The 57,671-nt window shown below is 62.2% G+C and carries 47 protein-coding genes and 3 pseudogenes (1 of these 50 running past the window's edge); 30 read left to right on the top strand and 20 right to left on the bottom strand.

What is annotated here, in order from left to right; translation table 11 throughout:
- The 4 genes from GC146_RS11870 to GC146_RS11855 all read right to left on the bottom strand — a co-directional run.
- Nucleotides 1-49: the beginning of a GNVR domain-containing protein gene (locus GC146_RS11870; protein WP_291838692.1), read on the bottom strand. Its footprint begins 2,075 nt before the window's first position; the window shows 49 of its 2,124 coding nt (coding positions 1-49); its start codon is at nucleotides 47-49; the stop codon falls past the left edge of the window.
- Nucleotides 50-128: 79 nt separating this feature from the next.
- Nucleotides 129-893, bottom strand: a complete 765-nt coding sequence (locus GC146_RS11865) for a metallophosphoesterase (protein WP_291838689.1) — start codon at nucleotides 891-893, stop codon at nucleotides 129-131.
- Nucleotides 890-2,362 (bottom strand): O-antigen ligase family protein, encoded by a 1,473-nt coding sequence (locus GC146_RS11860; RefSeq protein ID WP_291838686.1) that lies wholly within the window; start codon nucleotides 2,360-2,362, stop codon nucleotides 890-892. The genes GC146_RS11865 and GC146_RS11860 overlap by 4 nt, the downstream gene beginning before the upstream one ends.
- Entirely contained in the window at nucleotides 2,359-3,021 is a 663-nt protein-coding gene (locus GC146_RS11855) for a hypothetical protein (protein WP_291838683.1), read from the bottom strand. Before GC146_RS11855 ends, GC146_RS11860 begins: the two co-directional genes overlap by 4 nt.
- Before the next feature lie 277 nt (nucleotides 3,022-3,298).
- Here GC146_RS11855 and GC146_RS11850 point away from each other — a divergent pair, with 277 nt between their 5' ends.
- The 11 genes and pseudogenes from GC146_RS11850 (at nucleotide 3,299) to GC146_RS11800 (ending at nucleotide 15,232) form a co-directional block, all read left to right on the top strand.
- Nucleotides 3,299-3,766 (top strand): hypothetical protein, encoded by a 468-nt coding sequence (locus GC146_RS11850; RefSeq protein ID WP_291838680.1) that lies wholly within the window; start codon nucleotides 3,299-3,301, stop codon nucleotides 3,764-3,766.
- Nucleotides 3,767-4,020: 254 nt separating this feature from the next.
- Nucleotides 4,021-5,472 carry a mannose-1-phosphate guanylyltransferase/mannose-6-phosphate isomerase gene (locus tag GC146_RS11845; protein WP_291838677.1) on the top strand — a complete coding sequence of 484 codons (1,452 nt, stop codon included), beginning with the start codon at nucleotides 4,021-4,023 and terminating at the stop codon, nucleotides 5,470-5,472.
- Nucleotides 5,473-5,584: 112 nt separating this feature from the next.
- Nucleotides 5,585-6,577, top strand: coding sequence for an NAD-dependent epimerase/dehydratase family protein (locus tag GC146_RS11840; protein ID WP_291838674.1), 993 nt, complete (start codon nucleotides 5,585-5,587; stop codon nucleotides 6,575-6,577).
- A gap of 96 nt (nucleotides 6,578-6,673) precedes the next feature.
- On the top strand, nucleotides 6,674-7,867 hold the full coding sequence (locus tag GC146_RS11835) for a glycosyltransferase (protein ID WP_291838671.1): 1,194 nt from the start codon (nucleotides 6,674-6,676) through the stop codon (nucleotides 7,865-7,867).
- Nucleotides 7,860-8,237: pseudogene (locus tag GC146_RS11830) on the top strand (NAD-dependent epimerase/dehydratase family protein); the annotation flags it as partial. The gene GC146_RS11835 and the pseudogene GC146_RS11830, both read left to right, overlap by 8 nt.
- A gap of 112 nt (nucleotides 8,238-8,349) precedes the next feature.
- A complete protein-coding gene (locus GC146_RS11825) occupies nucleotides 8,350-9,213 on the top strand; it encodes a sulfotransferase domain-containing protein (RefSeq protein ID WP_291838667.1) in 864 nt (287 codons plus the stop codon).
- A gap of 147 nt (nucleotides 9,214-9,360) precedes the next feature.
- A complete protein-coding gene (locus GC146_RS11820; RefSeq protein ID WP_291838664.1) occupies nucleotides 9,361-10,371 on the top strand; it encodes a Gfo/Idh/MocA family oxidoreductase in 1,011 nt (336 codons plus the stop codon).
- Nucleotides 10,328-11,416 (top strand): NAD(P)-dependent oxidoreductase, encoded by a 1,089-nt coding sequence (locus tag GC146_RS11815; protein WP_363241509.1) that lies wholly within the window; start codon nucleotides 10,328-10,330, stop codon nucleotides 11,414-11,416. The genes GC146_RS11820 and GC146_RS11815 overlap by 44 nt, the downstream gene beginning before the upstream one ends.
- Nucleotides 11,417-11,489: 73 nt before the next feature.
- Nucleotides 11,490-12,761, top strand: a complete 1,272-nt coding sequence (locus GC146_RS11810; protein ID WP_291838660.1) for a hypothetical protein — start codon at nucleotides 11,490-11,492, stop codon at nucleotides 12,759-12,761.
- Nucleotides 12,761-13,921, top strand: coding sequence for a glycosyltransferase (locus tag GC146_RS11805; protein WP_291838658.1), 1,161 nt, complete (start codon nucleotides 12,761-12,763; stop codon nucleotides 13,919-13,921). The genes GC146_RS11810 and GC146_RS11805 overlap by 1 nt, the downstream gene beginning before the upstream one ends.
- A 3-nt stretch (nucleotides 13,922-13,924) precedes the next feature.
- On the top strand, nucleotides 13,925-15,232 hold the full coding sequence (locus GC146_RS11800; RefSeq protein ID WP_291838655.1) for a hypothetical protein: 1,308 nt from the start codon (nucleotides 13,925-13,927) through the stop codon (nucleotides 15,230-15,232).
- A gap of 228 nt (nucleotides 15,233-15,460) precedes the next feature.
- Here the strand turns inward: GC146_RS11800 and GC146_RS11795 are convergent, their stop codons facing one another.
- Nucleotides 15,461-16,210 carry an FkbM family methyltransferase gene (locus GC146_RS11795; protein WP_291838653.1) on the bottom strand — a complete coding sequence of 250 codons (750 nt, stop codon included), beginning with the start codon at nucleotides 16,208-16,210 and terminating at the stop codon, nucleotides 15,461-15,463.
- 499 nt (nucleotides 16,211-16,709) lie between these two features.
- Between GC146_RS11795 and GC146_RS11790 the strand changes: the two are divergent.
- A pseudogene (locus GC146_RS11790) lies at nucleotides 16,710-17,864 on the top strand (IS3 family transposase); the annotation flags it as partial.
- Nucleotides 17,865-17,907: 43 nt separating this feature from the next.
- Here GC146_RS11790 and GC146_RS11785 read toward each other — a convergent pair.
- Nucleotides 17,908-18,765 (bottom strand): annotated as a pseudogene (locus tag GC146_RS11785) (tyrosine-type recombinase/integrase); the annotation flags it as partial.
- Between the two features lie 44 nt (nucleotides 18,766-18,809).
- Here GC146_RS11785 and GC146_RS11780 point away from each other — a divergent pair.
- A complete protein-coding gene (locus GC146_RS11780) occupies nucleotides 18,810-19,058 on the top strand; it encodes a helix-turn-helix domain-containing protein (protein WP_291838650.1) in 249 nt (82 codons plus the stop codon).
- Between the two features lie 14 nt (nucleotides 19,059-19,072).
- Here GC146_RS11780 and GC146_RS11775 read toward each other — a convergent pair whose 3' ends face one another.
- Nucleotides 19,073-20,125 carry a hypothetical protein gene (locus GC146_RS11775; RefSeq protein ID WP_291838647.1) on the bottom strand — a complete coding sequence of 351 codons (1,053 nt, stop codon included), beginning with the start codon at nucleotides 20,123-20,125 and terminating at the stop codon, nucleotides 19,073-19,075.
- A gap of 510 nt (nucleotides 20,126-20,635) precedes the next feature.
- On the opposite strand from GC146_RS11775, the gene GC146_RS11770 reads away from it, so the two are divergent.
- The 4 genes from GC146_RS11770 to GC146_RS11755 are packed head-to-tail and all read left to right on the top strand — an operon-like array spanning nucleotide 20,636 to nucleotide 26,189.
- Nucleotides 20,636-23,041, top strand: coding sequence for a glucan 1,4-alpha-glucosidase (locus tag GC146_RS11770; protein WP_291838644.1), 2,406 nt, complete (start codon nucleotides 20,636-20,638; stop codon nucleotides 23,039-23,041).
- A 30-nt stretch (nucleotides 23,042-23,071) separates the two neighbouring features.
- Entirely contained in the window at nucleotides 23,072-24,094 is a 1,023-nt protein-coding gene (gene gnd, locus GC146_RS11765) for a phosphogluconate dehydrogenase (NAD(+)-dependent, decarboxylating) (RefSeq protein WP_291840701.1), read from the top strand.
- Nucleotides 24,091-25,467 carry a glucose-6-phosphate dehydrogenase gene (gene zwf, locus GC146_RS11760; RefSeq protein ID WP_291838642.1) on the top strand — a complete coding sequence of 459 codons (1,377 nt, stop codon included), beginning with the start codon at nucleotides 24,091-24,093 and terminating at the stop codon, nucleotides 25,465-25,467. Before gnd ends, zwf begins: the two co-directional genes overlap by 4 nt.
- 26 nt (nucleotides 25,468-25,493) lie before the next feature.
- Nucleotides 25,494-26,189 carry an ROK family protein gene (locus tag GC146_RS11755; RefSeq protein WP_291838639.1) on the top strand — a complete coding sequence of 232 codons (696 nt, stop codon included), beginning with the start codon at nucleotides 25,494-25,496 and terminating at the stop codon, nucleotides 26,187-26,189.
- Nucleotides 26,190-26,348: 159 nt separating this feature from the next.
- Here the strand turns inward: GC146_RS11755 and GC146_RS11750 are convergent, their stop codons facing one another.
- Together GC146_RS11750 and GC146_RS11745 are read right to left on the bottom strand one after the other, a co-directional pair.
- Complete coding sequence (locus GC146_RS11750) at nucleotides 26,349-26,903, bottom strand: DUF2269 family protein (protein WP_291838636.1); 555 nt, start codon at nucleotides 26,901-26,903, stop codon at nucleotides 26,349-26,351.
- 79 nt (nucleotides 26,904-26,982) lie between these two features.
- Nucleotides 26,983-27,657, bottom strand: a complete 675-nt coding sequence (locus tag GC146_RS11745) for a glutathione S-transferase family protein (protein ID WP_291838633.1) — start codon at nucleotides 27,655-27,657, stop codon at nucleotides 26,983-26,985.
- Between the two features lie 101 nt (nucleotides 27,658-27,758).
- Here GC146_RS11745 and GC146_RS11740 point away from each other — a divergent pair, with 101 nt between their 5' ends.
- Nucleotides 27,759-28,658: a LysR family transcriptional regulator gene (locus GC146_RS11740; RefSeq protein WP_291838629.1), complete on the top strand. Its 900-nt coding sequence runs from the start codon at nucleotides 27,759-27,761 to the stop codon at nucleotides 28,656-28,658.
- Nucleotides 28,659-28,756: 98 nt separating this feature from the next.
- On the opposite strand, the gene GC146_RS11735 is transcribed toward GC146_RS11740, so the two are convergent.
- Nucleotides 28,757-30,274: a trimethylamine methyltransferase family protein gene (locus GC146_RS11735; RefSeq protein WP_291838627.1), complete on the bottom strand. Its 1,518-nt coding sequence runs from the start codon at nucleotides 30,272-30,274 to the stop codon at nucleotides 28,757-28,759.
- A complete protein-coding gene (locus tag GC146_RS11730) occupies nucleotides 30,271-32,334 on the bottom strand; it encodes an FAD-dependent oxidoreductase (RefSeq protein ID WP_291838624.1) in 2,064 nt (687 codons plus the stop codon). Before GC146_RS11730 ends, GC146_RS11735 begins: the two co-directional genes overlap by 4 nt.
- 139 nt (nucleotides 32,335-32,473) lie before the next feature.
- Here GC146_RS11730 and GC146_RS11725 point away from each other — a divergent pair, with 139 nt between their 5' ends.
- The 7 genes from GC146_RS11725 to GC146_RS11695 all read left to right on the top strand — a co-directional run bounded on the left by GC146_RS11725 (nucleotide 32,474) and on the right by GC146_RS11695 (nucleotide 40,521).
- Nucleotides 32,474-34,489 carry a CocE/NonD family hydrolase gene (locus GC146_RS11725; protein ID WP_291838621.1) on the top strand — a complete coding sequence of 672 codons (2,016 nt, stop codon included), beginning with the start codon at nucleotides 32,474-32,476 and terminating at the stop codon, nucleotides 34,487-34,489.
- A 9-nt stretch (nucleotides 34,490-34,498) separates the two neighbouring features.
- On the top strand, nucleotides 34,499-35,449 hold the full coding sequence (locus tag GC146_RS11720; RefSeq protein ID WP_291838618.1) for an ABC transporter permease: 951 nt from the start codon (nucleotides 34,499-34,501) through the stop codon (nucleotides 35,447-35,449).
- Nucleotides 35,433-36,320, top strand: coding sequence for an ABC transporter permease (locus GC146_RS11715; RefSeq protein ID WP_291838615.1), 888 nt, complete (start codon nucleotides 35,433-35,435; stop codon nucleotides 36,318-36,320). Before GC146_RS11720 ends, GC146_RS11715 begins: the two co-directional genes overlap by 17 nt.
- Entirely contained in the window at nucleotides 36,317-37,282 is a 966-nt protein-coding gene (locus GC146_RS11710) for an ABC transporter ATP-binding protein (RefSeq protein ID WP_291838612.1), read from the top strand. Before GC146_RS11715 ends, GC146_RS11710 begins: the two co-directional genes overlap by 4 nt.
- Nucleotides 37,279-38,259: an ABC transporter ATP-binding protein gene (locus GC146_RS11705; RefSeq protein WP_291838609.1), complete on the top strand. Its 981-nt coding sequence runs from the start codon at nucleotides 37,279-37,281 to the stop codon at nucleotides 38,257-38,259. The genes GC146_RS11710 and GC146_RS11705 overlap by 4 nt, the downstream gene beginning before the upstream one ends.
- 23 nt (nucleotides 38,260-38,282) lie before the next feature.
- Nucleotides 38,283-39,833: an ABC transporter substrate-binding protein gene (locus tag GC146_RS11700; protein WP_291838605.1), complete on the top strand. Its 1,551-nt coding sequence runs from the start codon at nucleotides 38,283-38,285 to the stop codon at nucleotides 39,831-39,833.
- Between the two features lie 79 nt (nucleotides 39,834-39,912).
- Nucleotides 39,913-40,521 carry a TetR family transcriptional regulator C-terminal domain-containing protein gene (locus tag GC146_RS11695; protein ID WP_291838602.1) on the top strand — a complete coding sequence of 203 codons (609 nt, stop codon included), beginning with the start codon at nucleotides 39,913-39,915 and terminating at the stop codon, nucleotides 40,519-40,521.
- A gap of 66 nt (nucleotides 40,522-40,587) precedes the next feature.
- Here GC146_RS11695 and GC146_RS11690 read toward each other — a convergent pair whose 3' ends face one another.
- From GC146_RS11690 to GC146_RS11680, 3 genes are read right to left on the bottom strand one after another with little or no spacing between them, the layout of a single operon-like run.
- Entirely contained in the window at nucleotides 40,588-42,546 is a 1,959-nt protein-coding gene (locus GC146_RS11690) for a tripartite tricarboxylate transporter permease (RefSeq protein WP_291838599.1), read from the bottom strand.
- A gap of 24 nt (nucleotides 42,547-42,570) precedes the next feature.
- Nucleotides 42,571-43,551: a tripartite tricarboxylate transporter substrate-binding protein gene (locus GC146_RS11685; protein WP_291838596.1), complete on the bottom strand. Its 981-nt coding sequence runs from the start codon at nucleotides 43,549-43,551 to the stop codon at nucleotides 42,571-42,573.
- A 16-nt stretch (nucleotides 43,552-43,567) separates the two neighbouring features.
- Nucleotides 43,568-45,025, bottom strand: coding sequence for a class I adenylate-forming enzyme family protein (locus GC146_RS11680; RefSeq protein WP_291838594.1), 1,458 nt, complete (start codon nucleotides 45,023-45,025; stop codon nucleotides 43,568-43,570).
- A gap of 105 nt (nucleotides 45,026-45,130) precedes the next feature.
- Here GC146_RS11680 and GC146_RS11675 point away from each other — a divergent pair, with 105 nt between their 5' ends.
- Nucleotides 45,131-46,597, top strand: a complete 1,467-nt coding sequence (locus GC146_RS11675) for a class I adenylate-forming enzyme family protein (protein WP_291838592.1) — start codon at nucleotides 45,131-45,133, stop codon at nucleotides 46,595-46,597.
- Between the two features lie 74 nt (nucleotides 46,598-46,671).
- Here the strand turns inward: GC146_RS11675 and GC146_RS11670 are convergent, their stop codons facing one another.
- The 3 genes from GC146_RS11670 to GC146_RS11660 form a co-directional block, all read right to left on the bottom strand.
- Nucleotides 46,672-47,271, bottom strand: coding sequence for an outer membrane beta-barrel protein (locus GC146_RS11670; protein ID WP_291838589.1), 600 nt, complete (start codon nucleotides 47,269-47,271; stop codon nucleotides 46,672-46,674).
- An 84-nt stretch (nucleotides 47,272-47,355) separates the two neighbouring features.
- On the bottom strand, nucleotides 47,356-48,861 hold the full coding sequence (locus GC146_RS11665) for an AMP-binding protein (RefSeq protein ID WP_291838586.1): 1,506 nt from the start codon (nucleotides 48,859-48,861) through the stop codon (nucleotides 47,356-47,358).
- Nucleotides 48,862-49,163: 302 nt separating this feature from the next.
- Nucleotides 49,164-49,787 (bottom strand): GntR family transcriptional regulator, encoded by a 624-nt coding sequence (locus tag GC146_RS11660; RefSeq protein ID WP_291838583.1) that lies wholly within the window; start codon nucleotides 49,785-49,787, stop codon nucleotides 49,164-49,166.
- Nucleotides 49,788-49,900: 113 nt separating this feature from the next.
- Between GC146_RS11660 and GC146_RS11655 the strand changes: the two genes are divergently transcribed.
- From GC146_RS11655 to GC146_RS11640, 4 genes are all read left to right on the top strand, one after another.
- Nucleotides 49,901-50,551 (top strand): GDSL-type esterase/lipase family protein, encoded by a 651-nt coding sequence (locus GC146_RS11655; protein WP_291838581.1) that lies wholly within the window; start codon nucleotides 49,901-49,903, stop codon nucleotides 50,549-50,551.
- A 104-nt stretch (nucleotides 50,552-50,655) separates the two neighbouring features.
- Nucleotides 50,656-51,648 (top strand): substrate-binding domain-containing protein, encoded by a 993-nt coding sequence (locus GC146_RS11650; protein WP_291838578.1) that lies wholly within the window; start codon nucleotides 50,656-50,658, stop codon nucleotides 51,646-51,648.
- Between the two features lie 178 nt (nucleotides 51,649-51,826).
- Nucleotides 51,827-52,804 carry an ABC transporter permease gene (locus GC146_RS11645; protein WP_291838575.1) on the top strand — a complete coding sequence of 326 codons (978 nt, stop codon included), beginning with the start codon at nucleotides 51,827-51,829 and terminating at the stop codon, nucleotides 52,802-52,804.
- Between the two features lie 13 nt (nucleotides 52,805-52,817).
- Nucleotides 52,818-53,597 carry an ATP-binding cassette domain-containing protein gene (locus tag GC146_RS11640; protein ID WP_291838571.1) on the top strand — a complete coding sequence of 260 codons (780 nt, stop codon included), beginning with the start codon at nucleotides 52,818-52,820 and terminating at the stop codon, nucleotides 53,595-53,597.
- Nucleotides 53,598-53,738: 141 nt separating this feature from the next.
- On the opposite strand, the gene GC146_RS11635 is transcribed toward GC146_RS11640, so the two are convergent.
- The 3 genes from GC146_RS11635 to GC146_RS11625 form a co-directional block, all read right to left on the bottom strand.
- The gene (locus GC146_RS11635) at nucleotides 53,739-54,839 is read right to left on the bottom strand and encodes a hypothetical protein (RefSeq protein ID WP_291838568.1); all 1,101 of its coding nucleotides are present in this window, start codon (nucleotides 54,837-54,839) and stop codon (nucleotides 53,739-53,741) included.
- 30 nt (nucleotides 54,840-54,869) lie between these two features.
- Nucleotides 54,870-56,555: a POTRA domain-containing protein gene (locus tag GC146_RS11630; protein ID WP_291838565.1), complete on the bottom strand. Its 1,686-nt coding sequence runs from the start codon at nucleotides 56,553-56,555 to the stop codon at nucleotides 54,870-54,872.
- Between the two features lie 32 nt (nucleotides 56,556-56,587).
- Nucleotides 56,588-57,671: YDG domain-containing protein (locus tag GC146_RS11625; RefSeq protein WP_291838562.1), on the bottom strand; the 1,084-nt coding region annotated here is incomplete at its 5' end.

Raw genomic sequence — 57,671 nt, 5'->3', positions numbered from 1 at the left:
TGCCGAGGATATCGAGAATATTGATAACCTCGTCTTGGTCTTCCTTCATTGGATTTTCCTGCAATTTTCCGCTCTGACTTAGACATGGAGGCTGTTATCACCTGCCCGGCATAATGAAAATACGAGACCTACAGGAACGAGATCGATCCATCGGGTCCGGTGATCTTGAGGGTCGAGAGGCGACCGGTCATATAGGCGCCCGTGTCTATGTTGATTCGTTTTTCCGTTACTTCAGGATTGTCGACAACGTAATGACCGTGAACCAGAAGCCCATCGCCATTCTCGCGCGCATCTTCATCGCCTCTTCCCCACAGGATCACGTCAGATGACTGCTTCTCGGGCGGCATGCCGAAATCGTAGGCAGCATGGGCAAAGCAGATATCGCCGACCAGCAACCCCAGCGGCAGGTCCTCCAGGAAGGCGCGATGTGCCCGCGGCAGAACCGCATCGATATCGCGCGCGATCTCCCGCAATCGCCCGCGCGAGTTCGAGTCGATGCCGACCTTGACCCCGTAGGAGCGCAAGGTTTCGGCCCCGCCGAAGTCCAGCCAGTCGGCATTGGCCGGCGGATCGTCGAGGAAACGCAGGAACATGTCCTCGTGGTTGCCGCAGACGGTCAGCCTGGTAAAGCCTGCCGGGGCCGGGCTGGAGAGGTGGTCCATCACCGCGGCGCTGTCGGGTCCGCGATCGATCACGTCGCCCAGGGCGATAATCAGTTTCTGGCCCGACAGGTCCGCGCCATCGGCCAGAATGCGGGCCTCGGCCGCGCGCAACTGGTCGATGCAACCGTGGATATCGCCCACCGCGTAGATCGCGGCAGGCAGCGCTGGCAGCTTCAGAAAGCGCCGTGGCGGCCGGGCCGCAACCGGATCTGCGCGAAACAGACCCATCATTCGCCTGATCCGCGATGGCCGAAACGGACCACGCCCAACGCGAGGATCGCCAGGAACAGGTAATCATTTCCGGCCATTTCTAGGCTGAAATCCACGGTCGAATGGACCGCGACCGTCACTGTCGCTCCGCAGGCCGCCGCCGATGCCGCGAACGCCTTTGACCGGCGCCGCAGGTTGGCCAGCGACTGCAGCCCGCCGGCCGCCACCACGATGATCGGCAGGCTACCCCCGATCAGCCCCAGTTCGACCCAGTTCGACAGATAGGTATCGTGGGACCTGTCCCAGACAAGGTCGGGCGAGAGGCTGGCCTGGTGGTAGAGTTCGAAGGCGAGCGGGAAGCTGTCGAAGCCAAACCCGGTCAGCCAGTGATCCCGCAGCATCGGCAGGATCTGCCGGTAGAGTTCGAGCCGGACTTCGCTGCTGACCGAGGCGAACAGCGCGCGCTGCACCACGACTTGGCCGCTCAGGACCAGCAGGACAAGTCCCAGCCCGCCAAAGACCACCAGCAGCCGCACTGCCGTGCGCCCCTTCGATGCGCCGCTCTTGGCGTCAAGCAGAGCATATGTCACCGCCGCGCCAAGAAACGACGCGAAGACCCCCATGCGAGACGAGGTGGCCAGCAGCGTCACCGCGATGATGGCCAGCACGATGCCAAGAAAGATCAGCTCGATCTTGCGCGGAGTCAGGCTGTTGCGGCCGGCCGGCACGCGGGTCTGCGGGGCGGCGGCAAGGTGGCGCATCGCGGCCACGCCAAGGCTCAGCCCCATGCCCAGGAACGTCGCGAAAGAGTTGCGGTTAACGAAAACCCCGGTGGCGCTGCCTAGATAGGCGGTCTTTTCACCGAACAGCGAAACATCTCCCAGCGGCCCCAGCAGCGCGAGGCCAAGCACCGCGTGCGCCGCCACGCCGAGAAACAGAACCATCAGCATCCGCGATTGCCGCCGCGCGTTGCGGGTGACGGCAAGGAAGGTGGCAAAGAAAGAGGCATAGCCGGCCCAGCGAACGGCGCCCAGCCAGGTTGCGCCAGTGGTCATGGTAAAGGTTTGCGGCCGCACCGCCTCGGGCAGGGTGGCCCAGGTCCAGCCGCCCAGCGGGACAAGTTGCAGCGCGATCACCGCCAGCACCAGCACGCCCGGCACTGCGATCCAGGGATGCTGGCGCAGCGGATGGCGGCGTTCGGGCACCAGTTGCCAGGTCAGACCCAGGTGCGTGATCAGCAGCAGTGCCGAGACGAAGGTCAGCACCAGCCAAGCCAGCGGCGCGTTGCCGCCGCGCGGTACCGCCGCCAGCAGCGCCACGGCCACCAGGCACCAGCCGATCGTTGTGTTCACCCGGCTGGCCCCGCGCGACGATCGCGTGCCTTGCGTCTCGTCAAGCGCCACTTCCTCGAAGACCAGCGGCTCGACCGGTCTTGCAGGGGTGGCCTGCCGCGCGCGCGCTTCCTGCTGCAGCCTTTCGAAATCGATCACTGAGCCGTCTCCGCCTGCTTCCTGGTTCGGACAAGCGCCAGGAAAGCCCGCTGGTAACGCCCATCCTGCCCTTGCATCGTCTGGGCGAACCAGTCCTGCCATTTGGGATAGGCCAGGTAGAGATCGGCCAGGTTGGGGCGATAGGTACTGCTTTTCAGCAAAATGCGCACATCGGTTGCATCCAATTCATCAGGAGACTGACCGTCGAACTGGTAAAAGAAGAAACTGGCAATCAGCCGCCGGGCCCTGATCCAATTCTCGCTCTGCGCGAATTGGGCCGAATATCGGCGGGATTCCGCCGCCTTCTCCGTCTCGCGCAGCGTCATCAGCGACACCGCCCGCGCGAGGTGTGCGATGGCCATGGTCGGGTTCTGGGCGAGGATCGAATCGGCCCTCGCCAGGCAGAGGTTCGCGGCGATGTCGCGGCTGGCCGTTGGGCTGAGCATGGCCTCGATCGTCACCTGTGACGACTCGCACATCTGCATCTGCGCGATCGAACCGGAAAGCGACTGCGCCTTTGCCAGGTTGACGGCGCCCTCGACCGAGAGGTCCCGAAAATGGCGTCCCTCGTCGCGCAGCACACCATATTCACCCGGCATCAGCGAAACCGCACCAGCCAGAAGCGCAACCGCGAAGAGTGCAAGAATGATCCGTGCCAAGGCCTAACCCGTCCTGAACAAACCCTTTGTGCAGGTTCCGGGACGATGCGCAACCGGCACCGTCAAAGCGCGTTCCAATTATGGCTTTTCCGTGTCGCGCTGATTACCCGTCAAGTTGCCCGCGGCGATTACCGACTGCCTAATTGGAAGGCGGGCCGCATGATTATTGCGACACGTTACAACAGTGTCATGAATTGGGGCAAGAAAGGAGCAGCAATACGCCGAATGCGTTCCATGCCGGCCTTGATCTTCATGTGCATGTGTGGGACACAACATCATGATTTTCGCTCGAGAGTGGTATGCCATGAAAAACCTTGCAGTTGCAGCTGTCGTCAGCGCCGCCGCCGTCTTCACGACCCCGACGTTCGCTTGGGCTGCCTACGACGCGGCTGCCATCAACACGATTGTTGCCAGTGCCTACGCCCAGTGCGGCGTCAATCCGACCACCTGCGCCGCCCAGATCGAGGCCGCTTTGAACACTTACCTTGCCAATAACCCGGGGGCCGACCCGGCCGGCGTGAATGTCCTGGTGGGTCAACTGGCCAACGTCGCGATCAAGGTTGCCGCCGCGCACCCGGAGGTCAGGGCCTCGCTTGCGACGGCGGTGTCGACGATCGCGAACTCCAGCTCCGACCCCGTGCAGAAGCAGGCGCTTCAATCGACAACGACGCTGATCAGTTCTGGCTCGCAAGAGCAGCTGACGTCGGTCGCCGCCACCGTTAAGGTCGCCAGCCCGAACGGCTGAGCGAACCGGCCGCGGTTTGGATGGGAGGTCCGCGACGGGAATGCCGCGGTCGTTGAACCGAATTGACTACTTCCAAGATTGAGTGACGCTGCCATGCGATCCTATCCTTGCGGCCTTGGCCATTTGCGTTACCAATCTGTCGCACATCTTCACACAGACAGGCCCGACCGCAGTGCCGGGATCGACAAGATGCGCCTGAGGCGGGGCGCGGTTCTTGCTGCGTCAGGCTTTTGGCCAGGCAAGGCCAAGTGACCATGAGCCTCGAGATTCACCCTGTTCTGCTATGCGGGGGGGCGGGAACGCGGCTTTGGCCGCTGTCTCGCAAATCCTATCCGAAACAGTTCGTCCGACTCATCGGCGAGGAGAGCCTGTTCCAGGGATCCGCGCGGAGGCTGTCCGGGCCGGACTTCGCGCCGCCCATCGTGGTGACCGGGGCCGATTTCCGCTTTGTCGTGACCGAACAGCTTGCCGCGCTGGAAATGGCGCCCGCCGATATCCTGATCGAGCCTGCCGCGCGCAACACAGCCGCGGCGATCTGCGCGGCGGCACTAACGCTAGATGCCCGCGCGCCCGGTGCGCTGATGCTGGTGGCGCCTTCGGACCACGTGATTCCCGACGTCGACCGGTTTCAGGCCGGCGTCGCCGCCGCCGCGCCCGCGGCCCGCGACGGCCAGTTGGTCACCTTCGGCATCCGCCCCAACAGAGCCGAGACCGGCTATGGTTGGCTGGAACTGGCCGCCGCGCCCGACGCCGCCTTTTCCGCCACGCCGCAGCCCTTGCGCGCCTTCGTGGAAAAGCCCGACGGCGCCGCCGCCGAACAGCTCCTTTCGGGCGGGTTGCACCTCTGGAACGCCGGTATCTTCCTCTTTTCCACCACCGCCGTCCTTGCGGCCTTTGCCGAACATGCGCCTGAGACGCTGGCGCAGGTGCGCGCCGCCCTTGACGCGGCCGTCACCGACCTGGCCTTCACCCGCCTCGCCGCCGGGCCGTGGGGCGCGCTGCAAGACATCTCGATCGACTACGCGGTGATGGAGAGGGCCGACAACTTGGCCGTGGTCCCCTATGGCGGCGCCTGGTCCGACCTCGGCGACTGGCAGGCCGTCTGGCGCGAAACCGGGCCTGATGCCGACGGTGTCGTCGCCCGCGGCCACGCAACAGCGATCGACTGTACCGACACGCTGTTGCAGGCCACCAGCGAGGCGGCGCAGCATGTCGTGGGGATCGGGCTGAAGGACATCGTCGTCGTGGCGATGCCCGATGCCGTTCTCGTTGCCGACAAGACCCGCGCGCAGGAGGTCAAGACCGCGGTTGCCGCCCTCAAGGCCAACGGCGCCGCGCAGGCCGAAACCCTGCCGCGCGACTACCGGCCCTGGGGCTGGTACGAAAGCCTGGTCGTCGGCCCCCGCTTCCAAGTCAAGCGGATCGTGGTGCATCCCGGCGCGGCGCTGAGCCTGCAAAGCCACCACCACCGCGCCGAGCACTGGATCGTCGTCGAGGGCACCGCAAAAATTACAATCGACGAATCGGTCAAGTTAGCGAGTGAGAACGAGTCAGTATATATCCCGCTCGGTGCTGTGCACCGCATGGAGAACCCTGGCAAGGTTCCCCTGACGCTGATCGAGGTGCAGTCTGGAACGTATCTCGGCGAAGACGACATTATTCGCTACGAGGATGTCTATTCACGCGGTCAAGGAGCAAAAGGCTAACGATTAGTCAAATCGGGGGCAAAGCCGTGCATTCGTCCCGCCGGAGAGTTGCCGCAATGTAGCAATTTCGTTAAGGGATCAACCAAGCAATCTTTACTCAATTCGCAAAAGGATGGCCTTCAAGATGACAAAGACAGCGTTGGTGTGCGGCGCGGGCGGCTTTATTGGCGGCCATCTCGTGAAACGGCTCAAGAGCGAGGGGTTTTGGGTCAGGGGGGTGGATCTCAAATTCCACGAACACGCCGAAACCGCTGCCGACGATTTCGTCATCGGCGATCTGCGCGACCAGAATTTCGTGCGCTCCATCATCGATCGCCGGTTCGACGAAGTTTATCAATTGGCTGCCGACATGGGCGGAGCCGGTTATGTCTTCACCGGCGACCACGACGCCGACATCATGCACAACTCGGCTATGATCAACCTCAACGTCCTGGACGCCTGCCACAAGCGCAACATCAAGCGGGTCTTCTATTCGTCTTCCGCCTGCATGTATCCCGAGCACAACCAGCTCGACCCCGACAATCCGAACTGCTCCGAGGAAAGCGCCTATCCAGCGAATCCCGACAGCGAATATGGCTGGGAAAAACTGTTCTCGGAGCGGCTCTACCTCGCCTACAACAGGAATTACGGCATGGAGTGCCGCGTTGCACGGTTCCACAACATCTTCGGTCCCGAAGGTACTTGGGAAGGCGGCAAGGAAAAGGCCCCTGCAGCGCTTTGCCGGAAAGTCGCCGCTGCCGACGATGGGGGCGAGATCGAAGTCTGGGGGGACGGTCTACAGACCCGGTCGTTCCTTTATATTGACGAATGCCTCGAAGGCGTGCTGCGGTTGACCCGTTCGGACGATTTCGAAGGGCCGGTGAATATTGGCTCGGAAGAGATGATATCGATCAACAACCTCGCCCGCATGGTCATTGGGATATCCGGCAAAGATCTGAAGATACGCAACATTCCCGGCCCCGAAGGCGTGCGCGGCCGCAATTCGGACAACCGGCTCATCCGCGAGAAGCTGGGCTGGGCCCCCAACGAACCGCTCAAGGCTGGAATCGAACGGGTCTACGCTTGGATCTCCGGCGAGGTCGCACGGCGCCACAACCGGCAATGACGGAAGCGCAACGGGGGGAAAGGGAGTCTGCTCTTCCCTGCCGCACATGGCTTGCAACAAAGCGGCCATTCGATGTCTCAGACAAGGGCGTGTTCAATGCACATTCTTCTGCATGACTTCGCAGGTCACCCGTTCCAAGTCGAGCTGTCCCGCGCACTTGCCGCACGCGGCCATCGCGTGACACACTCGTGGTTTGCCCGCGACAGCGGGCCAAAGGGCGAGATGGTTCGGCGCGACAACGACCCGCAAGACCTCTCGTTCCTGCCTATGGGCGAAGACGTCGACTACTCGAAATCGAACTTACTGAAACGGCGGGCGGGCGACATCGCATATGCCCGTACGGTTCGGTCGTGGATCGAAGAAGCTCGGCCTGACGTCGTACTCTCTGGCAATTCACCCACGGAAGTGCAGGAAGCTATCCTTGCTGGAGCTGAAAGAGCCAGCGCCGGCTTCATCTATTGGTGTCAGGATTTCTACTCGATTGCCGCCTCCCGCCTGCTTGAGCGCAAACTTCCTGGTGTTGGCCATGTTGTCGGCGCCTATTATCGCCGACTGGAAAAACGCCAGATGCGCCGGTCCGACAGGATTGTTCACATAACCGATGCTTTCTTCGAAATTACAGATGAATGGGGTATCGCGCGCGACAAGATCTCTGTGATCCCGAACTGGGGCGCGATCGATCAGATCCAAATGATGCCGAGAGACAATGCGTGGGCCCAAACTATGGCTCTTGGTTCAGGCAGACGATTTCTTTACTCGGGTACGCTGGCTCTAAAGCACAATCCAGCCCTGCTCGAAGCGCTGGCCCAGTCCCTTTCGGACCCCGACGAATTAGTGCTGGTGTCGGCCGGGGTCGGGGCCGACAAACTGGCCGACAAGATCCGCGAAAGGACGCTACAGCGAATGCGAATCCTTCCGCTGCAACCGTTCGAGGTCTTCGCAGAGGTCTTGGCCTCGGCCGACGTCTTGCTAGCGGTGATCGAACGGGATGCCGGCACTTTCTCAGTGCCGTCGAAGGTTCTGAGCTACCTCTGTGCTGGCCGACCGATTGTGTTGGCGGCCCCGCATGACAATCTAGCAGCCCGCATCCTGCTACAGACCGGAGCCGGCAAGGTAGTTGAACCCGAGGACATTTCAGGCTTCGTCGCTGCGGCCAAGGCATTCCGCAATGATCCCGAACTTGCCGCGGCCGCTGCCGCCACTGGACGGGCCTATGCCGAGGCCAATTTCGATCTCTCTCGCGTGACCGACCGATTTGAAGAAATCATCAGGGAAGCTGCAAGTGTTTGAACACGAGGGAAAGCGCATCTACATCGCAGGGCATCGCGGCTTGGTCGGCGGCGCTATCCTGCGCCGATCGCAGGTGCAGGGCGCTGGGGTTGCCACCCGCAAGCATGACGCGCTCAATCTGACCGATCAGGTCGCCGTGCGCGCCTTCATGGCAGCCGAGCGCACAGAGGTGGTGATCATGGCCGCGGCGAAATTCGGCGGCATCCTTGTCAACGACACCTACCCCGCCGATTTCATCTACGAAAACCTGATGATCGAATGCAACCTGATCCACCAGGCCTTTGCCGCCGGGGTGCGGCGACTGCTCCAGTTCGGCTCATCCTGCATCCACCCCCGCGCCGTGACGCAACCGATGCGCGAGGACGCGCTGCATTTCGTACTCCACAAAATGCAGCCAGCAGGCCCGGGCTGGTCCGGGCGAGGTGGCTTCAGCGCTCAGGGGTCCAAGTCCGGGCTGGCCTCGGCTCAGAGAGGGGCGCCCCATGGCGTTTGAAAACCTGTTAGACCACGCAGTTGTAAGTCGTTCTGCAATTCTGAGGAAGGGTCTTACCTTCGCCCAAGAACCAATGGCCCTTCTGAAGCGTCTCGCCACCCCTCCTAGCGCCTATCATGCCCGCCCGCCGGTCTTTGCAAATTCTGTGCCCAAGAGTGGAACGCATCTGTTGCTGCAGATCACCCGGGCGTTGCCCTGCTCGCGTTACCTTGGCCGCTTCATCGCCACTTGCCCCTCACTTACACTGCGCGAACGCAGTCCGGTGGCACTGTCGCGTCGAATCGCCAAAGTGCTGCCCGGGGAAACGCTCGGGGCGCATCTTTACTATTCTGCAGAAGTTGCGGAGGCCATGTCGCGACTTGGAGCCTTGCACCTTTTCATCTACCGTGACCCTCGCGATGTGATCACGTCAGAGACATTCTACCTTGCCCAGATGAACCGCTGGCACCGGATGCATAAGTATTTCAAAAAGCTACCGGATAACGCTGCCCGTCTAGCGCTTTCACTCGACGGACTGGACGAGCGATACCCGGAGGCTAACGCGCGGCTTCTTCCGTATGCTGGCTGGATACGAGCACCGGGCGTAGTCCCAATACGATACGAAGACCTGACCGGAGAGTGCCAAGCCAAGGAGATAGAGCGAATTGTCGAGGCTTGGCGTGTGCAAGGAGGGCGCACAGACTCTATCGACGACCTTGTCGCCCGTCTTATTGCCGCAATCGACCCCGAGCGGTCGCACACCTTCCGCGAGGGAGGTACCGGTAAATGGCGTCGTCGGTTGACTGAGTCAGAGGCCGAAGCCCTGACGTCACGGCTTCGCCCATCTCTGGAGGCCTTCGGCTATGCCAAATGAAGGAACGGTTATCTATTTTGATATGGGGAGTTAGACCAGTCGGTCGATGCTCCGACGTGTCTGCTTGGAACTCGGGTGGCACGGATAGACGTGACTCTACCTCCGGTATCAATGCCCAGTTGCAACAAAGATGTTAGGAAAAGAATAATGTACGGCTTGGATATCGCAATTGTAGGTGCCGGGGCTATCGTCGAGAAGTTCTACCTCCCGGCCCTTGCAAAGCTCAGGGGGAAGGTTCGCCGGATTGGTGTGATCGACCTTAATTTGGCGCAGCGTGAGATGATTGCAACTGCGTACGACTTAATCCCATTTGGGTCGCTCGAAGCGGCAGCTGCTGCGGGATTTAGGGCTGCAATCATCGCGGTGCCCAACCGTTTTCATGCCCCAGTTACGCACGAAGCGCTTCGACTCGGAATGGACGTGCTGGTCGAGAAGCCGCTCGCCGACAGCCACGATGAGGCGAAAGAGATGGTGGATCTCGCAGCAAATGCTGGTCGCATCCTCGCCGTTAACCAGACACGCCGGCTGTTCGGTACGTCGCGTTTCATCCGCGACGCCATAGCTGCAGGTACCTATGGAGAGTTGAGGTCCGTGCGCTATGAAGAAGGTGCGCCGTTCAAATGGACCTCGGTCGACGGAGCATATACCCAAACCAATCTCGGCCGTGTGGGCGTTATCGCCGACCTCGGAAGCCATGTGCTGGACGTCATCGCTTGGTGGACCGACGGCATGGTGGGGTTGGTACGGTGCAGACATGATGGTTGGGCGGGACCTGAAGCTTTCGCCCATATTGAGCTTGGCGGAATGGCCGAGGCCTCAGTGAAGATCTCGCGTCTAGGGCGGATGAATAACTACTTCGAGGTGCAATTCGAGGACGCGCGGCTATTCGGTGACATCTATAATTGGTCGTCCATCAATATTGAACAGCAAGGGCACCTGACCCGGGAGACGATTGACACCCAGGCAAAAACATATGCCGACATGGGTGACGTTCTACTCACGGATTTCATCGCCGCGGTTGCCTGCAGCAGAGATCCGCTGTTTCCAGCAGAGCGAAGCATCGCGGGAATGAAATTGATCGACGACTGTTACAATCGGGCCGAAAAGTTCGAGTATGGATGGTATGCGCCATCAAACATGCCAGGTAACAAGGAATGATGACATGAAAGTTCTAGTGACGGGAGCAGGCGGTTTCATTGGCGCCTGGGTGGCGGAATATCTTCACCTTACCGGCCTAGCGTCACCGCGGCTAGGGGTCCGCAACTCAACAGCGCTTGTTCGGACGTCACGCTTTGGGATGAAAGACGTGGCGATTGTCGACGTCATGGACCGTCAAGCTCTCGAAAATGCGCTCGAAGGGATTGATGCGGTACTCCATTGCGCCATGATCCCCCCTGCCAGCGAAAGTGAGGCCGCCAGGACGATCGTCGAAGCGATGCGAGCCAAGGGCGTTCGTCGTTTAATCTACCTCTCCTCGATCGCGGTATATGGTGCAGCTGAGGGCAATCTGACAGAAGACACCCCCCTCCCGACGCGGGTAAACCCCTATGCCAAAGGAAAACAGGACGCAGAGCGCGTTCTGCTTTCGGCAAAGGGCATCGACGTTACCCTCTTGCGCCCGAGCCTTGTGCATGGACCCTATGGAAAAGTCTGGACTGAGAACGTTGCACGCCGTGTAGTCTCGGGCCGCTGGGGGACACTAGGCAAATACGGTGAAGGAACCTGCAATCTTGTGTACGCACCAGACGTCGCTGAGGCGATGATCGCCTGCGTCGAGAGCCCGGCCACGATTGGCAAAGCTTACAACTTGAACGGAACGGAGCAGGTCAGCTGGAATGCATATTGGAGCCGCCTGTCTGTTCTACTCACGGGCAAGGAACTACCGGAAATCGACCCGCGGCCGGTGATGCGCCGTGCGCGCCTGCTGATGCCCATTCGTGAACTAGGAAACTTCATGCTTCGCCGCAACCGAGCTTTAGTCATGAACCTATACGCTGCCAACCAAATGACTCGTAGTGTTTTCAAGGCGACTGAAGGCAACCTTAAGCTGTTCCCTTCACTCGAGGAGATGGAGGGCTACGCGCGCGTGACTCGTTACATAGGCGACCGGTTGACGGCTGACAGCGGGTTCACCCCAAGAACGTCCTTCGAGAAGGCAACAGAGTTGAGCGCGGAATGGCTGCGCCTAATTGGCGTGGTCTGAAGGCTGAATGTCCCAATTCGCCTCCTCCGTGCGAGGGTTCAGTCTCCCGCTGTTAGCGCGCGTCTTCGGACTCTTGGTCCAGACAGCCGTTGGCTGGCTGACACTGCATTATACCTCATCAGCGGAGCTCGGGCACTATTATGTCTTCGTGGCCTGGACATTGACGTTGGGCTGGGTCCTTGGCTTTGGGCTGCCAGAACAAGCGATGCGTATCGTAAGCGTGGCATATTCCGGCGTTGGCCAAACACAGGCGCGTAGCCTCTGCTTGACGGCACTGTCGCTTTCGCTCGCCTCAGGCGCACTCACATTCTTGGTGCTCAAACTCGCCGTCAGTATACCAAGTGAGCTTAGAATAATATTCCCATCAATGACTGGAGCGATTTGGTCGCCAAGCGCTTTGCCAGAGCCTGTCATTACCGCCTTCGGCGTAACCGGGCTCGTTGGCAGCCGAGTAGCAGCGCAGTTGCTGAAATCGTGTCGTTTGGTGACCTTGGGCCTCTATACAGAATTCGTTATTCCTTTCACACCACTGGTGATCGGAGCATGGTTCTTCGGAGAATCGAGCCGTCTTGACAGTACCCATCTCATTTGGCTTCACGTTTTGGGCGGATTCCTTTCCATTTTCAGTGCGATAGTCGTGCTCACACACCATATTAGGAGGACGGTTCCCGGAAAATATGCCCTGCTAACAGCCGTCCGCCAATTGCTGCTTGGAGTCGGTCCACAGTGGTTTGCTGTGGCGATGCAGAGTATTCTCCTAAACGCACCACTGATTGCTGTTTCAATCCTCGCAGATGCTGCTGCTGCAGGGATATTTGGTCTTTGCATGCGGCTTGCCGCCATATCAATGATCGGAACAGACGTAATCATAGCGATCCGTGGTCCCTCCTTTGCAGAGTTTCACACCAAGGGCGAGATTCAACTCCTACAGCGCAGCTTTTCGGCGAGCCGCCGCGCTGCTGTCGCACTAGCAGTGCCCATCACGATTCTCTTGATCGTATTTTCGCAGCCAATTCTCAGATTTTTCGGCGTCAAGGAAGTGGCTTTTGCACAGGAGATTCTTATCGTTCTGCTCTTAGGGCGATTGATTTATGCTTTTGTTGGCCCGGTAAGCTATTTCCTGTGGATGATCCGCGCCTTCCGCGAAGAGATCGTTGCCACCGTAGCAGCCCTGACGATCTTGGTTTCCGGCACTTTGATAGTCGGTAATCTTTCATTTAAGAATCCGACCTTCGCCTTGTCTGTCCTGACTACTGCAAGTCTCTCAGTCCGTTTCGTTCTGCAGTTCTTCTTGGCGGGGCGTAAGACTGCAGCGGCAAATCTAGATCCCAAAAAAGGAGACTGATGGTGTTCCAGAAGGCCGTAATTCTAAGCCGCTTTATGCCATGGCCCTCAGACACTGGCGCTTTTTTGTACTCCGCCTTCATTGCTGAACTCGTTGCTCAGATGGCCGCAGAAACGGTGCTCATTGCAGCAGAGCATCCACGAACAGTGGCAATAGCACCCCGCGGGATCCGCGTGGTTTCCGCACCGGCTCGCAAAGTGTCGGCGATGCGGTACTTCAGCTCGAGTCTGCCCTATGCCGCATTGCAAATGTTCACGCCTGAACTCCGAAACTGCGCAAAGGCCGAACTCGCCGAAGCTGACCTCGTCGTGCTCGACCATATTGGTTCGACTTGGGCCCTGGATCTTGCTTTCGCAGACCGCACAAGTCGATCGAGGATCGTGCATGTCGCGCACAACGTCGAATCCGATACACGTCGGAGCGCTGTAGGTGCTGGTGGGCTGCGAGGTGCCTTCGCCCGTTTCGATACTACGCGTATTGAGCGGTTCGAGCACGAACTTCTCCATCGCTCGGACGCGGTTGTTTGCATCAGCGACGATGATTGCCAACGCTTTCATCATCTCGGCGCGACTGCCTCCCTTTTGGTAGTTAATCCGGTCTATCCGGGTAATGCACGCTTCGTGCCATTGACATCTGAAACACCCCGCCGGATCGTACTTATAGGTAGTTTTCACTGGCGTGCTAAGCAGCAGAATCTTTGGCGTTTTTTGGCCGCGCGTGCCAGTGTTCCAGAAGCGCGCGACATTGCTGTTCGCGTCGTAGGGTCAATCCCGTTTGCGCTCCGGCGCCGCATACTGGACAAGTATCCCGAGATTGAGGTTATCGGACCGGTACCAAGAGTCGAAGACCACCTCAATGGATGCCGAATTGGCGTAGTCCCGGAAGTGGAAGGTGGTGGCTTCAAACTAAAAGTCCTCGACTATGTCTATTCTGGTCTCCCAATCTTTGGCCTCCAGAACGGGCTGAGGGGACTGCCCTTGCGCCACGGCAAGTCAATGAGAGCTTTTGATTCGATGGATATGCTTTGGCGCGGTATCGCGGAGTGGATTGACGACACCAAGTCTCTCCACGCCTTGCGCCAAGCTGCGCTTGGCGCGTTTGAGGCTGGCCACGACAGCCGGCATTTGCTGGATGATCTAACCCAATTTCTGGAAGGCTAAGGCATGGCTGATGCGACCGCTTGGACCGGAGTAAACGAACCCAACACCAACGGCGTCGGCAGGCTTGGTAGGGCGCTCTTGCTATGGTACATGTTTGTAATCTTCAGCGTTTTTAGCTTACGCGTTTCAGGATTGACAGTGACCTGCTTTTTTGCAGCACCCGCAGCCGCAGTCATGATGTTTCGTAACTTGCAGCAGGTATCAGCGCGGGAACTCTTGCCGCTTTTCATTCTATGGATCGTGGCTGTCGTGTCGGTTTTCCTCGGCTACGATACCAATTTTTTCAGCGAGCGCACTTCGTCATTGCTCTTGTTCACCTATTCGTTGGTAATGGTTTATGGGCTGAGACTGGAGATCGGGCGAGCGACCCGCGCCGACATCGCTTGGCTGTCAGGATGGCTCATGTGGGGCATTCTTGCGGCCGCCACTCTGGAGGTGCTCGGGCCGTTGCGCACGATCTCCGATGCATTCAGGGCATGGAACTCCAACATCGTTTATGCGTCGGACTCCCGCGACCTAGTACTAACCGGTTTCCTGAGGCCGAAAGTATTCACCCAGGAGCCTAGCTACGTTGCGATCGGACAGGCGGTTTTCTCATACACTTGGTACCTAACTACCAGATCGCGCGACCGTATTGGACTTTTTATTCTGGTTACACTCGCCACATTCTATCTGGAAAGGAGTCCGATTTCGGCAATTTCAATGATCCCAATAGCGACGTCTGCATTCACTGACCTTGCCGCCAAAAGGCGTGGCTTGCGGCAGGTCATCGCCATGTATCTCGCAGGGCTCTTGGTCTTGGTCGCCCTCTTAGTTGGCGGATTCGCCCTTCAGGCAATTCTTGAAGCCCGAAATCAATCAAGTGGTTCTTTCGGTGACCAGAGCCTGATGGTACGCATTCAGGCTCCCCCGATGACCGCCTTTTTAGTTTTCCAGAAAGCACCGCTCTTTGGAGCTGGCATTGGAGGTCGGGACGCAATCGCCAGCGAAGTGCAATACGTTTTTGACCGTCTTGGCATCATCCCAACCTTCTTGAACTCCGCTGTCGCGGATGCGATCCCAAACGCTTTCTGGGAGCACTGGATCTATTTCGGTGTGCTCGGCGGGCTGACTGCCGGTTTCGCGATCGTTTCCTACTTCCGAATGCTTTGTGGCCGGCGGTGTGGAATAGCTTGGATATTCCTCTTGCTTCTATCGAATAGCTTTGGAGCATACACAACTCCACGTTTCTGGAGTTATGCGACCCTAGTCCTGATAGCTACGTCCGCATCGCGCCAAGCGACTTCAACCCGTTTTTCGGATCGGAGCTGACTTAGGTGTCATGTGGCAAGTGCGCGTCGCACAGCTGAGCCGATTCTTGACTCTAGATTTTTTGTCGGGTATCGCTCTTCCAGAAGCGCAGCAGCCTCATCAATTAACTGCTTTACCGATCAACCATCGAAGATGGTCCATAACATGTCACAACCGCCCCTCTATGAAGAACTTTTAAATTTCAACCACATTAAGCACGGCAATCTAAGCTTCGCACATTACCCCATTCTATCCGAACTCGCTTATTGGCAAGAAAATGAAGTTATTCATGTATGAAGCGCTTGCAACGTTATTGAGAAAGGGCTCTTGATGTATGGCATAGCTAAATTGACTTAACGGCGTTAAGACTCGATCAGTCAAGAAGAACCCAATGTAACCCTGATCCAAAATGAGTCCGAATATCACACCAATATCCATTGAGGTGTGCCTTTGCTCTATCTCGACAATTAATATGGGCTTGTTTCTTCCTATTGTTTCAAGTGCGCCCTCAATTACGTGATACTCATGACCCTCAACGTCAATCTTTATCAAATCCACGTCGGTAAACTTGTATGAATCAATAGTGTGAACTTCAATTCTTCTGATCTCGAAAGGAGGTTCGCGCGGTTCTAGCGAAGCGAGGCCAGTTACTAGGGCGCCTTTGTCTATAGGTATGAAGAAATCCAACACCCCCTTTGCATTTGAAAGAGCCACGTTGTGAACGGTTACGTTCCTTCGATCCAAGGCGCTTATCCTGCTTGTTATTTCTGAAATCGGCTCGAACGAGTTGACATCGGAAAAATATCGCGAAAAGTAATATGTGTAGACTCCGATATTGGCGCCGATATCCAGAAACCGGCGACGGCTCCTGATTACAGACTTCACAAAGAACATTTCTTTATCTAATTTTCCGTTTAATCGCCTCCAGAAATATCTCATGGCTAATTGCTGACCCTGTGGCACTATTGCATCCACGATCCTTCTTTTGCTTTGATTCATTGCCAACTCGCCTCCAGATTTTGTTCGCAACTTCAAGCACTGTTCTTCCTAAATAATTCGGCTCTACGCCCCCTAGAAAAACTAGCCCGCTTGAGCATCTAATCGAAGCCAAAACATTGAGGCCTTTGCCTTACCATGCAATAATAAAAGACTTGTACGATCCAGCTAGGGGCGCGCCCTAACATTGCAATCCTGCATCTCGATCAAAGTCAACTCCTTCTAGCCGAGGAGATCAAGTCGTCCCAATGCGCTCAGCTGAACTTATGAGAACCGGTTCTTGATCCCTCGCTAAATTGTTTTAGGGCTGGCCTCTTGAACATTGCTGAGATGGGCCCTAGCTGTCCTTATTGATGAGCTATGCGTTTGACGACGGCAGCGCAAACATAATGGTAAGGTTCATCAACGGGTTCGCGGCCTGCGTCAGGTCTCCCACACATTATGCTCGGTGACCTGCCCCCCCACGCGAGATCCCTCAGTCTGATGTAGAGTCTGCTCAACCGTAAAGGAGCAGGAGGCGGGCATGCCAACAGCTGAGGTGTGCCGCAGGCATGGTCTCAGCCCTGCGACGTTCTACAAGCTGAAGTCCCAGTATGGCCGCATGGAGGTCTCCGAGGCCGCGAGGCTGAAGGCGCTGGTAGATGAGAACGCCAAGCTCAAGCGCCTGCTGGCCGACACCATACTCGACAATGTCGTCTTGAAAGATCTTCTGGGAAAGAACTGACGACGCTGACCAGGCGGCGAGAGGCAGCGCTCAGGGCCATGCGGGATCACGATATCTCGCAGCGTCGGGCCTGCCAGCTTGTCGGTGTCGATCCCAAGACGGTCCGGCGCGAACGCCCGCCGGACTGCCCCGAGATCCGCGAGGAAATGAAGGAGATCGCCGGGAAGCGGCGCCGGTTCGGCTATCGCCGGATCGGCATCCTGCTCGAGCGCAAGGGCATGCTCATGAACCATAAGAAGCTCTATCGGCTCTACCGGGAGGAAGGGCTGTCGGTGAAGCGACGGCGCAGGCGCAAGCGGGCCTGCGGGTCACGCACGCTGATGCCGGAGGCGGCGCATCCCAATGCCCGCTGGTCGCTCGACTTCCTGGCCGACAGCTTCGGCGCCGCGCGCAAGTTCCGCATCCTGGCAGTAATCGACGATTGCTGCCGGGAGAACCTGTGCCTGACTGCCGACACCAGCATTTCGGGCGCCTTCGCCATTGTCGCTCGGACCAATGGCGCGACAATTAGCGACCGCCCGCGAGCTGGATGCGCTGGTGCGGATCTACGGAAAGCCCGCTTGCATCGTCAGCAACTACGGCACCGAGTTCACCAGCTGCGCCATCCTGAAGTGGGCCGACAAGAACGGTGTGCCATGGCACTACTTCGACCCGGGCAAGCCCCAGCAGAACGCCTTGATCGAAAGCTTAAATGGCAGCCTATGCGACGAACTCTTGAACGAGGAGATCTTCGACACTATGGACGACGCCCGGCGCAAGCTGGCGCTCTGACGCTACGACTACAACGCCGTCAGACCGCACTCGTCTCTGGGAAACCAGACGCCGCTCGAAGCGCGCCGGACGCTTGAGCAATTTGAGGGCTCCGCGCCCGGCGCGCTTGCCCAGAACGCCCCCCCAGACTACCAATCTCAAACCCCCAGACTCTCGTTTTGAACGAGGGACCCAAGGAGGGCAGGTCATCGACATTCTCCAGGTAGCGCCCGAGCGTATTGATCGACTTCCAACCGCCGGCGCGCATGATCGCCGCGGTGTCAAAGCCGTTCCTCAAGAGGTCCTGCGCGGCCCCGACCCGCATCGAGTGCCCGCTGAACGCCGCCACGTCTGATGGATCGAGGCCCGCACGTGCCGCCGCTTCCTTGATGAGGCGCTTGACCGTCGTCGCGCTGAGATCGCGGTTCAGCGCGTGGCCCTGGTAGATCGGGCAGAAGAGCCAGCCAATCCGCGGCCCCCTCCAGTCGAGCCAATCCTGCACCAACTGGGCAGTACGGTTGGACGTAAACGCGGCGCGGCCCTCACCGAACGGGTCCGCTTTGCTCCGCCGGATCAAGACCCGCAGCGTGCCATCAGCGCGCGCCTCGACGTCGTCGCTGCGCAGCGCCACCAGCTCCGACCGCCGCGTCAGCAGCTCGTATCCCAGAGACAACATCGCCCAGTTACGAAGGCCCCAGGGCGTGTCCGGTTCACTGGCCAGAAACCTGGTGAGAAAGTCGCGCGTCAGGCCCTTTGCCTGCTTTGGCCGTGTGTGCCGCGCCCGCTTTACCCGCCGCATTGCCAGCGCGATATCCTCATGATCGGTCGGATCCGGCAACCGCAACAACCTGTGCACCTTGCGGATGGCGTAGAGCCGCCGTTGCACGGTGGCGGGCGCCTTCTCCTTGCCCTGCGCCTCCAGAAACCGGCAGATGGTTTCTACGGTTGCGGGAAACGGGATCTCGCCCTGCTCCGCGCACCAGCGCTCGTAGGCCTCAACATCAGAGCGATAGCTGAGCATTGTCGCGGGTGCATAGGCGCCCTCGAGGCGCTGGAACTCGGAGCGCCAATTGAGATTCTGCATGTTTCCTATGGCCCAACTATGATGCTATAGGGATCATAGTTCAAGTGGTGGATATTACGTCAGCGCAGATCAGGGCAGCACGCACGGCCTTGGGATGGACCGTTCGGAGCATCGCAGAAGAAACCGGAATTGGTCTCGCGACCCTGAAGCGATACGAAGCGCAGGTCGGTGTCCCAAAATCCCGCAAGGGGCACCTGCAGCTGCTCCGCACCCATTTCGAAGCAGCCGGCATCGAGTTCATCGGATCGCCCGATGACCGCCCCGGAATCCGCATCGGTAAACCGCAGGCCTGAAGCAAGAGCACGGTTCAATCGGCGTCGGGTTGCTCTCTGACCGGGACCGCAAAATCAACATCGGGCCCTCTCGGCCCCATGACCCGAGTAGGCAGGCCGGGATCAGGTGCCTGACCTCGATGGTGCCCTCTGATCAATACTACCTTGCCACTCCGATAATGCCGCTCATGTTCACTCACCCAGTGGCGAACGGGACCGCTACGCCCCTCTCGAACGTTCCGTTCAAATTCGAGACGCGCGCGCCTTTCGTGCAAATGCGCCGCAGCCTGAGGTCCGATCCTTATGGTGAGATGTGATCTCTGGGTTCCAAGGATCCAGGACTTCCCAAACTTCCGTGCTGTTTTTTGCTCCTTGGGTGAATACAGGACTGTTTCGGTCGGGATGATTCCCCCCAGATCAGGAGAAACCAACATGGCGAAGAGAGCGTAAGGTATGAATAGATCTGATGCAGCATCAACCAGGCTAATCTGATGTCGGCTTTCAATCTCCTGCGCGGTCATACCGCGCTCTGAAAGGATATCGGCCATATGTCGGTGGATCATTGGCTGAAATGACGACAGACCTCCCGCGTTCTCCTTGGATTTGGCGAATCGTAGGGTGAAGAACGGGTCGACTACCCTGCCCCGAGAGTCGCAGCTGAACATCGTCACGTTCAGAGCTTCACCGTCTCGATCGTCGATCAGGTAACCTCGTTGTCCTGAGCCAAGAGGATTTTGTTGGTCCAAGATCGAGGAAGATTTGCGCTGAACACGCGCGGCCATTAGTACGCGGTAGTCGAACTCGACCCAGACGACTTGCCCGGGAAGCTCGACCTCGCCCAAGAAGGTCAGGGCCGCGACGTCCGCTTCTGTATCCGTCTCTTGGATTGTATCATGAAGTGTGTCGACGTAGGCCGCCGCCGCATGATCGAGCAAGTACACCTTGGCCCGTTGAAGTGCGTCCAATGCATAACGCCGGAAGTTAAGATGCTCTTCTGTCCCGCCGAGATGCCACATTGGATCATCCCGAGGTGTTGACTTGGCGGCCAATGAGCTGCCGTAGGTCGAGATCAAATTCTTGAAAAGCATCGAGCAGTATCCAAATGAAACTTAGGGCAGCATCCGGGGTCTCGTCCAAGCTTTCAAGGATATTTCAGTAACGTTGCAAGGCCAGGGAGCAACCCGCGACATCGAAATCGCCTTCATGACAGAGGTCGCTTTGAAATGTCGATCGTAAACCCTCACCCGTCCCCAAGTGTACGGTTCCACTAAGCTTACCCACGCTCCCTGATATCTTGAATCGCTTCCCTGTTCCGTGCAAGAGATTTCCCTGTCATTTTGCGTAGGGAATACGCATTCAAGGAATTGATTTTAATGCCTAAAAACGGTCATCCGGCAGCACAATCGGTCAAAACTCCAGAAGAATCCCTGTAAAATCGCTTTTTGCAGCGAATCTTGCCTTATCGGGCCGCTGTCGACGTCCCCCGGATCACGTTCTGCGGCGTATTGCTACCGTCGCTCCCGGAGCGCCCGCTTTGTGCATAGGTGGTGATCAGGCCGCCCCGTTCGCGGCGGCCGATCAGGAAAGCGAGGGGCCCGATGGCCAATGTCAGCGACGTCGCGCCGGGCGGGCCCGGGATCGAGGCGAGGTGGACCTCAAGCGCCAAGAACGGCGTGGGCACCGCCCTCTCCCGGCACTCGCCGGTCTGGTTCACGCTCAGCCATGGTGTGCTCAACGAGATCTATTACCCCCGCGTCGACAGCGCCTGCACCCGCGATTTCGGCCTGATCGTCACCGGGCCGGAGGGGTATTTCTCGGAAGAAAAGCGGCATTGCCAGTCACAGACCGCGCCGGTGCGGACAGGCATCCCGGCATTTCACGTGACCAATACCGCGCATGATGGCCGCTACCGGATCGACAAGGAGATCATCACCGATCCCGACCGGCCCTGCGTGCTGCAACGCCTGACCTTCACCGCGCTGACCGGCGACGCCGCCGATTACCGTGTCCATGCCCTGCTGGCGCCGCACCTGGTGAATGCCGGGGCGCATAACGCGGCCTGGGTGGGCGAGGTCGAGGGCGTGCAGATCCTTTTTGCCGTGGGCCAGTCACGCTACCTCGCCCTTGCCGCCTCCGTGCCCTGGCGCGCGGCCTCAGCGGGCTTCGTCGGCGTTTCCGACGGCTGGCAGCAGCTGCATGAAACCGGGCGGATCGACCCGCAATACCACCGCGCCGACGACGGCAACGTGGCACTCGTGGGCGAGATCGGCTTTGCGCCCGACCGGGCGACGGCCGAGCTGGCGCTTGGCTTCGGCCAGACCGAGCATGAAGCGGCCGCATACGCGCTGGCCAGCCTGGCCGAGGGGTTCGACAAGGCCAAGGACGGCTATGTCGCTCAGTGGGCGGCCTGGCAGAAGGGCCTGCGGCCGCTGGCGCGCAATGGCGGCCAGCACGCGCCCTACCGCACCTCGGCTGCAACGCTGGCCGCGCATCACGCAGCCGACCGGCCGGGCGCGGTGGTGGCCAGCCTGTCGATCCCCTGGGGTGCGGCGAAGGGCGACGGCGATCTGGGCGGCTATCACCTTGTCTGGCCGCGCGACCTTGTGGAAACCGCGGGCGGGTTCCTGGCCGCGGGCGATGCCGACGAGGCGCTGGCGATCCTCGATTACCTGCGCGAGGTGCAGGAGCCATCGGGCCGCTGGCCGCAAAACCTCTGGCTTGACGGCCGGCCTTACTGGCGCGGCGTGCAGATGGATGAATGCGCCTTTCCGATCCTGCTGGCCGACATGCTCAGCCGGATGGACCATCTGACCGGCGCGGCGCGGGATCGCGCCCTGCCGATGGTGCGCAGGGCCGCGGGCTATATCCTGATGAACGGTCCGGCCACCGCCGAGGACCGCTGGGAAGAGGATGCGGGCTACAGCCCCTTCTCGCTCGCCGTCGAAATCGCCGCCCTGCTGGGCGCCGCCGACCTGCTGGAGGCCGACAATGATGCCGCCGCCGCAACCCACCTGCGCGAAACCGCCGATTGCTGGAACGAACAGGTCGAGAAATGGACCTTTGCCGGCGACCCCGACTTTTGCCAGAGCGTGGGGATTTCGGGGCATTACGTGCGGATCGCACCGCCCGGTGCCACTGACCGGGCCAATGCCACGGACGGCCTGACGGCGATCCGCAACCAGACGCCGGACCGGTCCACCCTGCCGGTCGGCGAGGTCATCAGCCCCGATGCGCTGGCGCTGGTGCGGTTCGGCCTGCGCGCCGCCGACGACCCCCACATCCTGCAAACCGTCAAGGCGATCGACCACGCCCTGCGCATCGAGCTGCCCCAAGGCCCGCTCTGGTACCGCTACACCGGCGACGGCTATGGCGAGCACGAGGATGGCGCGCCCTTCGATGGAACGGGCAAGGGCCGGCCCTGGCCGCTGCTGGCCGGAGAGCGGGCGCATTACGAACTGGCCGCGGGGCACCCCAAGGCGGCCGAGGCGCTGCTGGCCACGCTCGAGGCATCCGCCGGCGATGGCGGGCTCTTGCCCGAACAAAGCTGGGACGCCCCCGACATCCCCGAGCGCGAGCTGTTCCTCGGGCGCCCCTCGGGCAGCGCGATGCCGCTGGTCTGGGCGCATTCCGAACACCTCAAGCTGCTACGCTCGCTGGAAGACGGGGCGGTGTTCGACATGCCGCCACAAGGCGTCAAACGCTATATCCGCGACAAGACGCCCGCCACCTTGCGGATCTGGCGGTTCAACAACAGGATCACGCAAGTGCGGCAGGGCAAGACGCTCCGGATCGAGCTGGCAACGCCCGCGATGGTCCATTGGAGCGGCGATGGCTGGGCTACCAGCACCGATGTCAAAACCGTCCCCTCGTCGCTGGGCTCGCACTTTGCCGACCTGCCGGTTGCCAAGATGGAGCCGGGCGCGACACTCGTCTTCACCCTTTTCTGGTTGGGGGCGGGCACATGGGAGAATACCGATTTCACCATCGGCATCGCGCAGGACTGACCCCGCGCGACGCCAGCCACAGCACAGGATATTGAAAACATGCAGATCGGGATGATCGGACTGGGGCGCATGGGCGCCAACATGGCACGCAGGCTGATGGCCGGGGGCCATGACTGCGTTGTCTTCGACGTGAATGCCGACAATGTCGCGGCCATGGTCGCGCAAGGCGCACAAGGGGCCTCCTCGATGGAGGAGATGCTGGCGCAGATGACTCCGCCGCGCGCAGTCTGGATGATGCTGCCCGCCGCGATCACCTCGAAAGTCGCGCGTGAACTGGCCGGGCTGATGTCGTCCGGCGACGTGATCATCGATGGCGGCAACAGCTTCTACCGCGACGCCATCGATCTGGCCGAGCAATTGCGCCCCTTGGGCGTAGACATCATCGACGCGGGCACCAGCGGCGGCGTCTGGGGTCTGGAGCGTGGCTATTGCCTGATGATCGGCGGGCCCGCCGCGGCGGTCAAACGGCTGGACCCTATCTTTGCCACGCTGGCGCCGGGTGTCCCGCCGGGCACGCAGGTGGACGCCGCGCAGGGCACAGCGCCCCTTGGGTACCTGCATTGCGGGCCCACCGGGGCGGGCCACTTCGTCAAGATGGTGCATAACGGTATCGAATACGGCGTGATGGCGGCCTATGCCGAGGGGATCAACGTGCTGAAGGCCGCCAATGCCGGGGCGGCCAAGCAAACCGCCGATGCCGAAACAGCCCCGTTGCGCGATCCGAAATACTACCGCTTCGATGTCGATCTGGCGGCCGTGGCCGAGGTCTGGCGCCATTCCAGCGTGATCAGTTCGTGGCTTCTGGACCTGACCGCCGATGCGCTGAAATCCGACCCCGGCCTTGCCACGTTCGGCGGCCGCGTCTCGGATTCGGGCGAAGGGCGCTGGACGCTGCAGGCCGCGATCGAAACCGGCGTGCCGGTGCCGGTGCTGAGTTCGGCGCTGTTCGAGCGGTTCACCTCGCAAGGCGAAGCGGATTTTGCCAACAAGCTGCTGTCGGCGATGCGCTTTGCCTTCGGCGGGCACCTGGAAAAGAAGGGCGCCAGCGAATGACCGAAAGCCGCTCCGATGCCCTCGTCGTTTTCGGTGCGACGGGGGACCTTGCCCACAAGATGATCTTTCCCTCGCTCTACCAGATGGTGGCGCACGGGCATCTCGACCAGCCGGTTATCGGCGTCGCGCTGGATGACTGGAGTGTCGAGGACCTGATCGCGCGGGCCCGCGACGCGGTTCAGACCCATGTCGACACGATTGACGAGGCGGTTTTTGGCAAGCTGGCCGCGCTGCTGCGCTATGTGCCGGGCGACTACCGCGATGACACGACCTTCGCGGCCCTGAAGACGGCCCTGGCCCGCGCGACATCGCCGCTCTTCTACCTTGCGATTCCGCCTTCGATGTTCGCCACGGTCGTGGGCGGACTGGGCCGGCACGGGCTGGCAAAGGGTGCCCGGCTGATGGTGGAAAAACCTTTCGGGCGCGATCTTGCCTCGGCCCGCGCGCTCAACACCGTTCTGCATGGTGTCTTTGACGAGGAGGCGATCTTTCGCATCGACCACTACCTCGGCAAGGAGGCGATCCAGAACCTGCTCTTTTTCCGCTTCGCCAATTCGTTTCTGGAGCCGGTCTGGAACCGCACCCATGTCGAAAGCGTGCAGATCACCATGGCCGAAGATTTCGGCATCGCCGGGCGCGGCCGATTCTACGAAGAGGTGGGGTGTATCCGCGACGTGATCCAGAACCACCTTTTGAACGTGCTCTTGCTGCTGGCGATGGAGCCCCCGGTCAGTGGCGCCTCCGACGATCTGGCCGATGAGAAGGTGCAGGTACTCAAGGCGATCCGGCCCTTGTCCGCGCGCGATGTCGTGCGGGGCCAGTTCGACGGGTACCTCCAAGAGCCGGGTGTCGCCGCAACATCCGCGGTTGAAACCTTTGCCGCCGTGCGGCTGCATGTCGATACGTGGCGGTGGAAGGACGTGCCCTTCTACATCCGCGCCGGCAAGCACCTGCCGGTGCATGCGACCGAGGTCATCGTGACCTTCCGGCGCCCGCCGCTTGACGTCTTTGGCGGCACCGGCAGGCAGGGTGCGAACTACATGCGGTTCCGGGTCGGCCCGGCCGTCGCGATCGGGATCGGCGCGCGGCGCAAGGCACCGGGTGAAGGCATGACGGGCGAGCCGGTCGAGCTGTGTTTTGTCGAGAATACCGGCGAAGGCATGACGCCTTACGAACGTCTGATCGGCGATGCACTGCACGGCAAGCGGCAGCTTTTCACGCGTCAGGACGCAGCGGAACTGGCCTGGCGCATTGTCGAGCCGGTACTGAACAGCAACGCCGCGCCCGAGGTCTACGCGCCGGGAACGTGGGGGCCGCAGGCCGCCATCACCAGCTTTGCCCCGCCCGGCGGCTGGGCCGACCCCGCAGTGTAAGCCAAACGCCTTCAGGAGGACGACCCTTGCCAGAGACCAAGTCCGCAGAACCGACCCCCGTTGTTCTGGCCGTCGATATCGGCGGGTCCCACCTGAAGATCCGTCGCAGTATCGACACCGAAGAGCAGCGCGTGGTCTCCGGGCCGGACATGACCGCTGCCGATGCCGTCAGCAAACTGGCCGATCTGACCAAGGACTTGCCCTATGACGTGGTCACCATCGGCTATCCCGGCCCGGTCGTGCACAACCGCATCCTGTCGGAACCCCACAACCTTGGCCCGGGCTGGGTCGGCTTCGACTTTGCTACGGCGCTGAGCAAACCGCTGCGGATCGTAAACGATGCGCTGATGCAGGCGGTTGGCAGCTATGATGGCGGGCGGATGCTGTTTCTGGGGCTGGGCACCGGGCTGGGTGCCGCGATGATCGTCGACAATATCGCCCAGCCGATGGAACTGGGTCACCTGCCCTACAAGAAAGGCCGCAGCTTCGAGGACTACCTTGGCGAAGCCGGGCTGAAGAAGCGCGGGAAGAAACGGTGGCGCCGCCACGTTCTGGATGCCGTGGAACGCCTTCGCGCCGCGACCGAGCCCGACTACATCGTGATTGGCGGCGGTAACGTGGCATTTCTGACGACCCTGCCACCGGGCACGCGGCGGGGCGACAACGCCAATGCCTTTGCCGGTGGTTTCCGCCTGTGGCAGGACCCGTCGATCCGCGCCTGACCGGTCCAATATCGAGAGAGCCGCGCGTGATGCGGCAGGTCAGGATGGGCCGGAACCGAAACGCGGTTCTCCGGCCCATCGTCGTTACGATCTTCGTCAAAAGGTCGGAAGGGTTGCCGGATCTTCGCCGCACGGCTGTCGTCCGGCGCAGCCCGAGGATCAGGTCGCGACGGCCTTCGATTGCAGTCCCTTGACCAAGGTCAACATCGCCCCGATCACGGCAATGACCGCAAAGACGACCAGCAGGGTGATATCGTTCAAGGTGGGTTTCAGCGCCATATCCAGCACTACCAGACCTAAGATGACATAATCGAACTGCGCGATCGTCACGAGATCCAGCGATTTGCCCACAAGGGTGGCCTGTTGCGTGGTCGCGTCAGCCATCAACCGGGCGATCTCCTCGGCACGCGGCTTGATCAGCAGGATGCCCGTGAGGAACGTTGTCGCAAAACCGGCCAGCCCGAGGTTGATCCAGAGATGCCCGAACCCCGGTCCGAACCATGCCGCGGCAAGCCCGCTGAGAAGCGTCACCAGCGACACCGGAACGAAGAAGACCGGTCCTAGAAGGGCGACGACATCGACGACGGGCAGCACCGCGGCCGCGCCCCTCTTGTGCCTTGCCATCTGGGCCCCGAGCAGCAGGGCAAGTCCGCCCCCCACCCACAGGATGACGCTGATGATGTGAACGGTGACTGCGATGACAGAGACGTTCATGGTAGTTCCCTTTCGAAAGTCTGGTATGCGCGGGCCCGGTTTGTCGGGCCCGCAGTGTCAACGAACGAATGGCGGACGGTCAGGCCGCGGAGTCCGCGACCGCACTTCGTGCTGCAGCCACCATGCCGGTAAACCCGGCATACTCTGCCTCCCAACCCTTGCGTTTTTGCATGCGGGCAATCCAGCCCTGAACTGACGGATAAGGGGCGAAATCGAAGGCGATGAAATCGGCCAGTGTTACCAACGCAAGGCCGACATAATCGGCAATTGTCACCTCGGGCCCGCAGACGAAGGGCCCGTGGCTTGCAAGCTGACGATCAAGCACGCCGAGATAACGCTGCGAGCCATAGCTGCCCACCTGGGCCATCTCGGCCTTCGTGGTGTCGGCCATCCATGCCAGTTGCTGCAGCATCTGCGGGTAGGTTCCGTAAAGGCAATGGTAGCCGTGAAACGTGGTGCCGAACCGCGCCGTCGCCTCGTCGACCCGGATCTGGGCGGCCAGCGCCTTGGGATAGACCGGCAGGTCCAACTTGAAGGCGAGGTATTTCAGGATGGCCGTGCTTTCGGTCAGCGTGAAATCACCGTCGACCAGAACCGGGACCGTCCCAAGCGGGTTGATCGCCAGGAATTCAGGCGCCTGGTTCTGGTTGCCGAACAGGTCGACATGGATGATTTCGATGTCCAGATCAAAGTCAGAGACCAGCATCATCACCGGACGTGAGCTGGTCGACAGAGGGTCGCAGTAGAGTTTCATGACGGTATCTCCCTGTTGCATGTCAGACCCTACGGCCGCCGGCTCGCGCCGGGCAAACACCAGTCTTGCCGAATGGCTATCCAGAACTGCATAGTCCCGTCATGGAAGACACCGACTGGCACATTTTCCTTGCCGTCGCCCGGCAGGGATCGACGCTCGCGGCGTCGCACAGCATGCATGTCAGCCAAAGCACGGTGTCACGCCGGATTACCGCGCTTGAAAAGGCGCTTGGCCTGCAGCTGTTTGATCGAAGTCCCGCGGGCTATGTGCTGACCCCGGTCGGGACCGAAATGGTCGTGCGGGCCGAAGCCATCGAACGGGCCATTGCCGAGGCCCTCGTCTCCGCTCGTCAGCAAAGGCGCGACCTGGCCGGTCGGATCCGTTTCACCACTTTCGTGACCTCCGGTCAGAGTTTCATCGCGGCCGCGGTCAGGGATTTCCGGCGGGCATTTCCCGACATCACGGTCGAAATCGTGGCGACCGAGGGCCGGCAAGAGCTGCTGAAGGGAGAAGCGGATGTTGCGATGCGGGTCGGCGCCGCGCCGACTGAAACGGGCCTGGTCATACGGCGCCTGCTGACAGACAGCTGGGCCGTCTATTGTTCGGCCGATTACGCTGCCGCACACGGCGTGCCAAGAACGCCCGAGGAGTTTGCCCAACATTCGGTCCTTACCGTGTCGGATGCTTTCAAAGACCTGCCGATCGTCCGCTGGGTTGAAGAGGTTGTGCCCGACAGCAACATCGTTATGCGTCACCATGATGCCCCCGGACTTCTTTCCGGGTTGAAGGAAGGCATCGGTGTGGGCCTCGCATCCGACATGATGGCAGAGGCCGCGGGCATGATCCGCTGTTTCACACCCCCGGTGGCCTTCGAAGCGCCGATCTGGCTGATCACCACCGAAAAGCTGCGCCATGAACCACGTATCCGCGCGTTCCTCGATTTTCTCGCCGGCTACGTGACCCAGAAGAAATACCGCAAGGCTGACGCCGGCACGCAGTGATCGGCACCTCGCCGACAGTCAGTCGGCCCTGTGCGCAGGGACACTTGACCCCTGCCCTCTGCAGCCTCGTCTCTTAACGTTCCTGCCGCGGCGCCCAATCAGTTCATCGGCGCGCCGCCTTCCTCCTTGCGGCGGGCGACATAGGCATCGAGCGCCTCGGCAATGGCGGGGTCCATGGGCGGCTGTTCGTAGCTCGCCAGCAGCTGTTTCCAGATCACGTTGGCACGCGCCTCGGCGGTGATGCTGCCGGCCTCCTGCCATTGCCCGTAATTGTCCCAGTTGGACAGCAAGGGCGTATAAAAGGCCGTCTCGTACCGGCTCATCGTGTGTTCGGCGCCGAAGAAATGCCCGCCCGGCCCCACGGCGCGGATCGCCTCGATCGCGAGATCGGCAGGCTCTACCGGGATCGGGTCGAAATAGGCGGCCATCATCGCCAGCATCTCGGCATCGAGGATCAGCTTTTCGAAACTGGCGGTCAGGCCGCCATGCATCCAGCCCGCGGCGTGATTGACAAGGTGCGCGCCCCCCATCATCGCGCCCCAAAGCGACATCTGGCTTTCATAAGCCGCCTGCGCGTCCACCGCGTTGGCCGCTGTCACGTTCGAGGACCGGAACGGCACGCCGATGTGGCGCGCCAACTGCCCGCTGGCCTGCGCCGCCTTGACATATTCCGGCGTGCCAAAGGCCGGCGCGCCCGAGCGCATGTCAACGTTGGAGGTAAAGCCGCCATACATCACCGGCACGCCCGGCCGCACGATCTGGGTCAGTACGATGCCCACCAGCGCCTCGGCATGTTGCTGGACCAGCGCGCCCGCCAGTGTTACCGGCGACATCGCCCCGGCCAGCGTGAAGGGCGTGATCGCCAGCACCTGCCCGTGTCCTGCCAGCGCGATCAGCCCCTCGGCCATCGGCACGTCCAGTTGCAGGGGCGAGTTGGTGTTGATGATCCCCAGCAGCACCGGCCGGTCGCGCAGCCCCTCGGGCGTGGTTCCCAGCGCGATCGCGGCCATCTCGATCCCGTCCATGGTGCGGGCAAGGCCCAGGCTTTGCGTCTGCCAGTTTTTGTCGAGCAGCGTGATCTGCGCGCGGTACATGTCGAGGTGACGGGTATTGGCGGGCAGGTCCATCGGCTCGAACGGGCCGCCACCCTCCTGGTGCAGGATGTTGAGCTGCTGGACCAGTTTCAGGTAGTCGCACATCTCGGCATATGTGCCGTCGCGTTTGCCGCGGTCGGCATCCATCACGTAGGCCGGGCCGCCGACCGAAGCGAAGATCAGGTCGCGCCCCCCCAGCCGCAGGTCATGCGCGCGGTTGCGCGCCTCCAGCGTGAAGGTGGGCGGTACGGTTTTCAGCCGCTCCATCACCAGCGCGGGGTCAAGGCGCACCATGTCGCCCGCAATCGTCGCGCCTGCGTCGCGGAACAGGGCACGCGCGGGGGCGTGCAGCACGCGCATCCCGATCTCGGCCAGCACCCGTAGGGCCGCGGCGTGAATCGCCGCGACATGATCGGCGCTCAGCACCTCGATCGGCGCATAGGGGCGGCTGACCTGCCGGAATGAGGTTTGAGCAATGGTCCCTGCGACGCGGGCCGGGCGGCGGCCGGGGCGGCGGCTCATTCCGCGGCCCGGGCGATATCCCGCATCGCGAAAGGCGCATCGCGGCGAGGCACCGCCCGGCCCTTGCCGACCTCGCGCGCCGTGCGGTGGGCCTGGTAGACGGCATGGGCGATGGCGCCGGGCGCCAGCGCGTCGCCGGTCAGGTGCAGGCCGAAGTCATGCGGCGCCGCCGCAAGGTCTTCGTAAAGCGCGCTGCCGCCCGCCCTCTGGCCCACGATGACAAGGCTGCGCGCCGCGATCCGCGCAGCGGCCCCGCTGAAAATCTGCGCCAGTTCCAACGTTTCACCGTCGAAGCCGGTGACGATCTCCAGCGTGCGCAAGGCGATGCCGCGCGCATGGAGTGCGGCGTGGATGCCGGGCTGTTCATTGGTCATGAAACTCCATGCGCCGGCGGCACCACCGGTGGTGATGTAGGTCACCTCGGCCCCGGTGGCGGCAATGGATTCTGCCACTGCCGAGCCGAGGTAGTAATTGTCGAAGTCAAAGACCGCGACCGGCCCCTCGGGCACCACGCCCGCCGCAAGATCGTCGGGCGTATAGACGCGCGGCGCGTCCAGCGGGCCGGTGGGCAATTCGTTGGCGCCGCAGAGGTTGGGCAGCCAGAGCGCGCCGGTAGCAATCACGACCTCGGCCGCGCCGAATTCACGCACTGCGTCTGCGTCCAGCAAGCTTTCAGCGAAGAGCGATACGTTGGGCATCTTGCGCAACTGCCCCAGCCGGTAATCGGCCACCCGGCCCCATTGCCGCAGGCCCGGAAGCGCGGTTTCATAGAGTAGCCGCCCGCCGAACTCGCGCCCCGCCTCGGCCAGCGCCACGTCATGCCCGCGCCGTGCAAGCGTCAGCGCCGCCTCCAGCCCCGCGGGCCCGCCACCCACGACAAGGACCTGCCCCTTGCCGTCGCGCGTGACCACCTCGGGGTGCCAGCCGCGCCGCCATTCCTCGCCCGCGGTGGGGTTCTGCGTGCAGCGGACCCAGACACCGTCATGCCAGCTGGAAATGCAGATGTTGCAGCCGATGCATTCGCGGATGTCCTCTTCGCGGCCCGCGTCGATCTTGGCGGGCAGGAACGGGTCCGCGATGGAAGGGCGCGCGCCGCCGATCAGGTCAAGCACGCCGCGCCGCACCATCCCCGCCATCGTGTCGGGCGAGGTGAAGCGGCCGACGCCCACCACCGGCTTGTCGGTCACTTCTTTCATGAAGGAAATCACCGGCTCGTGGCTGCCCTCGGCGGTAAAGCGCGAGGGCGAACAATCATAGGCGGAATAGTCCATCTTGACGTCGAAGAGGTCCGGTGCGTCCTTGAGCAGGCCCACCACCTCGTGCGCCTCGCTTTCGGCCACGTCGGAGGGGCGCGCGCGCAATTCCTGCATCGACATCCGCAACGCCACGGCACAGCGGCCATGCGTCGCCTCGCGCACCGCGTCGATCAGTTCGGCCACCAGCCGCACCCGGTTGGCAACCGAGCCGCCATAGGCATCGGTGCGCTTGTTGTAGTCGCTCAGCAGGAACTGGTAAGGCAGATAGCCCATCCCGGCATAGACATAGAGAATATCGAACCCGGCGCGTTCGGCCATCACCGCTGCCTCGGCATGCCAGCGGATCAGGTCGCGGATGTCGGCGGCATCCATCACCTTGGGCCGCTGCGCCGACATGAAGCCCACATGCGTCGCCATCCACGGCACGCCCGAGGGCGACAGCGGCGCGACCCGGCTGGTGCGGTTCACCGCCGCGGCGCCGCCGTGCCACAACTCCACCCCCGCCAGCGCGCCGTGGGCATGCACGGCCTCAGTCATCACGGCATGGCTGCGCACGTCCGTCTCGTCCCACATCGTCGCGAAGGGAAAGGGGGAATCGTCCGACGACGGGTCGACCGAACAGGCCCCGGTGCAAACCACGCCCCAGCCACCCTCGGCCTTCATGCCGCGAAAGGCTGCGCGGACATGCGGCGCGGCATTGGTCATGCCGCTGGCATGCGGCACCTGGAAGAACCGGTTCTTCGCCACCTTCGGCCCGATCCGCACCGGTTCGAACAACACGTCGTATCGGGGATTGCGGGGCATGGCAGCATCCTTGTTGAATGACCGTATCATAAGGACGGGAACTGCGTCCGGTCAAGCGCCCGGTCCTGTCTTCGCGATTAACTGTTGCGCCGCCAAAAATCTCAGTTGTATGTTCGTTCAATAAGGGGGAGACACGGCAATGCCCACCACCCGAACGACCTTTCCGAACAAGGTGAAGGTCATCGAGAACATCTTCATCCCACTGGCCGACGGCACCCGTCTGGCCGCCAAGGTGTGGATGCCCGACGCGCCGGGCCGCTTTCCGGCGATCCTGGAATACCTCCCCTACCGCAAGCGCGACGGGACCCGCACCCGCGACCAGGGCATGCACGCCTATCTTGCCGGGCATGGCTACGTTTGTGTCCGCTTGGACATTCGCGGCAGCGGCGACAGCGACGGGCTGATCGACGACGAATATACCGTGCAAGAGCAGCTTGACGGGGTCGAGGCGATTGCCTGGATCGCCGCGCAGGACTGGTGCGACGGGCAGGTCGCGATGATCGGCATCAGCTGGGGCGGCTTCAACGGGCTTCAGATCGCGGCGCGCCAGCCGCCGGCGCTGAAGACGATCATCACCGTCGGCTCCACCGATGACCGCTACGCGACCGATATCCACTGGGTCGGCGGCTGCCTGTCCAAGGACAATTTCGACTGGGCCGCGACGATGATGGCCCATAACGACCTGCCCCCCGACCCCGCCATCGTGGGAGAACGCTGGCGCGAGATGTGGCAGGCCCGGATGGAACACCAGTATCCGTGGATCATACACTGGATGCGCCACCAGCGCCGCGACGACTACTGGAAACAGGGCTCAGTCTGCGAGGATTTCTCGAAGATCACCATCCCGGTCTACGCGGTCTCGGGCTGGGCAGACAATTATTCCGAAAGCGTGCCGCGCCTGTTGGCCGGGCTCTCGGGGCCGCGGCTGGGGCTGGTCGGCCCCTGGGCGCATTCCTTCCCTTACGATGCCGCGGTCAAGCCTGATATCGGCTGGCTGCAGGAGGTGCTGCGCTGGTGCGATCACTGGATGAAGGGCCGCGCCACCGGCATCATGGACGAACCGATGTACCGCGTCTGGATGCAGGACAGCGTGCCGCCGCAGACCTGCTACCTTGAGCGGCCCGGCCGCTGGGTGGGCGAAGACAGCTGGCCCAGCCCGCGGATCGAGATGCGGCAAATGTCGCTCAATCCCCACGGCACGCTGGGCGGCGCGCCCGGCACCGGCAAGGCCGCGATCTGTTCGCCGCTTTGGGTGGGCGCAGGAGCGGGCGAGGTTGGCCGCTATGGCGAAGATGCCGAATGGGCGGGCGACCAGCGCGAGGATGATGGCGGCAGCCTTGTCTTTGTCACCGAACCTCTGACCGAAGCCGTCGAGATTCTCGGCGCGCCACTGATCAAGCTGACCTTTTCGTCGGACAAGCCGCAGGCGCTTGTCGCGGCGCGGCTGAACGACGTGATGCCCGATGGCCGCTCTACCCGCGTGGGCATCGGCCTGCTGAACCTTACCCATCGCGACAGCCACGAACACGCCACAGCGCTGGAGCCCGGCAAGACCTATACCGCCACGGTCGAGATGGACGACATCGCCCATCACTTCCCCGCCGGTCACCGCATTGCCGTGTCGCTGTCCACCACCTACTGGCCCATCGCCTGGCCCTCGCCGGAACTGGCTACGCTGACGGTGCACCTGGGCGCCTCGCACCTTGTGCTGCCGGTGCGCCCGCCGCGCGCCGAGGATGCCGCGCTGCGCGAATTCGACCCGTCCGAAGAAGCGCAGGACACCCCCTCTATCAGCCACCCCTCCCCCGAGCTGCACCCGCGCCGCGTGGTGCGCGACCTGCTGTCGGGCAAGATCACCGTGGACTTTCCGCGCTGGACCTATGTCAAGGAAATGCCAGACATTTCCCAAACCCATGCCTCGACCGGCGTGGCCCGGTTCGAGATCATCGACGGCGATCCGCTCAGCGCCGTGACCTACACCGACAACAAGGTCGAGATCCGCCGCCCCGATGCCACGATCACGCATCACTCCAAGGGGTCGATGTCCTGCGACGCCACCCACTTCATCATCGACATGGAGCTGGTCCTGCACGAGGACGGCAAGCAGGTTTTCGCGAAATCCTGGCACGAAAGGATCCCGCGTGAAATGGTCTGAGGCCCCCGGATGCTAGGCTATGCCATCAAGCGGATCGCACTGGCGCTGCTGATCCTGGTGGTCGTGATGCTGGGCATGTTCGCGATGGTCTTCGTGATCCCGGGCGATCCGGCCTCGATTGCCCTTGGCCCACGGGCGACGCCCGAACTCAAGGCGCTGTTGATCCAGCGGATGGGACTGGACCAGCCTCTGCTGAGCCAGATCTGGCACTTCTTCCGGGCCGCGGCCACCGGCGATCTGGGTATCGATGTCTGGTCAAAACGCCCGGTGCTGGACGTCATCCTTGAGGTCTTTCCGCAAACCCTGCTGCTGGGCGTCGTCTCGTTGGGCTGGGCGGTGGTGCTGGGGATCGCCCTTGGCTGCCTTGCGGTGATCTGGCGCGATACCTTCATCGACCGACTGCTGGGGGTGCTTTCGGTCAGCATGATTTCGGTCCCGTCCTTCGTGATCGCGCTTTACTCGCTGCTGATCTTCGCGGTCTGGCTGGGCTGGCTGCCCGCCATCGGCGCAGGCCAGAAGGGCGACTGGGCCAGCCAGGCCCGGGCGCTGATCCTGCCCTCCTTCGCCATCGGCGTCACCTGGATCGGCTATATCGCGCGGCTGGTGCGCGCCTCGATGCTTGAGGTGATGGGGGCCAACCACATCCGCACCGCCCGCGCCTTCGGCCTGCCGGAAACCGTGGTGGTGCTGAAATACGCGTTGCGCATTGCCATCGTGCCGACCATCGCGATCGTCGCCATCGGCGCCGGCTCGATCCTGTCGAGCGCCGTTTTCGTGGAAACCGTGTTCTCGCGCCCGGGCATCGGCACACTGATCACCGGAGCAGTGGAAAAGCGCAACTATCCCGTCGTGATGGGCACGGTCCTGTTCATGACCGCCTTCTACCTTGTCGTCGTCACCGCCGCCGATCTTCTGATCGCGCGGCTGGATCCAAGGGTGCGCGATGTCCTTCGCGGCTGAGGAGATCACCGAAGAGTTGCCCCCACCCGGCCGAAGCGCGCTGGGCCAGTTGCTGCGTGATCCGATGGGCATGACCGGCGCGATTCTTGTCATCACGTTCATCATTCTGGCCATCTTCGCGCCGCTGCTCGCCCCCTACGACCCGATCCACATCGACGTCCGCCACAAGTTCCAGCCACCCAACCTCGCCCACTGGGCCGGGACCGACCAGCTAGGCCGCGACATGCTGTCGAGGCTGATCTGGGGCGCGCGCGTGGCGCTGGGCATCTCGATGACCGCGACCGGCATCGCGGGCGTGCTGGGGCTGCTGCTGGGCCTTGTCGCGGGGTTCGGGCCGCGCTGGCTGGATGCGGTGCTGGTGCTGTTCTTCGACAGCTTCTCATCGCTGCCGATGATCATGTTCGCGCTGGCCGTCATCACTGTGCTGGGGCCGGGCATCCCGACGCTGATCCTCGTCATCGTGCTGGTCTCGGTGCCGGGCTATGGCCGGCTGATCCGGGCGCAGACGCTGGCGCTGAAGGGCGCCGACTACATCCAGGCGGAACGCACCATCGGGGCATCGTCGGCCCGGATCATCCTGCGGCACCTGCTGCCCAACGTGGTGGGGCCGCTGGTGATCCTGCTGAGCATGGATATTCCCGTGGTCATCATGCTGGAGGCCGGGCTGAGTTACCTCAACCTTGGCGTCGGGCCGCCCACGCCGTCATGGGGCAATATCCTGTATGACGGTTACACCTCATTGCGCTCGGCCCCCTACATGGTCATTGCCGCCGGCATTCCGCTGGTCCTCTGCACGCTCGGTTTTACGTTTTTAGGCGAAGGTTTACGCGACGCTCTTGATCCAAAGCTTAAACTCAGGGCGGCCCGATGAGCGCGCTTTTGGAGGTGGATGACCTGTCTGTCGCCTACCGGGCCGAAGGTGGCGACGTAGCTGCGCTGCGCGGGGTCAGCCTGACCGCCCAAGCGGGCGAAGTGATCGGAATCGTCGGCGAAAGCGGCTGTGGCAAGTCCACCCTCGCCGCGGCCCTGATCGCCCTGCTTGATGCCAATGCCGATGTCACGGCGGGCGAAGTGCGGCTGAACGGCCGTGATATCCTGTCCCTTCACGAAGACGCCCGGCGCAAGCTGCGCGGGCGCGACATCGCGATGATATTTCAGGACCCGATGACCGCCTTCAGCCCCGTGCTGACGATGGGGGACCAGATCATCGACTTTCAACAGCATACCGGGCTGTCGCGGGCGGCACGCCGCGAACGCGCGCGCCAGATGCTGCTGAAGGTCGGGATCGCTGACGCCGATCTCTGCCTGCGCCGCTATCCCCATGAATTGTCTGGCGGCATGCGCCAGCGCGCTGCCGTTGCCGCCGCCTTGATGGCCAACCCGGCGCTTCTGGTGGCCGACGAACCGACGACCGCGCTGGATGTCACGATGGAGGCGCAGATCATCCACCTGCTGCGCTCGCTCAGGACCGAGATCAACGGCGCGATCGTGATCGTGACCCACCACCTCGGCGTCATCGGCGAGCTGTGTGACCGGGTCTACGTGATGTACGCGGGCCAGGTGGTGGAAGAGGCTCCGGTCGACGACCTCTACCACGCGCCGCGCCACCCCTATACTCGCGCGCTGATCGCCTGTGACCCCGGCGCGATCGCGACACGACAGGGCGTCTTGCCCACGATTCCCGGCCGCCCGCCCGACCTTGCCGCGCCGCCACCGGGATGCAGCTTTGCCCCCCGCTGCCCGCAGGCTGATGCGACCTGCCGCAGCACGGCGCCGCCCCGCGTCCGCGTTTCTGACCGGCAGGCCGCGCTCTGCCACAAGGTGGTGCCATGACCGCGGTCTTCGACATCGAAGCGCTGCAGGTGGACCTGCCGCTGGGCGGTGCGCTGTGGCCGCGTCTGATTGGCAAGGCCGCGCCTCGCTTGAACATCTTGTCCGACATCACCCTCAGCATCGCGTCGGGAGAAAGCCTTGGGCTTGTCGGCGAAAGCGGCTCCGGCAAAACCACGCTGGCACGGGCCATGCTGGGGCTGATGCCGGCAAGTTCCGGCACGATGCGTTTCGAGGGCGCTCCGCTTGGCAGCCGCGCCAGTTTCACCGCGCTGCGCCGACAAACCGCGCTGATGTTCCAGGACCCGGTCGCCTCGCTCAGCCCGCGGATGCGGGTGGGTGCGCTGGTGACAGAACCCTTCGTCATTCATCGCGAACCAATGGGCAACCGCCGCGAAAGGGCGCGCGAACTGCTGGAAACGGTGGGCCTGCCCGCCGCCATCGCCGAACGATTCCCGCACGAGTTATCCGGCGGCCAGGCGCGGCGGGTCTGCGTGGCGCGGGCACTGGCCCTGACGCCCCGGCTGGTGCTTGCCGACGAACCGACGGCGGGGCTGGATGTATCGGTGCAGGGCGAGGTGCTCAACCTGATGAGCGGGCTGCGCGACCGGCTGAACCTCAGCTTCATGATCATCAGCCATAACCTTGCCATGGTGCGCCACGTCACCGACCGGATCGCCATCATGTACCTTGGGCGGCTGGTGGAATCAGGGCCAACGGCACAGGTTTTTGCCAATCCCCGGCACCCCTACACCGCCAGCCTGATCGCGGCAGAGCCACACCCCGACCCGCGCCGCCGCCGCGACGATCTGGCCATCAAGGGTGAAATCCCCAGCCTTCTGCAACGCCCTGCTGGGTGCGAGTTTCATACCCGCTGCCCGCGCGCCACCGACCGCTGCCGCGTCGAACCGCCCGCCCTGCGCGCGATCGCGCCGGGGTGGCAGGCGCGCTGCCATCTTGCCGAACCCGAACCGACCTGAAGACCAACAAAAGGAGAGACGACATGGAGTGGAGAACTGACAGACGTGGCCTGCTCAAGGCCGGGGGCGCCGCCATTGCGACGCTCGCATTGGGGCCGAAAATGGCATGGGCCGCGATGGGAGATACGCTGCGTATCCGGATGGCCGGCGATTACCAGGTGATCGACCCCTACGGCGAGATCGGAGAGCTGGACGACATCATCCCGCGCTGTACCACGGTGACGCTGGTCCGCGTGGGTGATATGCGCGACGGCAACCTGCTGAGCAACTACGCCGCCGAGAAGATCGACTGGGCCTCGCCTACCTCGATTGCCTTCACGCTGCGCAACAACCTGACCTGGACCAACGGCTTTGGCCCGGTCACCACGGCAGACGTGAAATACAGCTTCGAACGCATCGCCGGGTCCGACAGCGCATGGGCCTACCAGTTCGAACAGCTTGATCATGTCGAGATCGTCGATGACCTGAACGGCATCCTGCACCTTAAAGAGGCTTACGCCCCCTTCATGGTCACCGCCCTGCCCTATTATGCCGGGCACATCGTGTGCAAGAAGGCGGTCGAGGCGGCCGGGGGCAGTTTCACCACCAAGGCCCCGGCGGAATGCGGCCCCTACCTCTTTGACTCGTGGGAGCAAAACCAGAAGGTCACGCTGAAGGCAAACCCCGACTGGAAGGGCGAGCCGGTGACGTTCCAGACCATCGAGTTCTTCATCGTGCCCGACGATCAGGCAGCACTTCTGGCCTACGAGGCCGACAGCTTTGATTTCACGCGGATCGGGGTGACCGGCCTGCGCAGCATCAAGAACGCTCTGCCCGCCGACACCACCCTGATCGAGGCGCCATCGACAACCTATACCTGGCTGACGATCAACCAGAACGCCGAACCGCTGAAGGACCTGCGGGTGCGGCAGGCCATCCAGTATGCCTATGACAGCGATGCGGTGCTGGAAGGCGCCTATGACGGTGCTGTCGGGCGGTCGGCCGGGGTGATCCAGCCGACGTCGCGTTTCGCACGCGCCAAAAACATCATCGACAAACGGGACGTGGCCAAGGCCAAGGAACTGCTGAAAGAGGCCGGGGCCGAGGGGCTGACGCTCACCCTGATCGCGCTCAACGATTCCCAGTCGCAGACCGTGGCGCAGATCATTCAGGCCAGCCTCGGTGAGGCCGGGATCACCATCAACATCCAGTCGACCGACGAGGCCGCCTACTGGTCGGTCGGCGACAAGACCGCCGGCGACGGCTACAAGTCGATCGAACTGGTGCTGATGTCGTTCGCTGGCGGGATCGAGCCCACCGAGAACCTCGTGTGGTTCCTGCCCGACCAGATCGGCGTCTACAACTGGTCGTTCTTCGACAGTCCCGAATATGCGGACCTCTACAAGAAGGTGCAGCTTGAGACCGACGACGCCAAGCGCAAGGTAATGTTCAACCGGATGGAAGACCTGATGGAAGAGTCAGGTGATTTCGTCTTCATCTGCTTCGAGCCCTACCTCGCGGTCCACAAGTCCGATCTCAAACCGGTGATCCTCGCCGACGGTCATCCCGACCCGACCCGCTTCACCAAGGTCTAAGAATGGGGCAGCCGCCGGTCTTCCCGGCGGCTGCACCCTCGGCCTGTCGACATCGGGACGTTTCAACGTAAAATTGCGCATGGCATCTACTCCCGAACGCGCACCGCGCTATCGCCGCCTGAAACCCGACGACCGGCGGGAGATGCTGATCGCGGCAGGATTGGCATGCCTCAAGGACGGCGGCCTTCTGGCCTTCACGATTGACCGGATCACCGCCGAGGCCGAGGTCTCGCGCGGGCTGATCACGCATCACTTCGGCTCCAAGGACGGGCTGCTGGTTGCGGTCTACCGCCAGATGTACGACCGGCTGCTGGACACCGTGCTGGCGGCCGAATCAGCGACCGACCTCGCCGCCCTGATCGACGCTGTTTTGTCCGAAGACCTCTTTGCGCCCGGTGCGCTGCGGGCGTGGCTTGCACTCTGGAGCGAGATTGGCAGCAATCCTGCGCTGATGGCGGTGCATCGCGAGCATTACACGCGCTACCGCACGAGCGTGGCCAGCGTGATTGCCACCGTCGCGCGCGCGCGCGGCCGAAAGATCGATGCCGAGGCGCTGGCGGTCACGCTGATCGCATTGGTGGATGGTCTCTGGCTTGAACGCAGCCTTGACCCCGAGGGCCTCAGCGGCCCGGCCGCGCGGGCCGCCTGCACCGAATTCCTTGCCGCCCGTCTGGGCCCTGTCGACTGAGACAGCCGTGCGGCGTGGCGTGGTGCGCCAGACACAAGTCGCCAGGCAAAAGTCCGGCGCCCGAGGTCAGCCAAACAGGCTCGTGATCAACGGTGCGGGCCAAGTTTGCGGCACCAACCGATCAAAGACCAGATAGATGATCGCCAAGACGGCCAAGGCCGCGATCACGGCCCGCAGCGGCCTGCGCGACGGCGTTGCCAGCAGCGTCAGCAGCACGAAGAGGAATGGGCCGGCAAGATGGCCAAATCCGAGTATCAGCGCCCCCAGCAAGACGGCCATTGCGACCAGTCGCTGGTTTGGCCGCCCCGCCATCGACTGGTTTGGTGCGGAGCTGACAGAGCTTCCCTCGGCCAAAGCCGCGCCCTTGACGCGACGCGCTACCTTTTCACTGATCCATATGCCGCCGCCAATCAGCACCGCCGCGGCGCCGGCGACCCGGGGAAACAAAGCCGCGGCAAAAGGCAGGTTCCAGCTTCCCAGCACCATCGCCGCCGCCACGACCGTCAGTGCCCCGGTCAACCAGATGTCTCGACTGATCGGCGAGGACATGACAGCCGCACCTACCTTGGTCATGTCATTTCGCGCTGGCATCAGCCGCCGCAACAAGCCCGCCAAGGTCATCGCCAGTATCACTACGACGAATGGCTGCGACAGCCACGTCCAGCCAGAGATCTGGTAGGTGAGAACCGAGAACCGTTCCAGATTCGGCCCCAGAATGAACCCCAGCGCAAAGGCCGGACGCGACCAGCCCGCGCTCTTGAACAAGATGCCCAGCACGCCGAACCCGAACAAGACCGCGAGATCGAGCGGGCTCTTGTTGGTGTCGAATGCACCAAGCAGGACAAAGACCAGTGCAAGCGGCACCAACAGGCGTGCCGGAACCAAAGCGATTCGCGCCAGAAGTGGCGTCAGACCAAGGCAGATGGCCGCACCCAGCAGATTGGCCAGCGCGATCGACAGGATCATCGTCACGAGCAGGACCGCGTCCGTGTCCAACATCCGTGGCCCCGGCGTCAGACCATGGATCGAAAATGCGCCAAGCAGGATCGCCATCGTCGCCGAGCCCGGAATCCCGAAGGCCAGCGTGGGCAGCAATGCACCACCCTCCTTGGCGTTGTTCGCGCTTTCCGGGCCGATCACACCACGCACATTGCCATGGCCGAATGCTGGACCCGGGCCCGGCTTTCGTGCGGCACTGCCATAGGCGATCCATTCGATGACCATCACGCCGACGCCCGGCACCGCCCCCAGAAGTGACCCCAGCGCGCTGGAGCGCAGGACCAGCGGCCAGTTGCGCAGCGCGGCACGCGCGCCCCTGCCCAACCCTCCCGGCTCGGGCTGGGCCTGCCCGCGCAGGATCTTCCCTCGCCCCATCAATGCGCCAAGTTCCGACAGGCCAAACAGCCCCAGAAAGACGATTGGCGTGGGAAAACCGCCCCAGAGATAAAGCGCGCCGAAGGTATACCGCTCGACCCCCTCATAAGGATCAAGGCCGACCAGCGAGACAAGCACGCCCATCAGTGCCGCCAGCAAACCCTTGACCTGGCTGCCACCAGACAACATCGCCACCAGCGTCATGCCAAAAATGGTGATTGCCAGAAGGTCACCGTAGTTGAGGAACAATACCAACGGACGCATGACAGGCAGCGCCATCGCCAAAAGCGCCGCGCCAAACAACCCACCGATCAATGACGCCGTATAGGCCGCGCCCAACGCCTCTGCTGCGCGCCCCTGTTTGGCCATCTCGTGCCCGTCGATCACGGTGGCTGCCGCCCCCACCGTACCCGGCACGCCCAGCAGCACCGCCGGAACCGTGTCCGACGTCGTCGTGACCGACGACATCCCCAACAAAAGTGCAAAAGCCGAAACCGGATCTAGCGTATAGGTCAGCGGCACCAGAACGGTCAGGCCGAACACGCCGCCGATGCCGGGAATAACCCCGATCGTCAGCCCAAGAAGGACCCCCAATACAAGCATCGCCAAGCGCAAAGGCTCGGCCAGTTCGAACAGGGCTGACACGAGCACGTGCACTCTGCGCAGCCCCGCGCGCTAACGCACGTAGTCGCGCGCGCGGGCTTGCACGTCTGCCGGCGCTGCCAGAAAGCCCGCGATCTTCGCCTCCACCGTCGCACCGTCAGTGATCACGATCCCGGTCTTTCGCCGGGCATTCTCGGCGATGAAGGCCGGGTCGGACGCAACGGCAACAAAGGCATTGCGCAGCGTCTGAACGACCGCGGGTGGGGTCGCGGGCGGCGCAATGATTGGATGATGTACACTGCTGGATGCAAAGACCAGCGCCAGCGCTGCCCGCGCCGCAGGATCCGGGGCGAAATCCAGCGCAAAGGCCGGGCCCTCCATCTCGCCCTGCGGGCTCAACGCAAGTTCGGCCACCACGTTGATACGCTCCGCGAAGTCACCCTGCGAGATCGTGTCCAACCCGATCCCGCAGCGTGCCTGTATGTCGCCTCGCTCCATCGCAAGGTCAATTTCGTTGGCGCCCTGAAAGCCTGTGACGATCTGGAACTTGCCGTTCAGCGCCGCCCGGATCGCTGCAGGAAACGTGTAGGTTGTGCTGCTGCGGCCGGTACTGCCGACCTTGGCATCGGGTGAATCCAGCAGCTGCCGAAAGGTGGTGATCCCCGACCGCTTCGAGGTGACGCAGTAGGAGGCATGGTCAGACAGGCTCGCGATGTAATGCACCTTGCGCGGATCGAAATCGGTGTTGTCAGGATCGAATACCGGGGCCAGCGCAAGGGCCGAACTGATGGTCGCCAAGTGGGTCCCGTCAACCGTCGGGTCGGTCATCATCTGCCGCGCCAAGACCAGCGATCCGGCTCCGGGCACGTTTTCCACGATCACGTCAGGCTTGCCGGGAAGGTACTTGCCCAGATATTCGGCGACCAGCCGGGCGTTCAGGTCATAGGATCCGCCCGGCGAATAACCAACCTGAAGGGTCACAAGGCCATCGGCGGAAGCAACAGACCCAAGCCCAACGGCCAGTCCGATCGCCAGCAAGGCTCGTTTCAACATCGTTGTCCTCCCTCGGTCAGTCGGTCTTCTGCAGTATGTTGTTTTCGCGCTCCCGGTGAGCTGCCGCGAAGATGTCGCCAAGCCGCCGCCGGTCAACTTTGCCCGCCGGGGTGGTCGCAAAGTCATCTACCACACCGATCTGCAACGGATAGGTCGGCCCCAGCAGATGCTGCATCCGCAAGCCAAAAGCGCGCAGGTCAAATCCCGCACCCACCTCCACTGCCAGTCCGACATGCTCTGTCCCGCCACCTGCCGGGACGGCAAAGGCGACGGCCCGGCGTATGCCCTGCTGATCCATCGCCAGGTCCTCAAAAAATGATGGCGCGTGTTTGGATCCGCCAATGTTGAGAAGCTCGGACTTGCGCCCGGTCAACCTCAGCCTGCCGTCGGCAAGCAACTGACCGATATCCCCCGTCGCAACCCAGCCATCTTCATCGCAAACCGGGCTTCCGCCGGGAAAGTTCAGAACCTGAATTTCAGGCGGGACGCGGATCATGATCTCGCCTCCGGTCCGCGGATCGGCCGGCATGCCCGTTGCCTGCACAAACTTCACTTCCATGTCATCGGCGACCCGACCGACCACGCCAGACTGATCTGGCGACCGTGTCACTTGAAACCGGGCAATTCCGCTCGTCTCGCTGCTTCCATAGGTGTTGAACACCGCGCATCCCACCAGTGCCTCAGCGCGCGCTGCCGTCTTGGGATCCAGCGCGCCCCCACCAACCACGATCCGTTGCAATGGCAGTGGGCCTTGGTCAGCCTCAACTGCGGCCAGCAACTGGTTGAAATTGAATGGCGAAAGATATGCATCCGTAACGCCCAATGCGCGAATGTCGCGCAGGCTTTCAGCGGGTGTCGCGCGGGTCGGCACTGCTGCGACCCCCGCCAACAGGCAACGTAGAAAATGATTGAACCCGGGCGATGAAGCGGGGCGATAGCCGATCAGGCTGGGCCCCGCCGGCGCACCGCGTCGATCATCGGCCCGCGTGAGCCTCGCCAACAGGGTGGCCCCCGTCATCAGGCGCAGTTTCGGCAGCCCGGTTGTTCCTGAACTGCTGGAAACCAGCGCACCGGCACCGGAGATCGGGATTGGCCGGGCCGGCGGCCTAATCCAGCCGGGTTCGACCGTTACATCGCGCGCATCATAGATGGCCTCTGGCGGCGCATCTTGAAATCCCCATGCAGGCTCCAGCCCGAACTTGCTCGCGATCGCACTTCGGCGTCCGTTGATCAACGTAGCGCCGAGACGCAACAGCGCCAACCGAAGGATATTGCCTGCCGTCGCGTCTGCCATATCGATCGCCACCAGATCTCCGGCCTTTACGCCGGCATCCTGCGCGCTTGCAGCAAATGACAGCACCGCGGCGAACAGACTGCGATAAGAAATCGCCTCGGCGGTCACGTCATGCACGGCAACCCGGTCAGCGAATTGCCGGCACCGCGCCTCGACCACTGCTGAAAAATGCTCGGTCACGTGCAAGCCTGTTGGTCTGACATCAGGGCATGCTAGAACCCCTCTACAATGAAGTGAACCCGTCCATTGCAACGGGACGGGCCCCGGCCAAGGAACCACCTGTCCATGCAAGCCGACGCCAGCCTGATCGCAACATTCGCCCGGATCGCCGCCGATCGGCCCGAACAGATTGCCCTGATCACCGCCCAAAGCCAGATGTCATATGGCGACATCATCGATCTGGTTCATCTGCTTGATGTCGAGTTGTCCTCGCGTGGCGTCAAACCGGGTCAGACACTGATCCTTGATACCTCACGGGCAGAGCTTTGCACTGCCTTCGCCCTGCTGCTCAGCCTGCGCGGGTTCAGCGTCGCCTATAGCAGCCTGCGCGTGGCGCTGGCAGTCGGACTTGATTTTGACCGCGCCATCGTTCTGCAACCAACCGACCTTGCCAACCCGGACCGGCAGATCGTCATCGGGCCCGAGATGTTCCAGACTCTGGGCACACTGCCACGGCCCGATTACACCACACACAAGGCGGGCAAGGGCGGCGTCTTCATCACGCAGACCTCCGGTTCGACCGGCACACCGAAGTTTGTTCTGAGCACAGAGGCCGAGCGACTGAGGACCGTCGCAAGCAGCGCGGGCTTTGTGGAAACCTCGATGCGCGGGCGCCGGTTTGCCACCACGCTCTTGCCCAATACCAGCCGGGCCATCAGCGCGGGGTTGTCGGTCCTGCTGTCGGGGGGCAGCGTGATGATGCTGGGCGACGAGCGCGACAAGATACTGCCTTACGTCGACCTTTACCGGGTTGATGCCCTCTCGACGACACCATCTGTACTGGCGCAGATCCTGACCATGCCAAACGCGTCACAGTTCCTGACCTCGCTTCGCGACATTCGTGTTGGAGGGGCGCTGGCAGCCGGGCACCTGCTTGCGGCCTTCGAGCGGATCTGTCCGGCCCGCATTCACGTCAGCTACGGCGCGGCCGAGATCGGGACGATGCTGGCCTATGTCCATGACCCCGCAAACCCCGCACCCAGTGGCTTTCTCGGCCACCCTGTGCGGCAGGACCTCGAAATCGGGTTCTACGATCCCGACTTCGTTCTACTTCCGGACGCGACCGAAGGGATTGCGGGCTTTCGGATGACGGACCCCGCGATGCTACGCCGCTATTTCGGTGCGGCGGGTGATGGAGACGACAGCGGTCTGCGCGGCGACGTCTTTTTTCCCGGCGACATCCTGCGCCGGGATAACGATGGCTATCACTACATTGGCCGGATCAAGAACATCGTGAATTTCAGCGGCAACAAGTTTTCGCTTGAGAACATCGCCGCGCGACTTGGCGCGGCACATCCTAAGGCGCGTTTTGCGCTGCTCATCGAAACCGATGCGCATGGGCTGGAGCGGCTGGTTCTGGTCTGCGCGCGCGCCGGCACGATCGCCGCAGATACTGCACAAGCCGTCCTTGCACCGCTGTTTCCGGGTCTGGTGATCACGCGCATGGTGCAAGTGGACCAGTTGCCCCTCACCGCATCCGGCAAGGTCGATACCGAGGCGCTGCGGGCTCAGATCGTGACCCCGGAACCCTGACCTTGCCTAGTATGACGAAAACGGCCGGGGAGATCCCCCGGCCGATGCTTTCGTCCCAGACGTATGCCAGATGGTCAGAACCGCATCCCGACACGGACAGAGACGGTCGTAAGGTCGCCGGGCGTCACAAGGGAGGAGATGTCGGAGTTATACTTCATCATCCGCCGGGTCACATCGAAACCAAACGTCGCGCGATCACCAAGGCCCATTTCAAAACCAACGCCGACATTGGTGCCGTGGATCGACCCGCTCGCCGAGTATGAGCTGTCAACGTAGCTTGCCTGCCCAAACGATGCGCCGAGCGCGCCATAGACAAAGGTACTGCCAAAAACCCGGCCGGCACGCGCCCGCAGGTCTAGCAGATCGGAAACCGCGAATTCACCATAAGCGGATGTGTCGGTCTTGAACCCGTTCGTATAAGCGACCTCACCACCAAATACCCAGTCGCCCATGGCCATGTTGTAGCCAGCAAAAGCTCCGCCAGGCATGCCGGTATAGGCATAGGTCCCCCCGTATTTAAAGTCGGCAGTGCCTGACGGCGCACCGAAGGACAACCCGGCATAGGGACCAGTCCAGGTTTGCGCCTGCACCTGATCTGCCGCCGACATCAGGCCACCGACCGACAACGCGGCGGTCCCGAAGTACATCATGTCCTTCACGATATTTTCCGACATAACAGCGCCTCCTCGAAACTTTTGGCAGTCGTCAGCAATTACAACTTTCGTTTAACACGGCACGAATTGTCCGTCCAACGACAATCAGGTAGTCCAGTCGGTGGTCCTTCCGGGGTGGAACCCAAGGGCCACAGTTTCGCGGCGCCGGGCACGGGCGGCCTGAACCATGGCAACGCAAGCCTGCCGGTCGGGTTTTCCCGTCGGGGTCCTGGGTGGTCGGTCAACCTGCAAAAAACGCTCTGGAACGGCCGGCTTTCCGGCCAGCCGCATGAGCGCAATCCGCACCTCACCCAGCACGTCGGGTGCCGCATATTCGGGTGAAATCGCTACCATCGCACTTAGCCTGTCCGGCTGTCCTTCGCGTGGCAGCATAAAGCAGATCGCATCCTCTATCCCCGCGACTGACTGCATCGTGTGGTCCAGCAGCACCGCGTTCAGCTTCACGCCGCCCAGATTGAACTGGTCATTGACGCGACCCGTCACTTCGAAGTCGCCATGCTCGGTCCAGCGGCCGAGATCGCCCGGATAAAACCAACCGTCGCGAAAGGCCGCAGCGCTGGCCGCCGGGGCGTCAATGTAGCCGCTGGCAAGATGCGCATTGCTGATACGCACGATGCCTTCTGCCCCCACGGGAAGTGGCCGGTCCTCGCCATCCACAATCTGCACCAGCGCGTTATTGACGACCGTCTGCCGCCGGATCGTACCATCTTCGGCCAACGTGTGGTTGACCGCGAGGCAGTTGAATCCCTCGGTCGAGCCATAGCCGTTTGCCACCACTTCAAACGACCGCAGAAGGTGGCGCACCTGGCTTTCCGGCGCGGTGCCGCCCGACAACTGCACCAAGGGCAGACGGTCCGGCAAGACGCGCGCGCCCAGCACCGCCTCGATCTGGCGGGGCGAACCGAACACCAGATCGACCTTTTGCGCCACCCACCGATCCGGATCGATGCTGGTCACAATCTGCCCACCGGCGACAAGACAACTGATTGCCCGTGACAGGAACGGACCTGTGCCAAAGGGAAACAAACCAGCGATGCGCACACCGGGACGGGCGAACCTGCGAAAGTTCTCCTGATTGCGCAAACTGACCACCCGAGGGCTCAGCCCCACAAGTTTGGGCGTTCCCGTCGTCCCTGATGTCTTGCCAATCATCCAGATATCGTCTGGGCTGCCATAACCGGGAAAAACAGGCGGCTCAGTCGTCTGGGCACCCTTTGGCGGCTGGCCCCATCGCGCATCAACCAAGACTGAGCCACTTAGCTGTGTTGCCGGGTCCGGATCGGTATCGAGGGCGAGCGTTACACCCGCGCGGCGCATCAGGTCAGTGTTGGCATCACCATTAATCCAGCGGGCGCCAAGAAGAGCCGTGGCAAACAGACCGGCCAACACCACGACCAGATCGTCCGAGCGCAATGCGACCGTGCTGTTCCACCCGACGCCAAGACGGCGCATGTGCCGTGCCATACTAATACTGGCCGAAGCAAGCTCGCCATGGCTGATCGCACCGTCTTCGACAAGAATGGCCGGTTCGCTCGGGCGCTGTGAGGCACTCTTCAGGTAGGCGCCCCCGACGTTGAAATCCTGTTCCAAGCTTCCCCCCGACACCGCAGTCTTGCCCGACGGCCGGCATTCCAAGGCGTAATGTTCAGACCGGGTCAGGTCTACCCCCGGCACCGCAGATCGGATGCGTTGGCGCTCAGCGCAATGATTTGAGAAACGTCGTTGTGAGTGAATGATCTCAAGGCCGTCCCGGCCTTTTCAAGTGAGAGACGCCCAACGAGGGTGGACGCCAACCTGCCTCTGCCCCGCCCGTAGCCGATCTTGGATATCAGCCCCGGTTACAGCCTTACTGCAAGGGATCAGGTGCAGCAGTCAGAGTTACACCAACCGGCCTAAACTGTCGCCTTCCCGAGATGAGGCGGCTCACTCGATCGATCAATGTCTTGCCGCGATGCCAATTGCATCTCCAGCCACGGACGGCCTTCAGCATGGAAATGCGCGACAATACGTCCGGCAATCGAGGCCAGCAGCGGATTTCGCATGAGCCGGACTTCTACCTCCAAGGCCTTGAGCTGGCTGTCGACGGTATCGGCCTTGGCGAGATTCGGCATCAGGTGGCCAAGCGCGCCCCAAAGATCGGCTGACACCTCGCGATGGCCAGCTTCAACCTGCCAACGCAGGAGATCCGGATCCAGCAACGCCCAATTGGACCGGGCGGCCACCACAGTTCCAGATCGCCGCTTCACGACAAGCACGCCCTTCGCTTCAAGACGCTTGATTGCTTCACGCAGGGCAGTCCGGCTGACCTCGAATTGCTTGCACAAGTCAGCCTCGACAGGAAAGCCCGCCCCCTCGGTCAACCCGTCGCGCAGAACGAAAAGAAACAGGTTGCGCGTCAGGTTGGAGCCCCCCTCCGTGGGGCCGACGGCGTTACGTGTCGACACGGCCCAGTCTTCGACAACCTGAGGACGACTTGAGGGGCGCGGAATCGGATCTGGGCGGCGATAAACGGTCATGAGCCTCGGGTAGTCCAAAATATCATATCTTTCAAGTCTGAGCTTGCGAGGTTCCTTTATTCATCCTACCATTGAGGTGCATTCTCACCTCAAACCATGCAGCGCAGGTCAAAATGACGACAATCCTTTGCTACGGCGACTCCAACACATGGGGGTGCCCACCCTACGCCTCGATGGCGCAGGCCCCCGATCGGATTCCACATCACCGGCGCTGGCCGAATACCATGGCCAAGGCCATGCCCAAGCCGACTTGGGTTGTCGAGGAAGGCCTGCCCGGACGAACCACGGCGTTTGATGACCCCATCGAAGGCCAGCACAAGAACGGGACTCACGGGATCGTCACGGCGCTTGAAAGCCATGCCCCGATGGATCTTATCATCATCCTGCTGGGAACGAACGACTTCAAAGAGCAGTTCGGGAACAGCTCGTTCACATCGGCACGTGGAATATTGACTTTGATTCAAGCCATTAAGGGGCACTTTGCCTTGGTGGCTAAGGGGCCGGAAATCCTGATTGTGACGCCGCCGACGATCACGGCGGCGGCGGAGCCTGCAATATGGGACGGGGCGCACAAGCGAGCGGAAGATCACGCCTACTACATCGCCCAGGTTGCCGAACGAACGGGCTGCTTCCACTTCGATTCCAACTCCGTCATCCAGGTCGGCGCCGATGGCGTGCACATCGATGCCGCCGCGCACGAAACTCTCGGACGAGCCCTGGCGGTGGAGGCAGCTGCCATTCTGAGGATGGCCAGCACAATCTAGTTGCGAACTTAAGATAATACGTATTATCTTTGAGGCAGACGGTGATGGAGGAATCACCTTCTGGAAACCGGGGCTCCACTCGCCCCACAGGGGAGGAGAATTACATGATGAGATCAAACAGGACGTGGTCAGGGCATACCCTTCGCGCTGCCCTGCTGGGTGGTGCGCTCGCGGCACTTTCAGCAACCGGCGCATGGGCCGATCAGCCCTTTATTCTGGAGGTCGGCGGGCCGCTTTCCGACCCGTTCTTCAGCACCTTCAAGCGCGGCGGGGATGATGCCGCCGCCGCAGAGGGGGTCAGATTCGAATTCACCGCACCAAACGGCTTCGACAACCTCTCTCAGGACCTCGCCAAGCTGATCGAGGTCGGCATCACGAGAAAGCCCGACGCGATGGTCATCGGCGACTTCATCCCTGATGCCGAGGACCCCGGGATCAAGGCGGCAGTTGCTGCCGGCATCGTGGTCGTCATCGTGAACACCGGAGCCGACTCGTGGGAGGACGACGGTGCCATCGCGTTCGTCGGACAGGACGAAGCCCTCGCCGGCCGTGAAGCCGCCCGTGCCTTCCTTGCTGCCGGCGTGAAGAACGCGGTTTGCGTCAATCACGTCCCCGGCAACCCCGGCACCCAAGCGCGATGTGATGGCATGGTCGCTGCGATGACCGAGGCGGGCGCGAAGGGAACTGCTTTCAACCTGCCCTACTCCGACTCGGGCAACCCTCAGCAGGTCAAACAGGCCATCATGGGCACCTTGACAGCTGACTCCACGATTGATGGCGTGTTCACGCTCGGATCGGGCATCGCCGAGCAGGCCATGCAGGCCGTCGCCTCGGCCGGTCTTGGCGGCAATGTGCAGGTCGGAACCACGGACATTTCGACGAACACCCTCAACGCGGTGAAATCGGGCGATCTGCTGTTCGACATCGACCAGCAACCGTATCTGCAGGGCTACTATGGCGTGTTGATCGCGGCCCAGAGGCTCAAATACGGGCTTCAGCCGATCGGCATGATCAAGACAGGTCCAATGGTGATCGACAAGACCAACGTCGATGCCGTGCTGGAAGCGCAAAAGCTCGGGGTGCGGGGCGCCGGCTGAGCTTGAAGAATGGGTCATTGGGCCGCGCCAACTTTTGGAGTGGCCCAATGCACCCAAAAAACGGACCATGGGATGGCGAAGTACAATCCCGGTCGAGCGCGCGCAGTCCTCGGCCGGCAAGGATTTCCTGACCGCTAGACCAACCCGTATCCCATCCAACGAAGGCAATGACGACTAAATGCTGAGCAGACTCACAAGACTATCGCGCAGACCAGAGTTCGGAGCCCTCATCGGCGTCATAACGGTCTACCTGTTCTTTGCCATTGCAACTCATGGCAACGGATTCGTCACGGTTGCTGGCACCGCCGGCTGGTTGAACACCGCATCTGAACTGGGCATCGTGGCCATCCCCGTCGCCATGCTGATGATCGCCGGAGAATTCGACCTCTCAATCGGTTCGGTCATCGGCGCGACGTCGATCCTCCTCGCGATCGGGCATAGCACCTACCATGTGCCGATCGAGATCATGATACTGGCGGCGCTGCTGATGGGTGTTGGTGTTGGCCTGTTCAACGGTATCGTGACCACCCGAACCCGCCTGCCATCGTTCATCGTGACCTTGGTCAGCCTGCTCTCACTCTCGGGAGCGGCGCTCGGGCTGTCACGGATGTTGGCCGGAACGCCAAACGTTTCACTCCGGGTCGATGGTTACATCAAGCAGGTTTTCGCGTCCCATTTGGGCAACGCCAACATCTCGATTGCCTGGTGGCTGGCGATATCTGCCGTTGCCTGGTGGGTGCTATCGCGCACGCGGGCTGGTAACTGGGTGCTGGCCACCGGCGGCGAAAAGAACGCCGCGCGAGAGGCCGGCGTGCCGACCGACCGGGTCAAGATAAGCCTTTTCGTCGCGACAGCACTGGGGGCTGTCCTCGTCGGAATCATCCAGACGCTGGAGTTCAACGGCGGTGAAGCGACCCGGGGCCAGGTCTATGTCTTCAACAGCATCATCGCGTCGGTCATCGGCGGTGTGTTTCTCCAAGGCGGCTATGGGTCGGCGTTCGGCGTCACGCTCGGGACGATGACCTACGGGATCGTGAGCCTTGGGATCTACTACACGGGCTGGAACGCCGACTGGGCGCAGCTTCTGCTCGGGATCCTGCTTCTGATCGCCGTGCTGGCCAACAACCTGTTTCAGAAGCTTGCGCTACGGGGCTGAAGGGAGTTTTCGGGTGAACAAAACCGTCATCGAGGCAAAGGGAATCTCGAAGTATTTCGCTGGCATCCCTGCCCTGCAGAACGTTTCCATTCAGGTGAAGACCGGCGAGGTTCTCTGCCTGTTGGGTGACAATGGCGCAGGCAAATCCACCCTTATCAAGATCCTTTCGGGTGTCTTCCGGCAATCGTCGGGAGAACTGCTTATCGATGGTGAGGTGGCTCACCTGCAGAACCCTGGAGACGCCAGATCACGCGGCATTGCAACGGTGCATCAATACGGCGGGACGGTGCCCCTCATCAGTGTCGCAAGAAACTTCTTCCTTGGTGCAGAGCCGACGCTTGGCAGGTGGCCATTTCGTCGGCTGGATACCGAACTGGCCAACCGGGTCGCCCTTGAGGAACTTCAGAAACTGGGCATCCGCCGCGTCATGGATGCCGGCCAACTGGTTGGCACCCTCTCCGGTGGTGAAAGGCAGGCGCTGGCGATCGCAAGGGCCGTCTACTTTGGCGCTCGCGTGCTCATTCTGGACGAACCGACATCGGCACTCGGCGTCAAGGAAGCCAGCACCGTGCTTCGCCTGATCAAGCAGGTGAGCGAGCGGGGAACATCGGTAATCCTCATAACGCACAATGCCCATCACGCCCTAACGGTTGGCGACAGTTTTGCAGTCCTTATTCAGGGTGAGATCGCGGCAACCTTCTCACGGGGTGAAAAGAGCAAACTGGAGGTATTGAACCTCATGGCGGGCGGAGAAGAGATAGAGGCCCTTCAGGCAGAGCTTGAGGCCAGTTAGGATCAACACTCACTGGGCGTTGGTTTGCTGCTGACCACAAGTCGCATGGATGCCGTCATTTGCGCCGGAGTTTCTTCTTCGGCGTCTACGTGATTTGCGGGTCGGGATCACCGTGACCGCCCCCAGTTAGGCCGTGCCGTTTCAATCCTGCCCGAGGTCAGGAAAGGGCAGACCAAGCGCACGCCAATGGCCGGCCATCGCGGCGACGGCTTGGTCACCCTTCTCCTGCCACATCGGGTATTCGGCGGCCTTGGTGTGAATCATCACCGGTTCGGGCGCGTCCGTGTTGTCGAGGCGCACACGGAAATCTCGCACGACGCCTTCGAGGCTGTCCTTGCCATAGGGCACCAGCCGGATCTCGGAGCGATCGCCGAGGAATAAACCCGAGGTTGCCATCCGGCCGTAAAAACTGCTCCAGCTTGCGCAAATGGCGTCGAAATAGCTCAACTGCGTGATCTCGGGCATCGTCCAACCCAGAAGCATCAGGTCATTAAGGACCCAGCGTTCAATCGCGCTGCGCGGCTGCATGGCGGGAAACATGTGGTCTGCCGGCATACCGCCGCTTTTTTCCGCCACCGAGATTGCGGTGGGCAGCGGGTGCCGCAGCGTGACAAAATAGTCCGCCCGACCCTGCCCCAACAACATCTTGAAGCTGCCGCCCCAGTTGATGATTTTGTGGAATTTCTTCGGCGAGAACCACAGGCCCGAGGCATGGCGCGGCGTCTTGAGCTGGTAATAGAGGTTCGAGACGACGAGGAACTCCGCCACCTGAAACATCGCGGCCTGCAGGTGGTAATAGGGCCTGTCGCCTTCAATGTCGTACCAGATCTCGCGCAGTTCGGGAAAACCGTCATGCGCCAGCGCCTCGGACACGCGGGTATGATCCAGACCGATGCTGCGCAGCAATTCCTTGGTCAGGTAACTGCCGCCCGATCGCGGGTAACCGATGACGAAAGCAAAACGGATATGCTGGATGTAATTGCGGACCAGCATGAAGTCGCCGGACAGGATGGCCACGGCAAGGTGCAGCACGTCGTTGACGGCCCGCTTGCTTAGCGGCGTCTCGAATAGGGTTTCGTCGAATTGCGGCAGTTCCACCGGGTTATGCAAGAAATCGGTGGTTTGCGCGGCCCAATCGTAGGAACCGTCGGTCCAGTCCGAGAACCGCTCGTTCAGTTCGGCGATGATGCCAAGGAACCAGCCTGACGGCTGGAAACGCAGAGAAATGTTGAACGCGACCACGCGCGGCCCCCCGTTGCCCCTGCTGGGCGGCTAGAACGTCATCTGTGCACCCAGCCACAGCTGGGTTCCGGCGTCGAGGTTCTGGGCACCCACCGCCGCGACAACCGCTGCGTTGAACTGCCACGGCCCCTGCGCGTAGTCCAGTGCCACGCCAACGGCGCCAGCAGACTGGCGGTTGGGGTCGGTTGACCCCGAGGCCGGCGTATGATCGACCCAGACCTCACCCGCTTGCGCAATCAAGGCTCCCGACAGCGTTCCGGTGCCGGGATGGGCAAACGCGCGCTCCAGCCGCAACCGCAACAGCGCCCCGGCATCCCCGCCGCCATCGCCGACCGCCACGCTCATCACCGCATCCGGCCCACCAAGGTAGAATTTCTGCGAACTGTCGAGATTGCGCGTTGCGATCTGGCCGCTCAGATCGGCAGAGAAGGTCAGCGCCGTGCCCAGTGGCTGGGTCCGTGACAGCAGGAAGCGCAAGGTTTGGAACCGCCCGGCCGTGTTCAGCCCGGCGGCATCCGCGGTCAGCGCCGCATCGGGCGAAATCGCCAGATCACCAAAACTGAGCGCCACGCGGCCCGAAGTCACAGCACCGCCCTGACCACTGGCCGCGCCACTCAACGTGATCTGCCCCAGCGTGATGTTCTGCCGGCTCCAGGTATCGGTCGCGCCGACGGTTTGGGTCGAGCGGTTGCGCGACAGGTCAAACCGCAGGTCCAGCCGCTTGCCGGTCTGCAGCACCAACGGGTAGCTGAGGCTCAGGCCCGCCTGCGTGGAGGTTCCGCTTTCGTCAAGATTGGCGAAGTCTTCGCCAAGCGTATAGTGCGTCGCGCTGGCATAGGCACCAAGGCGCAGCCCGTTGCCAAGATCAGGCGAACTCGCCCGCAGCCCGGCCGCCGTCATGCCGCCGGTCGTCGAAGACAGGGCGTTGGCACCCAGACTGCTGCCCTGCCCGAAGGGATCGTTCGCGGCAACGTCGATCCGGCCGAGAACCTTGCCGGTATAGCGGTTGCCATGATTGTCGAGCGAGACCATGCCGCTCAGAACCGGCAGATCGGTTCGTTCCAGCTCCAGTGCGCTGGTGCCGGGGCTGCCGCCTGCGACAAGCACGCCGCGGACCTGAACACCCGGCGTCTCCTGCAACAGCAAAAGCCCACGTTCAAGCGGGGCCTGCGCCACCGGATCGCCGACCTTGACGCCCATCGTCCCGACCGTCCGCGCCGCATCAAGGCGTGAGGTACCTGTCGCCGTCACACGATCGTAACGCGGCTCGACCACCGCGATATGGATAACCCCGTTCGCAACCGTCTGCGCAGGCAGGTAGGCGAAGGCCACCGGATATCCCGCGGCATGATAGGCCTCGCCAATTCGGCTCACCAGCGCATTGAGCTGATCGAGTGTCAGGCTCTGCCCTTCGGCAGAGGCAACAGCTGTGTGCAGGCTTTCTGGCGAAAGCAGCGTCGCACCGTCGATGACGAGATGCGAAACCGGGATCTGCACGCTGTTGTCCCTTGCCTGCGCAGCGGGGGCTGGCAGGCTGAAGACAGTACCCGGCACGCTGGGCGTCGACGTAACGGGGGCCGTCTGTTGCAGCACCGCGCCCGGTGACGGGGCCGTCTGCGCCACGGCCCCTCCCGCCATCAGCATTATCCATCCTGCCAGCGCCGCCTGCTCGGCAACCCGGCGGCCCGGTCTCACGCTTGTTTTCGTGTCGCTCATTCGCCTGTCCCGCAGGGGTGCCACGCCCCCCGTCATTGTCCCTGATCCGCCGGGCAAGAGGCCGATCCGGGCGTCCCGCTCACCCCGCCGCACAAAATGTTCAGCGCGGCATCCGCCGGCCCGCCCGGCCCTGTCAAACCGTTGGTCTGCGGATCCTGCGGCAGGCCAGTCAGCGCATTTATTCCGGCCTGACCAGTTTGCGAATTGGACGGTTGCGGCAGGATGGTGCCAAAGCCAGTGGCGCTGCCCGGCAGCAGGTAATCGGCCGGATCGGTGCCGCCAACGCCGCTGAAATCGGACGCCCCCAGCGTCGCCGTGACGACGATCCCGGTGCCAACTGTGATCTGCGCGTAGGTGCCGGCCGTCTGCGTCACCGTCAGGACATCCCCCGAGGCGAGATTGCCAAGGGTGAAGTCATCCGGCACCAGCGTTGCCGCACTGGTCTGGTCGAAGGTCTTGGTCGGCGTCCCGGTGATGCTGACGTCAAGCGCGCGCTGCGACACGTCGTAATCACCCGCAACGCTGCCGACGCGGTAGTTGCCTGCATCCCCACCCGACAGGCCCGACACGTTCTCGATGCCGGTGTAGCTGCCCGCGTGCAGATGCCCACCCGGGCTTTCGTTCCCCGTCGTGTCGACGTCCACCGTGCCATCGACCGTGTCGCCCGAGACGACGTTGGTGAAGCTCACCGCCCCCGGCACCAGCGTCTCGCCGTAAGTCGACGACCCCGTCGCGATGGTCCCGGTCAGCGAAAGCTTGGCGACATCGTAGTCGCCCGAGATCGTGCCGATGCTGTAGTTACCGGCATCCGCCCCGGTCAGGGCCGAGACACTCTCGATGCCCGTGTAGCTGCCGGCCTTGAGGTTGCTGCTCCCCGACAGGTTCCCCGTCGTGTCCACGGCCACCGTACCATCGACCGTGTCGCCCGAGACGAGGTTGGCAAAGCTCACCGCCCCCGGCGCCAGCGTCTCGCCATAGGTCGACGACCCCGTCGCGATGGACCCGGTCAGCGCCAGCTTCGCGACCTCGTAATCGCCCGAGATCGTGCCGATGCTGTAGTTACCGGCATCTGCCCCGGTCAGGGCCGAGACACTCTCGATGCCCGTGTAGCTGCCG

The sequence above is a fragment of the Limimaricola sp. genome (assembly GCF_016125575.1).
In the GTDB taxonomy this organism is placed as follows: domain Bacteria; phylum Pseudomonadota; class Alphaproteobacteria; order Rhodobacterales; family Rhodobacteraceae; genus WGLM01.
This window is presented reverse-complemented; position numbering and strand designations above follow the sequence as displayed.

Excerpts from the sequence above, each read along its gene's own strand:
- GC146_RS11740 (WP_291838629.1), top strand. The coding sequence starts at position 27,759 with ATGGAAGACACCGACTGGCACATTTTCCTTGCCGTCGCCCGGCAGGGA.
- GC146_RS11850 (WP_291838680.1), top strand. The coding sequence starts at position 3,299 with ATGATTTTCGCTCGAGAGTGGTATGCCATGAAAAACCTTGCAGTTGCA.
- GC146_RS11685 (WP_291838596.1), bottom strand. The coding sequence starts at position 43,551 with ATGTTGAAACGAGCCTTGCTGGCGATCGGACTGGCCGTTGGGCTTGGG.
- GC146_RS11800 (WP_291838655.1), top strand. The coding sequence starts at position 13,925 with ATGGCTGATGCGACCGCTTGGACCGGAGTAAACGAACCCAACACCAAC.
- GC146_RS11825 (WP_291838667.1), top strand. The coding sequence starts at position 8,350 with ATGGCGTTTGAAAACCTGTTAGACCACGCAGTTGTAAGTCGTTCTGCA.
- GC146_RS11655 (WP_291838581.1), top strand. The coding sequence starts at position 49,901 with ATGACGACAATCCTTTGCTACGGCGACTCCAACACATGGGGGTGCCCA.
- GC146_RS11670 (WP_291838589.1), bottom strand. The coding sequence starts at position 47,271 with ATGTCGGAAAATATCGTGAAGGACATGATGTACTTCGGGACCGCCGCG.
- GC146_RS11650 (WP_291838578.1), top strand. The coding sequence starts at position 50,656 with ATGATGAGATCAAACAGGACGTGGTCAGGGCATACCCTTCGCGCTGCC.
- GC146_RS11750 (WP_291838636.1), bottom strand. The coding sequence starts at position 26,903 with ATGAACGTCTCTGTCATCGCAGTCACCGTTCACATCATCAGCGTCATC.
- GC146_RS11795 (WP_291838653.1), bottom strand. The coding sequence starts at position 16,210 with ATGAATCAAAGCAAAAGAAGGATCGTGGATGCAATAGTGCCACAGGGT.
- GC146_RS11820 (WP_291838664.1), top strand. The coding sequence starts at position 9,361 with ATGTACGGCTTGGATATCGCAATTGTAGGTGCCGGGGCTATCGTCGAG.
- GC146_RS11695 (WP_291838602.1), top strand. The coding sequence starts at position 39,913 with ATGGCATCTACTCCCGAACGCGCACCGCGCTATCGCCGCCTGAAACCC.
- GC146_RS11735 (WP_291838627.1), bottom strand. The coding sequence starts at position 30,274 with ATGAGCCGCCGCCCCGGCCGCCGCCCGGCCCGCGTCGCAGGGACCATT.
- GC146_RS11845 (WP_291838677.1), top strand. The coding sequence starts at position 4,021 with ATGAGCCTCGAGATTCACCCTGTTCTGCTATGCGGGGGGGCGGGAACG.
- GC146_RS11730 (WP_291838624.1), bottom strand. The coding sequence starts at position 32,334 with ATGCCCCGCAATCCCCGATACGACGTGTTGTTCGAACCGGTGCGGATC.
- zwf (WP_291838642.1), top strand. The coding sequence starts at position 24,091 with ATGACCGAAAGCCGCTCCGATGCCCTCGTCGTTTTCGGTGCGACGGGG.
- GC146_RS11865 (WP_291838689.1), bottom strand. The coding sequence starts at position 893 with ATGATGGGTCTGTTTCGCGCAGATCCGGTTGCGGCCCGGCCGCCACGG.
- GC146_RS11745 (WP_291838633.1), bottom strand. The coding sequence starts at position 27,657 with ATGAAACTCTACTGCGACCCTCTGTCGACCAGCTCACGTCCGGTGATG.
- GC146_RS11715 (WP_291838615.1), top strand. The coding sequence starts at position 35,433 with ATGTCCTTCGCGGCTGAGGAGATCACCGAAGAGTTGCCCCCACCCGGC.
- GC146_RS11710 (WP_291838612.1), top strand. The coding sequence starts at position 36,317 with ATGAGCGCGCTTTTGGAGGTGGATGACCTGTCTGTCGCCTACCGGGCC.
- GC146_RS11705 (WP_291838609.1), top strand. The coding sequence starts at position 37,279 with ATGACCGCGGTCTTCGACATCGAAGCGCTGCAGGTGGACCTGCCGCTG.
- GC146_RS11660 (WP_291838583.1), bottom strand. The coding sequence starts at position 49,787 with ATGACCGTTTATCGCCGCCCAGATCCGATTCCGCGCCCCTCAAGTCGT.
- GC146_RS11775 (WP_291838647.1), bottom strand. The coding sequence starts at position 20,125 with ATGCTTTTCAAGAATTTGATCTCGACCTACGGCAGCTCATTGGCCGCC.
- GC146_RS11645 (WP_291838575.1), top strand. The coding sequence starts at position 51,827 with ATGCTGAGCAGACTCACAAGACTATCGCGCAGACCAGAGTTCGGAGCC.
- GC146_RS11700 (WP_291838605.1), top strand. The coding sequence starts at position 38,283 with ATGGAGTGGAGAACTGACAGACGTGGCCTGCTCAAGGCCGGGGGCGCC.
- GC146_RS11725 (WP_291838621.1), top strand. The coding sequence starts at position 32,474 with ATGCCCACCACCCGAACGACCTTTCCGAACAAGGTGAAGGTCATCGAG.
- GC146_RS11840 (WP_291838674.1), top strand. The coding sequence starts at position 5,585 with ATGGCCTTCAAGATGACAAAGACAGCGTTGGTGTGCGGCGCGGGCGGC.
- GC146_RS11720 (WP_291838618.1), top strand. The coding sequence starts at position 34,499 with ATGCTAGGCTATGCCATCAAGCGGATCGCACTGGCGCTGCTGATCCTG.
- GC146_RS11815 (WP_363241509.1), top strand. The coding sequence starts at position 10,328 with ATGGATGGTATGCGCCATCAAACATGCCAGGTAACAAGGAATGATGAC.
- GC146_RS11675 (WP_291838592.1), top strand. The coding sequence starts at position 45,131 with ATGCAAGCCGACGCCAGCCTGATCGCAACATTCGCCCGGATCGCCGCC.
- GC146_RS11805 (WP_291838658.1), top strand. The coding sequence starts at position 12,761 with ATGGTGTTCCAGAAGGCCGTAATTCTAAGCCGCTTTATGCCATGGCCC.
- GC146_RS11835 (WP_291838671.1), top strand. The coding sequence starts at position 6,674 with ATGCACATTCTTCTGCATGACTTCGCAGGTCACCCGTTCCAAGTCGAG.
- GC146_RS11770 (WP_291838644.1), top strand. The coding sequence starts at position 20,636 with ATGGCCAATGTCAGCGACGTCGCGCCGGGCGGGCCCGGGATCGAGGCG.
- GC146_RS11630 (WP_291838565.1), bottom strand. The coding sequence starts at position 56,555 with ATGAGCGACACGAAAACAAGCGTGAGACCGGGCCGCCGGGTTGCCGAG.